The sequence below is a fragment of the Roseomonas nitratireducens genome (assembly GCF_017813355.1).
GTDB classification, from domain to species: Bacteria; Pseudomonadota; Alphaproteobacteria; order Acetobacterales; family Acetobacteraceae; genus Neoroseomonas; species Neoroseomonas nitratireducens.
Window position 1 is genome coordinate 1 of record NZ_JAGIYZ010000012.1, and the last position, 55011, is coordinate 55011.

Consider the following 55011-nt stretch of genomic DNA (forward strand, 5'->3'; position numbering starts at 1 on the left):
TCTCCAAGCTCAAGCAGTTCCGCCGCGTCGCAACACGCTTCGAGAAGACCGCCCGCAACTACCTCGCCGTCGTCACACTCGCCGCCACCATCCTATGGCTCAGGTAACTGTCCACACGACCTAAAGCGGCCGCGGCGATCAGATGATCTTCGCCTCGAAGGGCGGCACCAGGTCCGGCGCTTCGAATTCCAGCACCCAGAGATCGGGGTCGCGCTTCACCTGGCGGTCCACATAGGCGTTGGCGAGCGCTTCCTCGACCGGCGCGCTGCCGGTGCCGCGCACCCAGGCGGGGCGGCCTTCCGCATCCCGCGCCTGGGACAGCACGACGCAGCCCTCCCGCCCGCGCAGCACGGCGAGGATGCCGCCCGAGTCCGGATCGCCCTTGCGCAGCACCGCGGCGGGTCGGCCGGCCATGTCCGACAGCCGCACCGCCATGGACACCCAGATGCCCGCCTTGACCTTCGGTTCCATTGTTATGCCCTCAAGCGCCGGGCGCGGCCTTCGGCCGCTTGGCTTGCGCGCCATGCGCTGTTGCGCCGGCGGCGGCTGGCGGGTTGGGCGCGGTCGCGCTTCGCGCTCCCGGATCGCGGCAGGGCCGCGATCCGCTTTTGTTTGCCCTCAGACGGCGGGCGCCGGCCGTCCGGCCGGCTTGCCTTCGCGCCGTGTGGTGGCGCGCCCGGCGCGGCTGATGGGGTGGGCGCGGTCGCGCCTTGCGCTCCCGGATCGCGGCGGGGCCGCGATCCGCTGGGGTTTGCCCTCGACGGCCGGCTTGCCTTCGCGCCGTGTGGTGGCGTGCCCGGCGCGGCTGTCGGGTTGGGCGCGGTCGCGCCTTGCGTTCCCGGATCGCGGCGGAGGGTTCTGGCCATGACCGGTTCTCGCATGGCGCCCCCCTTGCCGGAAGGCGCGGCGCGCGCCATTGACCGGGCAGCGAGCGGGGGTCCCGGCGATGAACGATCGGAAGATGACGGATGCGCAGCGCGCCTATGAGGCGAAGCGCGCCGCCAAGGCGGGGATGAGCCTCGAGAAGTGGCTCGTCGAGAAGGACAAGCGCGCCGCCGCCGAGGCGAAGGAAGCCGCCGCCGCCGCCCCTCCGCCGCCCACCGCCGCGGCGAAGAAGCCCGGCTTCTTCTCCCGCCTGCTCGAAAAGGCGCAGAAGCCGCTCTGAGCGGCATCGCCGCATCCGCGCTATCGTCGCGCCCATGCGGGGCGCGATCACCGGGATGACCGCGATGCTCGTGCTGGCCCTGGCGCCGGCGCGCGCGACGGAATTCGCCCCCGGCACCACCAGCATGCTCTTCGCGCCGGGGTCGGCCGAGATCACGCCCGAGGCGCGCGACGCGCTGCTCGGCTTCCTGCGCCCGCCGCGCCCGCCCGCCTTCCGCGGCCATTGCCTGACCGGCCACGCCGATCGCGGGCCGGCTGCCGAGGCGCTCGCCCGCGCGCGGGCCGAGGCGGTCGCCGCGATGATGGCGCGGCAGGGCGTCGATCCCGCCGACATCGCGGTCGCGGCGATGGGGGACCGCATGCCCGCGCGCCTGGCCCCGCCCGGCCGGGCGGAACCGATGAACGACCGGCTGGAACTGACCCCCTGCCCCGGCCCGCGGCTTGCCGGCGTGGCGGAAGCCGAGGCGCTGGCGCTCGACGCCGCCGTGGTGCCGCCCTTCGTCGCGGCGATCGCGCCCATGGTGGCGCGCGCGGTCGGCTGCGCGGAACCGGCCGTGCCGCGCGGGGCGCTGGCGACGCCGCCCTTCGCCTGCCCGGCCGAGGTGCCGCCCGACGCGGTGCCCGTGCTCGTCGTGCTGCGCGTGGCGGGGACGCGGCGGGTGATGGTGGCGCTCGACTGGCCGGCGGGCTTCGGCTCGGACCAGGCGCAGCGGCGCGGGCTGGCGGCGGCCGGGGCGGTGCTGGACCTGTTCGGCCTGCCGGTGGCGCTGCCGCTGGCCGTGCTGGCGGCGGAACCCGGCGCGGCGCGGCGCGCGGAAGTTTCGGCGCGCGGCTTCCGCGCGGAGGTCGAGGCCGGGCCGGGGGCCGCGCGGCGGCTGCGGCTGGTGCCGATCGGCGGGGATGGGCCGTGAGGAGGCGGCGCGCGCGCGACGCTTCCGCGCGCCATCCGCGCGACGACTCAGCACGCTATCCGCGCGACGCCCCCGCACGCTATCCGCGCGACGGGCGCCGCTTCATGTCGCGACGTTCAGCCTTTCGCGGGCTCGGGCAGTTGCCGCTCCGCCGCGCAGGAACACACGGTCGTGCCGTCCGCCAGGGCGTTCGGCAGCGTCGCCTCCCCGCAATGGGGGCATTCGACCGGTTCGCGCGTCGCGCTCATCACAGCATCCGCATCAGCGTGCCGTCCTTGCGGATGGCGTGGTGGAAGATCGCCGCGCCGATATGGGCCACCAGCAGCAGGACGAACAGGTAGCCGCCGATGGTGTGGCCCCAGGAGAGCACCGTCGCCAGGCCGGTCGAGGCCTCCATGAACTTCGGCAGTTGGATGAAGCCGAGATAGGCGGTCTTGCCCTGCATCGGGAAGCCCCAGGCATTGGTCGCGAGGAAGCCCAGGATGGGCTGGGCGATCAGCAGCGCGTAGAGCCCGTGATGCGTCGCCGTCGCGGCGGTGCGCATCAGCGGCGGCAGGTCCGACGGATGCGGCGGCGGCGGGTTGCGCCACTTCCACAGGATGCGCGCGAGGGCCGCGAACAGGATGGTCAGCCCAGCGCCTTCATGGATGGCGTAGAAGGCCATCTTGTACGCACCCTCGGCCTCACCGGTGATGAACTTGATGACGAAGCCCGTCGGCAGCGCGATGGCCATGAGGCCGACCGTGATCCAGTGGAACCACTTCGCGGCCGAGCCGTACTGGCCATCCGGGTGCGCGGCGTCCTGGCCCGGCAGCGGGGCGGCGGCGGTGGCGTCCATGGTCGTTCTCCGCGGGCGTGCGCGCGCAGCCTATCCCAGCCGGGGCCCTGCCTGCACGTGAGGATGATCGCCGCCCATGCCGATTGGAGCACCGACCCGCGCAAGCGCTGGGTCAGCCTCGCGCGGCGCGGGGCGGAGGGCTGGCGCGCCGCTGCGCCGGTGCCAGTGGGCGACCCGGCGGCGCTGGTCGCGGCGCTGCTGGCCGAAGGCGCGCCGGTCGCGATCGGGCTCGACCTGCCGCTCGGCGTGCCCCGCGGCTTCGCGCGGGGGCGTGCCGAGGACGGCTTCGTGTCCTTCCTGCGCGGGCTCGCCGCGCGGCCCGGCTTCTTCGAGGTGGCGGCGACGCTCGACCAGGTCTCCCGCGACCGGCCCTTCTATCCCGCGCGCGGCGTGAAGGGGATGACGCGGGCGGCGCATGCGCAGGCACTCGGGCTGGGCGATGCGCGCGGGCTGTCGCGGCTGTGCGACCGCGCGACCGCCGAACGACCCGCCGGCGCGCCGGTGTTCTGGACGCTCGGCGCGAACCAGTCGGGCAAGGCGGCGATCGCGGCCTGGCGGGACTGGCTGGCGCCGGGGCTCGCGCGGGGCGCGCCCTATGCGCTCTGGCCCTTCGAGGGCGGGCTGCACGCGCTGCTCGCCCCCGGCCGCGCGGTGCTGGCGGAAGTCTATCCGGCCGAGGCGCTGCGGCATCTCGGGCTGGTGCTGCGCGGATCGAAGCGCGCGCGGGCGGACCGCGCGGCGATCGCCGGGCCGCTGCGCGCCGCCCTCGCCGCGCGGCGCATCGCGGCGGACGCCGCCCTGTCCGCGATGATCGAGGACGGCTTCGGCGCCGACGCGGCGGGCGAGGACCGCTTCGACAGCGTCATCGGCCTCGCCGGGCTGGTCGGCGTGCTGGACGGCGCGCGGCCGGACTTCGTGCCCGACGACGCGGCGGTGCGGGCCTGGGAAGGCTGGGTGCTGGGGCAGGTCGCGCTGCCGCGGGGGTGACGCGCCGGCCGGAAGCGGGAAGGATGCGCCGGCACGCAAGGGGCATGGCATGCGCATCGCGGTCATCACGGATATCCACGGCAATGTCGCGGCACTCGAAGCCGCGCTCGATGACATCGCGCGGCGGGGGGCGGACGCCACGATCTGCCTGGGCGACATCGCCTCCGGCGCCGGCTGGCCGCGCGCGACGGTGGAATTGCTGCAATCGACCGGGATGCCCTGCGTCCGCGGCAACCACGACCGCTGGATCACCGAGCATGCGGGCGAGAAGCTCGGCATGCAGGACCGCATCGCGCATGAGGATCTTTCCGCCGACCAGCGCGAATGGCTGATGGAACTGCCGGGCACGCTGGAACCCGCGCCGGGGCTGCTCGCCGTGCACGGCACGCCCGACTCCGACGTGCAGAACCTGATCGAGGAAGTCGTCGCCGAACGGCTGCGCCCCGCGCCGATGGCGGTGCTGCGCGAAAGGCTCGGGGCCCGCGGCATGGCGGCGCGCGTCGTCGTCTGCGGGCATTCGCACCGGACGGGGATGGTGCAGGTGCCGGGCGGGCCGCTGGTGGTGAACCCGGGCAGCCTCGGCCTGCCGGGCTTCCGCATCTCCCGCGAGCCGATGCACCGGCAGGAAGCGGGCACGCCGCATGCGCGCTACGCGATGGTCACGCTGGGCGCCGAGGTCGCGGTGGAGATGATCGCGATCGGCTACGACTGGGAACGCGCGGCGCGGCGCGCGGACGAGGTGGGGGCGAACCCCGCCTGGGCGCATGTGATCCGGACGGGGTTGCTGCCGGAAAGCGCCTGAGAAAAAGAACGGGGGGAGAAGGGGACTTCTCCCCCCGCCCCCCCTCAACCTTCTTTGTCTGTCGGGGAATGGCCTGCGTGGTCAGTTCCCTGGTGATGGAAAAGGGAGGGAGGGTCGGGGGCCCAGACCCGCCTTGCAGAACGCGCGTCGACTTCGGGCGACCTCACGATCGCCGGTCGCAGGCCCCTTGAGACCGGGCCAGATCAGGACTGCGCCTCGCCTTGTTCCGCCCCCTCGGTGAGCGAGCGCCAATACGTCCGCGCGGTGTGAATCCCTTTTGCTTCGGCGGCGGCCGGCGTCATACCCACTTCGCTCGGGAGCGACGACCGACGGCGCTGCCCAGGCGATACCCGTCGGTGATGGCATCGCAGCGCGGGCACACCCAGGTCGGCATCCAGGTAGCGTCCCGGAAGTCCAAGGCAAGCGCGGCGCCGCGGCGCCAGGCCGTGCGCAAGAGCCGGTCATGCTCGCCGTTCACCACCATCGCCCCGGATGACCTAACCGGCAGCGCCCTCGGCGACGTCACCATGGCCGCTCGATTGATGCCCCGGACGATCGCGCGGCTTGGCGGTGCCCAGCGGTGAGCGGGGCGAACCTTCGCGCCGTTCGCGGGCGGCCCCGCGATCGATGCCAGCTGCGCCGCATACGTCCCGCTGGCGGTCCGTGCCTTGAGCTACCGCATCGCCGGGGCGTCCGGCCGCGCTCTATCGTTGCTGCGATGCCGTCGTGAAGAGCGGCCTTCGGATCGCGTTCCTCCGTTGGCGACCGCCGCGGGGGGCATGCTTCGCAGCGCCTCAGTCCGGGGGATTGTTGCCGTGGATGGAATGACAGTTCCGCGCTGGAGAAGCCGCACAGCGGACAGGCCGGGGCGTGGAATAAGGGCCTGGACCGGCTGGCTCCTGGCCGCCTTGACCCTGGTCGCGGTGACGCTCGCATCGACGATGGCCGCCGCGCAGTCGGAACGCCGCGTGGCCCTGGTGATCGGCAACGGGGCCTATCGTCATGTCTCCCCGCTGCGGAATGCCGGCAACGATGCGCGACGGATGGCAGAAGTCCTGCAGCAGGCGGGGTTCGAGGTCATCCTGGGCGTCGATCTCGACCGGCAGGGCATGGATGCGCGGATCCGGGACTTCGGCAACCGTCTCGACGGAGGCCGGCTCGGGACCTTCTTCTACGCCGGGCATGGCCTGCAGGTTGGCGGGGAGAACTACCTGCTGCCCGTCGATGCCCGCCTCGAGCGGGAACGCGACCTGGAATTCGAGGCGGTGCCGCTCAACCGCGTGCTTCGGGTGGCGGAGAGCGCCGCACCGACCAACCTCATCTTCCTCGATGCCTGCCGCGACAACCCGCTGGCGCGCAGCCTGGCCCGCAGCATGGGCACGCGGTCGAGCGCGGTGGGGCCAGGCCTCGCGCAAGTGACGCTGAGCGGGGTCGGGACCCTGGTCGCCTTCGCCACCCAGCCCGGCAACGTGGCCCTCGATGGCGAGCAGGGCAACAACAGCCCGTTCACCGCGGCCCTCGCGGAGCACATCGCGACGCCTGGCTTGGACATCGGCGTGGCGATGCGCCGCGTGCGCGAAACGGTGATCGCCGCGACCGAGCGGCGGCAGGTTCCCTGGGACCATTCGTCCCTGGTGGGTGACGTCGTCCTGGTGCCCGCTGCGGTACGGCCGGTGCAGCCGCCGCCTGCCGAGGCGCAGCCCCGGATGCCGCCCAACGTCTCGCCCGAGGCCTTCGAACTGACCTTCTGGCAGAGCGTGCAGGCGAGCGACACGGTGCACGAATACGAGGAGTATCTGCGCCAATACCCGAACGGCCGCTTCGCCGGACTGGCCCGCGCCCGCATCGAGGACCGGCGCCGCAACGAGGCTCCGCCATCGGAGCGGGCTGCCCCACGCGTCCTCGCGCGCGACCTGACCCAGCCCGAGGTCATGGAGTTGCAGGCGCTTCTCGACGCCCTGGGCTTCGAGCCGGGAACCGCCGACGGTGTCGCCGGGCCGCGCACGCGCACAGCGGTCGAGGCCTTCGCCCGCGCCGCGCTGCGGCCGGAGGAGGTGGCGCTCGACACGGTGCTGCTCACGCGGCTGCGCGAGATGACGGCCGAGTTCCAGCAACTCACCGTCCGGCCCGCGGCTTCCCCGCGCGGCGTCGCTGCCACCGCGGCACCGGACCCGGGCGACCGCTATCAGCGCGGCTGGGCGGCCGAGCACGCTGCGCCGCCGGACTACGCAGAGGCACGCTACTGGTACGGCCTCGCGGCCCGCGGGGAGAATGTCCCGGCTCTGCTGCAACTCGGATTGCTGCTGGTGCGCGGACAAGGCGGGCCTGCCGACGCGATCGGCGGCAGCCTGCTGTGGCGGATCGCGGCCGCGCGCGGCAACGGAACGGCCGCGTACAATCTCGGCGCGATGCTCGAGAACGGCATCGGCATCACCGCGCATCCGCGGTGGGCCCGATATTGGTATGATGTTGCCGCGGAGGCTGGGCACGCTCAGGCCCGCGACGCGGTGCGGAGGCTTGCGCGTTGATGAGGAGGAGCGCCCCGACACGATGCAGGCGACCGCGCGCGCGGGGGAGGAAGGCACCGGGGACCTGGTTCGAGAATGCGCGCCTGCTCGCCGCGCTGTTCCTGGCCTTGGTCGTTGCCATGCCTGGCCAGGGCTTCGCCCAGCCGAGGGATCCGTTCCAGGCGGCCGAACCGCCGCCCCCCCGCACGCGCGGAACGTCACCCGCCCCCCAGCAGGCGCCGCAACAGCAGCCGGTGCCTCAGCAGGCGCCGTCGCAACGGCAGGCGGGGAACCCGTCCTTCACCTTCGTCAACGAGACGAACGACACGATCTTCTACCTCTATGCATCGCCGCACCGCGACCCGAACTGGGGGCCCGACCACCTTGGCTCGGGCGTCCTGGGACCGGGCCAGAGCTTCCACGTGGCGTTGCCGCCAGGCGACTGCGTCTACGACCTTCGCATCGTCTTCCGCGACAGCCGAGCCCTGGAACGGCGCGACGGGGTGAACCTCTGCCGTATGCGGACGGTCAACGTGGCGTTCATGCGCCAGCGGTGAGATCGAAGTTCAACCAGTTGATCTGACACCGGAGGCTCGGACGCCTGGGGCGCCTCCGCTGCGACCTGGATACCTCCAGAAACCGCCTCGCAGCGCTGACTGGCGCCGACTTCACCGACGCGCTGCGACGCGCGGAGACCGGCAACCTCATCGAGGCGATCACCGACGGCGTCCGCGCGCCGGCGTGCCGGAGGCAGCGCGCGCGCTCATCGAGAAGGTCGTCATCAGCCCCGGCGAGGGGCCGAATGATGGGCCAGCCATCAAGATCGTCGGCCACCTCATGGCCATGCTCAAGGCCGGTAGCGCTTTTCCTGGCGGGAAGGACCCGATCAGGTGCTGGCTCGTGACCGTCCTGGTGTCAGGTTCCACACGGAAGGGTATGGGGCAGGGTCAGCCTTGCCCGCGATACAAACCCGCCGCTGCGGCGGCCCGCGTCGCCAGCCGGGCGCACAATTCGAACGTCGGCATCGCCACGCCCGCCTCCCGCGCCATCTCGAGCGGCACGGTGAACAGCGCGTCGATCTCCATCGCCCGCCCCAGTTCCAGGTCCTGCAGGATGGACGGCTTGTGCGCGATCATCCCCGACCGCCGGATGCGCTGCTCGGCCGAGGTCGCCAGGTCGTGCCCATAGGCGAGCGCCAGCCCCGCCCCTTCCTCGGCGATCCGCACGCCGGCGGCGAAGACCGCCGGGTCGGAGAAGGTCGTCATCATGTCGGAGCGGGAGAGGATGCACAGCGGCCCGCTCGTCATGTTGCCCATCAGCTTGCCCCAGACGCGATGGCGCATGTCCGCGACCACCGGCGTGGGCATGCCGCCCGCTTCCATCGGCGCGGCGATCATCCGCGCGCGGTCGCTCAGGCTGCCGTCGGGCTCGCCCAGGAACAGCCGCAGGTCGGCATGTTCCGACGACACGGTGCCGGGCTCGACGATCGCGCTTGCCGAATAGATCACGCCGCCCAGCGTGCGCTCGATGCCGATGGCGCGCTCGATCACGCCGCCCGGATCGAGCAGCGGCAGCCGACGCCCTTCCATCGGCCCGCCATGGCGCAGGAAGTACCACCAGGGAATGCCATTGGTGACGAAGGCGACAGGCGTGTTGGACCCAAGCAGCGGCGCGATCGCCTCCGCCGCCGCCGGCAGCGCGGGCACCTTCGTCGTGACCAGCACGGCATCCACCGGGCCGACGGCGCGCGCATCCGCTTCCGCCTGCACGCGGACGGTCTTCACCCCGTCATGCGCGCGCAGCGTGATGCCCTTGGCGCGCACCGCGTCCAGATGCGCGCCGCGCGCGACGATGGCGACATCCGCCCCGCCCAGGGCGAGCCGCGTGGCGAGGTGGCTGCCGATCGCCCCGGCGCCGAAGACGCAGATGCGGGTCACGGCGCGTGCTCCCGCAGCTGGACGCACATGGCCGCACCGGCGGCGATCAGGCGTTCGGTGATCGCCGCGCCATGCACCGCGTTGGCGCCGCGCGGATCGGGGGCGGCGACGCCGCCGGGGGCGACTTCCTCCACCCACATCGGCACGGCGAAGTCGACGCCATGGGCGCGGATGGCGCCGAAGCCGGTCGGCGGCGTGCCGAGGTACGGGCCCGTCGCGGCGCGCACCCGCGCGGCGTCCGGCCGGCAGAGATCCGGGCGCAGATGCATCGTCACCGAGGCGACCGGGTCGCCGCCATGGCCGAAGGTCTCCGGCCCGCCGCCCAGTTCCGCGTGCAGCCGCCCCGCTTCCCGCCACAGATGCAGGGAGGGGATGATGGCGCCGTGCCGGTGGCGGACGGTGCGCGCCGCGGCCTCGGCCGGCGCGATGGTGCCGGCATGGCCGTTGACGATCAGGATGCGGCGGCAGCCGATGCGCAGGAAGGCTTCCGCCGTCTCCTCGATCACCGCGGTCAGCGTCGGGACGGACAGGGTGACGCCGCCCGCGACCCCGGCGAAGAAATCCTCCCCGCCGAAGGGGATCGGCGGCGCGACCAGCGCATCGGCGCCCTGCACCAGCGCGGCGGCGGCGATGCGTAGCGCGATCTCCTCCGCCACCAGGTAGTCGCCCATGGGCAGGGCGGGGCCATGGGTTTCGAGGCTGCCCATGGGGAGGATGGCGACGGCACCCGCGGCCAGCCGCGATGCGACCTCGGGGGCGGTGAGTTCGGCGAGGCGGTGGGTCATGCGGTGGTCCCTTCGTGCAAGGTCGGGGGAGGAGAACCTCCCCCGAGCCCCCTCCCTTCTTTGCCTACTTGGTTCCAAAGAAGGTTGAGGGGGGTTCCGGGGGGAGAAGTTCCCTTCTCCCCCCGCGCGTCGTCAGCGCAGCAATTCCAGCGCGGCGCGGCTCAGCGCCTGCACCCCCAGTTCGATGCAGCGTTCGTCCGGCTGGTAGAAGGCGTTGTGCAGCCGGTCGTCGCGCCCCGGCGCGCCCGACCCGATGCGCAGCTGGAAGGCCGGCGCGCGGGCGGCGAATTCGGAGAAATCCTCCGCGCCCATGGACGGCTCCCCTTCCTCCGGCGTCACGCCCATCTGCGCGGCGACCGCGGCGATGGCGGGGTCCAGCACCCGGTCGTCGTTGACCAGCGGCGGCACCTTGCGGACATAGGTCATCTCGCAGCGCACGCGCATCGTCGTCTGCAGCCCGTCGGCCAGGCGCTTCAGCGCGGCCTCGGCGGTGTCGCGCGCATCGGCATGGAGCGTTCGGACGGTGCCCTTCAGGTGCACGCGCTCGGGGATGATGTTGTAGGTCGTCCCGCCCTGCACCATGCCGACGGTGACGACCGCCGGGTGCAGCGGCCGGATCTCCCGGCTGACGACGGTCTGCGCCTGGGCGATGAAATGCGCCGCCGCGACGATGGGATCGACCGCCGCATAGGGGTGCGCGGCGTGGCCCGACTTGCCCTGCACCACTAGGTCGAAGCGGTCGGACGCCGCGAGGCAGGCCCCGCGCACATAGCCGAAGGTGCCGACCGGCATGTCCGGGTGGTTGTGGAAGCCGAGGGCGAGGTCCACGCCGTCCGCCGCGCCGTCGGCGATCATGGCGGCGGCACCCTCCAGCACCTCCTCGGCCGGCTGGAACACCAGGCGGACGGTGCCGGCCATCTGCGGGGCCATCTTCAGCAGCACCTCGGCGACGCCGAGCAGCGTGGCGGTGTGGATGTCGTGGCCGCAGGCATGCATCTGCCCGTCGACGGTGGAGGCGAAGTCGATCCCTGTCTCTTCATGGATCGGCAGCGCGTCCATGTCGGCGCGGATGGCGAGCGTGGGTCCCGGCCGGCCGCCCTTGATCTCCCCCAGCACGCCGGTGCGGCCGATGCCGGTGCGGTGCGGTATGCCCAGCCGCGCGAGTTCGGCCGCGACGATGCCCGCGGTCCGTGTCTCCTGGAAGGCGAGTTCGGGCACGGCGTGGATGTCGCGGCGCAGCGCGACGAGGCGCGGCGCGGCGGCCTCGGCGGCGGCGCGGATCGCGTCGGCGGGGTCGTTCGGAAGCATGTGGCGTGTCCCGGCGATGGGGCGGATGGGCGGAGCATAGGTGCGCGTGTAACCCTGGCAAGGCACGGCGCTTGCGGCGCCCATGGACGCGTGCCATAGGGCGGGAAGTGCTTTTGGGGAGGCACAATGTCCTGGGCAGTTGGCCGTCGGGCTATCTTGGCCTGTTCCGTTCCCGCGATCGGCGGGACGCGGGCGGCGCTTGCCCAGAACTGGCCGTCCCAGCCGATCCGCCTTGTTGTTCCCTTCGCGCCGGGCGGGACGACCGACCTCGTCGCGCGGCTTGTCGCCGCGGGGCTGCAGGAACGGCTCGGCGTTTCGGTGGTGGTCGAGAACCGCGCCGGCGCGGGCGCGACCGTGGGCAGCGAGATGGTCGCGCGCGCGGCACCCGACGGGACCACGCTGGTGATGTCCAACATCGCGAGCCACGGCATCAGCCCGTCGGTCTATCGCGGGCGCATCCGCTACGACGCGGTCACCGACTTCACGCATATCGCGCTCGTCATCACCAACCCGACGGTGTGGGTGGCGAACCGCAATTCCGGCATCCGCACGCTGGCCGATGCCGTGGCGCGGGCGCGCAGCGCGAGCGGGCTCGATGTCGCGACCTCCGGCGCCGGTTCCTCGAACCACCTGATGGTGGTGCGCATGGGCCAGCTGGTGGGCAAGGAGCTGAACCACATCCCGTTCCGCGGCGCCGGCCCGGCCATGCAGGCGGTGATCGCCGGTCAGGTGGCGATGATGTCCGACAGCCTGCCTTCGGCGAGCTCGCACATCCGCCAGGGCTCCGTCGTGCCGGTGGCGATGGCCTCGGCCGAGCGGCACCCGTCCTTCCCCGACGTGCCGACCTTCCGCGAGCAGGGCTTCGACCTGGCGAGCGATTCCTGGTTCGGCCTGTCGGGCCCGGCCGGGATGCCGGCGCCGATCGTCGAGCGGCTGCACCGGGAGACGATGGCCTTCGTCTCCGCGCCCGACATCCGGGCACGCTTTGCCGAGCTCGGCGGCACGCCGGGTGCGATGACGCCGGCGGCCTACACCGAATTCATCCGCAGCGAAGTGGCGCAATGGGCCCCACTGGTGCAGGCTTCCGGCGCGACGGCGGATTGATGGCGATGAACTTCACGACTCCTTGGGTGGACCGACGGGCATGAAACTGAACACCAAAGACCTGATCTCGGCCGCGATCCTGATCGGCTTCGCGGTCGTCGGGCTGTGGCTGAACACGGACCATACGATGGGCACCGCCCGACGCATGGGGCCCGGCTACATGCCGTTCCTCGGCTTCGCGATCCTGCTCGGGCTCGGGGTGATCGTGCTGATCCTCGGCCTGTTCAACGGGCCCGACCCGATCGAGAAGTGGACGGGGGCGGAAATCGGCTTCCTGCTGGCCGGCGCGGCGGCGGGAACCGCCGCGGGGCTCGTCGCCTCGAAGGTCGGCGGTTGGCCGTCGGCCGGCTGGAACTCCCTCGGCATCGGCATGTTCGTGGGATGCCTTGTCCCGTCCATCATCAAATCGTGGCGACCTCTGTTCCTCATCAGCGCCGCCTTCGCGCTGTTCGGACTGATCCTCGAACCGCTCGGCCTGATGCTCGCGATCGCGCTGTCCGTCATCCTCTCCGCCTTCGCGGACGAGACGCACACGCCCAAGGGCGTCGCCGGGCTTGTCGCGTTCCTGTGCGTGCTGTGCTGGGCCGTGTTCATCTACGAACTCGACATCCGCGTGCCGGTCTGGCCGCAGTTCTGACCAAGGGGACCGGCTGACATGGACCTTATCGCAAACCTCGGGCACGGCTTCGGCGTCGCGCTCACCCTCAACAACCTGCTGTTCTGCCTGATCGGCTGCATCATCGGCACGGCGATCGGCGTGCTGCCGGGCATCGGGCCGGTGGCGACCATCTCGCTGCTGCTGCCGATCACCTTCGGCCAGCCGGCGACGACCGCCATCATCATGCTCGCGGGCATCTACTACGGCGCGCAGTACGGCGGTTCGACCACCGCCATCCTGCTGAACCTGCCAGGCGAGGTCAGTTCGGTCGTCACAACGCTCGAAGGCTACAAGATGGCCCGGCGCGGGCGTGCCGGCGCGGCGCTGTCGATCGCGGCGCTCGGCTCCTTCTTCGCCGGGTCGGTCGCGACCATCCTCGTCGCCGCCTCCGGCCCGCTGCTGACGCAGGTGGCGCTGTCCTTCGGCCCGGCGGACTACTTCTCGCTGATGTTCCTCGGCCTGATCATCTCCGCCGTGCTCGCGCAGGGCTCGGTGGTGAAGTCGATCGGCATGGTGGTGTTCGGCGTCTCGCTCGGCATGGTCGGCACGGACGTGCAGACCGGCCAGCAGCGCTTTACCTTCGGCATCCCGGAACTGTCGGACGGCGTCGGCTTCGTCTCGATCGCCATGGGCATGTTCGGCATCGCCGAGATCATCCTGAACCTCGAGCGGCCGGAAGCGCGTTCGGTCATGTCGGGCAAGGTCGGCTCGCTGATGATGACGCGGGAGGAGTTCCGCCGCTCGATCCCCGCCGTGCTGCGCGGCACGACGGTAGGCTCGCTGCTCGGCATCCTGCCGGGCGGCGGCGCGGCACTCGCCTCCTTCGGCTCCTACATGATGGAGCGGAAGGTCTCGAAGGGCCGGCATGAATTCGGCACCGGCGCGATCGAGGGCGTGGCGGGGCCGGAGGCGGCGAACAACGCGGCCTCCCAGACCTCCTTCATCCCGCTGCTCACGCTCGGCATCCCGGCCAACGCCGTGATGGCGCTGATGGTGGGCGCGCTGATCATCCAGGGCATCCAGCCGGGCCCGCGCATGGTGGAAGCGCAGCCTGACCTGTTCTGGGGCCTGATCGCCTCGATGTGGGTCGGCAACCTGATGCTGCTGGTCATCAACCTGCCGATGATCGGCGTGTGGGTGAAGCTGCTCGCGGTGCCCTACCGCCACATGTACCCGTCCATCATGATCTTCTGCGCGATCGGCGTGTACTCGCTGCAGAACAACGTGTTCGACGTGTACCAGACGGTGGTCTTCGGCATCTTCGGCTACCTCTGCTCGAAGCTGCGGCTGGAGGCGGCGCCGATGCTGATCGGCTTCGTGCTCGGCCCGATGATGGAGGAGCACCTGCGCCGCGCCATGCTGCTGTCGCGCGGCGACCCGATGGTGTTCCTCGAGCGCCCGATCAGCGCGACGATGCTCGGCATCGCCGCGATCGCCCTGATCGCGATGCTCCTGCCCAATGTCCGCAAGGGCAAGGACTCGGCGCTGGCCGAAGGCGGCTGACCGCCACCGGCCCCGGCCGGATGCGATGGAAGGCGGGTCCCGCGGGGCCCGCCTTCCTGCGTTTCAGGCGCTGGGCTTCGGCAGGTTGAACACGCCGCTCGCGCGCAGCACGGGCTTGCCGTCCGCCTCGAACCGCCCTTCGACGAACATCAGCCGCGACGTCCGGCGCAGCAGCACGGGCCGGCATTCCAGCCAGGCGCCGAGCGGCGCGGGGGCCAGGTAGTCCGTCACCAGGCTGATGGTGATGAAGTGCCCCGCCGTGCCCGCCTGTTCCGCCCCGCCGATGCCCAGCGCGATGTCGGCGAAGGTCGCGAGCATCCCGCCATGGGCGACGCGCTGGTTGTTGCAGTGGCGCGTCTCGATCCGGATGCCGAAGCGGGCGCCGCCATCCTCCGGCCGGCGCCAGAGCGGGCCGATCGGCTCCAGGAAGGGCCCGCCCGCCCGCCGCGGCAGGAACCCCTCGGGCACATCCGCGCCGCCTGCATCGTCCAACGCCATGCCCATCCCTTTGCCTTTCGCGCGATGTCTTGATCCTAGGGCGGCGCCGCCGTGGCGCCAGCCGCCTTCCCTTCGCCGCCTTTGGGTTGCATGAACGCGCCGCACCAACCCAAGACGCACGGCCCCATGAGCGAGACCGCACCGCAGATCCTGCCCGTCATCCTGTCCGGCGGCACCGGCACCAGGCTCTGGCCCCTGTCGCGGGAGGGCTATCCGAAGCAGTTCTGGCCGCTCGCCTCCGACCGGCCGATGCTGACCGAGACCGCCGCCCGGGCCGAAGGGCCGGGCTTCCTGCCCCCCATGGTCGTGTGCAACGAGGCGCATCGCTTCCTGGTGGCCGAGCAGCTGCGCGGCCGCGGCGCGCGCATCGTGCTGGAACCGGCCGGGCGGAACAGCGCGCCGGCCATCGCGGCCGCCGCCCTGCTGGCCGAGGAAGCCGGTCCGTCGACCATCCTGTGGATCATGTCGGCCGATTCGGCGATTTCCGACCTGCCCGCGCTGCACCGGGCGCTCGCCGCCGCGGCGCCGGCCGCGACCGCCGGGCGGATCGTGACCTTCGGCATGCGCCCCACCGCGCCCGAGACCGGCTACGGCTACATCGAGGCCGGCGCCGAGCTGCCCGGCCTGCCCGGCGTGCAGGCGACCGCCCGCTTCGTCGAGAAGCCGGACGCGGCGCGCGCGGCGGAATTCGTCGCCGGCGGCCGCCACCTGTGGAATTCGGGCATGTTCGTCGCCACCGCCGCGACGCTGCTGTCGGAACTCGAGCGCCACGAGCCCGCGCTGCTCGCCATCGTCCGCCGCGCCGTGGACGGTGCGAAGCGCGACATGGACTTCGTGCGGCTGGACGCCGAGGCCTTCGCCGCCGCCCCATCCATCAGCATCGACTACGCGGTGATGGAACGCACGCAGCACGCCGCCGTCGTGCCGGCCTCGATCGGCTGGTCGGACATCGGCTCCTGGGCCGCGATGTGGGAGATCAGCGGCAAGGATGCCGCCGGCAACGCCACGACCGGGCCTGTGGAACTGGTCGATGCCCGCAACTGCCTGGTGCGCAGCGAGGGCATCCTGACGGGCGTGGTGGGGCTCGAGGACGCGGTCGTCGTCGTCACCGACGACGCGGTGCTGGCCATGCACCGCGACCGCGCGCAGGACGTGAAGAAGCTGGTCGACGCGCTGAAGGCCAAGGGCCGCAAGGAAGCGACCGAGCACCGCCGCGCCTACCGCCCCTGGGGCCACTACGAAGGCCTGATCCTGGGCGAGCGCTTCCAGGTGAAGAAGATCCAGGTGCGCCCCGGGGCGAAGCTCTCGCTCCAGAAGCATTTCCACCGGGCGGAGCACTGGGTCGTCGTCTCCGGCACCGCCATCGTCCGCCGCGACGCGGAGGAGATCCTGCTGCGGGAGAACGAGAGCGTGTACCTCCCGCTCGGCTGCGTGCACCGGATGGAGAATCCGGGGATGATCCCGCTGGTGCTGATCGAGGTGCAGTCCGGCTCCTATCTGGGCGAGGACGACATCGTGCGCTTCGAGGACACCTACGGGCGCGCGTAGCGCGCCGTAGGTGTCCTCGAAGCTGAGTCTTGGTTTGACCCTCAGACGGCGGGCGGCGGCCGTCCGGCCGCCTTGCCTTCGCGCCGTGGAATGTCGCGCCCGGCGCGGCTGACGGTCTGGGCGCGGTCGCGCTTCGCGCTCGCGGATCGCGGCAGGGCCGCGATCCGTTTTCGTTGTCCCTCAGACGGCGGGCGGCGGCCGTCCGGCCGCCTTGCCTTCGCGCCGTGGAATGTCGCGCCGGGCGCGGCTGACGGCCTGGGCACGGTCGCGCTTCGCGCTCGCGGATCGCGGCAGGGCCGCGATCCGTTTTCGTTGTCCCTCAGACGGCGGGCGGCGGCCGTCCGGCCGCCTTGCCTTCGCGCCGTGGAATGTCGCGCCGGGCGCGGCTGACGGTCTGGGCGCGGTCGCGCTTCGCGCTCGCGGATCGCGGCAGGGCCGCGATCCGTCTTGCTCGGCTCTCAGACGGCGCCCGGCGCCCCGATCCTTGATCCGGCGCAAGGCGCCCGCCCGCAAGGCGCGGACAATGGCGGCCACGGACCCACGGCACGAAAGGCCCGCCATGAACCATCGCCACCGCAAGGTGCTCCACGCGCTCTTCGCCCACCCCGTCAGCGCGAACATCGACCCCAAGGCCGTGCACGCGGTCTTCGAGGAACTGGGTGCCGAGGTCAGCCACAACGGCTCCGGCCGCGTCGCGGTCAACCTCAACGGCAAGGCGCACGCCTTCCACGACGCGCATCACAGCCTGTCCAAGGACGAGGTCGTCGCGATCCGCCACTTCCTGACCGAGGCCGGCGTCGACCCGACCGCCTACCCGGCCTGAGCCACGGCGCGCGGGCGGCTTTGCCGCCCGCCGCTTCCCATGCCTATCCTCCGCCCCAAGGCCGCCCTCGCCGGCGGCCGCACAGGAGGATGACGGACCGATGACCCTACCCCGCCGCGCCCTGTTGGGCGCCGCCGGCGCCGCAGCACTCGCCCCCCCCGCCCGCGCCCAGACGCGCTGGCAGATGGCGACCCCCTATGCCGACGGCAATTTCCACACCCGCAACATCCGCACCTTCGTGCAGGAGGTCGAGCAGGCCTCCGGCGGGCGGCTCGCGGTGCAGATCCATTCGAACGGCGCGCTGCTGCGCATGCCCGAGATCAAGCGCGGCGTGCAGACCGGCCAGGTGCAGCTGGGCGAGATCCTGCTGACCGCCTACGCAAACGAGGACCCGCTGTTCGATGCGGACGCGCTGCCGCAGCTCGTCACCAACTTCCAGCAAGCCAAGCGCCTGTCCGACCTGCAGAAGCCCTTCATCGAGGCGCGCTTCGCCCGGCAGGGGCTGAGCCTGCTCTACATGGTGCCGTGGCCGCCCGCGGGGCTTTACGCGCAGCAGGCGGTCACCAGCCTCGAGCAGCTGCGCGGCCAGCGTTTCCGCACCTTCTCGCCCATGACGAACCGCTTCGCGCAGCTGATCGGCGCGCAGCCCACGCTGGTGCAGGCGGCCGAACTCGCCCAGGCCTTCGCGACCGGCGTCGTGCAGGCGCAGATCACCTCCGCCGCGACCGGGGTCGACACCCAGGCCTGGGATTACGCGCGGGTGTTCACGCCGCTCGGCTTCTCGATGACGAAGAACGCCGTGCTGGTCTCCCGTCGCGCGCTGGAAGGGCTGCCGGCCGACCTGCAGCAGGCGATTCGCGCGGCCGCCGCACGCGCGGAGACGCGCGGCTACGAACTCGCCGAGCAGGCGACCCGGGAGACGGAAGCAACGCTCGCGCAGCGTGGCATGCAAGTGGGCCCGCCTTCCCAGCAGCTGCTCGACGACCTCACCCGCGTCGGCCGCGCCATGGCCGATGAATGGGCGCAGCGCGCCGGAGAGGACGGGCGGCGGCTGCTCGAACAGTATCGCGCGGCAGGCTGACCCGGCGCGAATCCGGGCGGCTGCGCATCGCGCGGGCAGATCCGGCCCGGCCGGCCCAGGATGGATGCATCCGGAGGGCCGGCGGGGAGCGCCCTCGCGCCCGTACCCCTTGCGCCCTGCCTCCACCGGTGCCGAAAATGCGGGCATAAGATCGAACAAAAGGGGCTTCGCATGACCAGCATCACCCGCCGCACGCTGCTCGCGGCCACGGGCGGCCTCGCAGCCGCCGCCATCGCCGGGCGCGACGCCGTCGCGCAGACCCGCTGGCAGGTCGCCACGCCCTACCCGGATGGCAACTTCCACACACGCAACATGCGCGCCTTCGTGGAGGAAGTGCAGACCGCCTCCGGCGGGCGGCTGCAGATCCAGGTCCATTCCAACGCGTCGCTGCTGCGCATGCCCGAAATCAAGCGCGGCGCGCAGACCGGCCAGGTGCAGATCGGCGAGATCCTCCTCTCGGCCTATGGCAACGAGGACCCGTTCTTCGAGGTCGACAGCGTACCGCAGTTGGTCACCAGCACGGATCAGGCACGCAAGCTCGCGGAACTTCAGCGCAGCTACGTAGAGGCGCGCTTCCAGCGCCAGGGCCTCTCGCTGCTCTATTGGGTGCCGTGGCCCCCCTCGGGCCTGTACACCAACACGCCGGTCGAGAGCGTAGACACGCTGCGCGGGCTCAAGATGCGGACCTTCAACGCGCTGACGAACCGCTTCGCGACGCTGAGCGGCGCGACGCCGACGCTCGTGCAGCAGGCGGAAGTGCCGCAGGCCTTCGCGACCGGCGTGGTCAATGCCATGGTCACCTCGGCCGCTACGGGTGTCGACGTGCAGGCATGGGATTTCTGCCGATTCTTCACACCGATCGGCTTCACCCGGACGAAGAACGCTATCTTCGTCCAAGCGCGCGCCTTCCAGGGACTGCCGGCCGACCTCCAAGCCGCGGTCCGCGCGGCGGCCGCCACGGCCGAGGCCCGCGGCTGGGCGGCATCGGACACCGAGACGGTTAACCAGCAGAACATCCTGGCGCAGCGCGGCATGACAGTCGGCACGCCCACACCTGCGCTGATGCAGGGCCTCGCACGCATCGGCGCGACGCAGGCCGATGAATGGGTGGCCAAGGCAGGCGACGAGGGCAAGCGCCTGATCGACGCCTATCGCGCCGCCATAGCCTGACGCAGTCCGGGGGGGCCGCCCGCCCCTCCGGCCCTTCCAAGGAACACCCTTCGCATGTCGTATCGGGGCCCGCCCGCATGAACGCGCTGCGACGCGCGCTCGACGCGCTCTATCTTCTCGGCGGGATCGCGGGCGGCATCGCGCTCGCCGCGATCGGCGCCATCATCGCGACGCAGGTGATCGGCCGACAGTTCGGCGCGACCGTGCTCGGCGCGGACGACCTGACCGCCTTCTCGGTCGCGGCATCGGCTACGCTTCCGCTGGCCTACGCCTTCCGGCACGGGGCGCATATCCGCGTCGACCTCATCATCGGGCGGCTGTCGGGCGCGCCGCGCTTCGTGATGGAGACAGTGGCCGTCGGCGTTTCGGCCGCACTCTGCGCCTTCTTCGCTTACGCCATGCTCGACCTCGCCTTCGACAGCTTCGAGTTCGAGGACGTGGCGCAGGGCTCGGTCGCCTGGAAGCTCTGGGTGCCGCAGGGGATGGTCGGCACGGGCGTCGCCATCTTCGCGATCTGCTTGATCGACGATCTCGTCGTTCATCTCACGGGCGGCGTGCCGTCCTACCGCCGCGCGGCGGAGATGTCCGCGCTCGAACGCGCGGCGGAGGAAGTGTGATGGAATTTGCCCAGACCGAAGCCGGGATGCTGTTGCTCGGCCTTCTGTTCGTCTTCCTCGGCCTCGGCATATGGATCGGGCTCGCGCTCGCGCTGGTGGGGCTGGTCGGCGTCGTCGTGCTGCCCATCCTAATCCCGGCCATGCCATCGATGCCGCCCGAGAAGGTGATGGGCACGGCGATCTGGCAGTCGCTCGCATCCTGGACGCTCGCCGCGCTGCCGCTGTTCATCTGGATGGGGGAAATCCTGTTCCGCACGCGGCTGTCGGAAGACATGTTCCGCGGCCTCGCCCCCTGGGTGCAGCGCCTGCCGGGGCGGCTGATGCATGTGAACGTGATCGGCTGCGGCATCTTCGCCGCCGTCTCGGGCAGTTCGGCGGCGACAGCGGCGACGATCGGCAAGATGTCGCTGCCCGCCCTGACGCAGCGCGGCTACCACGTGCCGATGGCAGTGGGTTCGCTGGCCGGCGCGGGCACGCTCGGCCTGCTGATTCCGCCTTCGATCGTCATGATCGTCTATGGCGTGGCGGCCGAGGTCTCGATCGTGCGGCTTTTCATCGCCGGCGTGATCCCGGGGATCATGCTGATGGTCCTGTTCAGCGGCTACATCGCGGTCTGGTCGCTGATGAACCCGACCCTGACGCCGCCGGCCGACCCGCCCATGCCCTTCATGAAGAAGGTGCGGGAAAGCGGGCAGCTGATCCCCGTCGTGCTGCTGATCGCCTTCGTCATGGGCAGCATCTATCTCGGCTGGGCGACGGCGACGGAAGCGGCGGTGTTCGGCGTGGTGGGCGCGCTCGCGCTGTCGGCCTGGGGCGGGTCGCTGTCCTGGAAATCCTTCGCCGACAGCCTGATGGGCGCGGTGCGGCTGTCGTGCATGATCAACCTGATCCTGGCGGGCGCTGCCTTCCTCACGCAGGCCATGGCCTATTCCGGCATTCCCGCCGCGATGGCCGCCTGGGTCGGTGCGCAGGGTTTCAGCCCCTTCATGATCATCGCCTGCCTGACGGTGATCTACCTGATCCTGGGCTGCTTCATCGACGGCATCAGCATGATCGTGCTGACCGTGTCGGTGGTGCTGCCGATCATCGCGAGCACCGGCTTCGACCTCGTGTGGTTCGGCATCTTCATCGTGCTGGTGGTGGAACTCGCGCAGATCACCCCGCCCGTGGGGTTCAACCTGTTCGTGCTGCAAGGGCTGACGGGCAAGGGCATCTTCGAGGTGGCGAAGAACACCCTGCCCTTCTTCTTTTTGATGCTGGTCGCGGTCGCGATCGTCACGGTCTTCCCCGGCGTCGTGACCTGGCTGCCGCAGACGATGCTGGCACGCTGAAGAGCGCGCGCGGCGCCGGGCGCCTGTTCAGCCCGAGGCGCGCGCCGCCGCCTTCTCCCGCGCCCGGATGCGGAAGTGGCGGATGACGAAGAAGGCCAGCGCGCAGAGCGCGATGCCGCAGATCGTCCAGAACAGCCGCTCCACGCCGAGCCATGCGCCCAGGAACCAGCCCGCCGCGACGAAGGACCCGGCCCAAAGGCCGGCCGCGATGAAGTTCAGCACCGCGAAGCGCGCCCAGTTGTACCCCGCCAGCCCGCAGACCACCGAGGCGACGTTGCGGATGCCATAGAGGAAGCGGAAGGACAGGATGAACAGCGTGCCGTACTGATCGAGCAGCCGTTCCGCCTTCTCGACCTTCGGCCGCTGGCCGGGGAAGCGCCGCAGGATCGCCGGGCCGTAGCGGCGGCCGAGGTAGAACCAAGTCTGGTCGCCGCAATAGGATCCGATCCAGACCGAGGCCATCAGGATCCAGGGGTCGACAAGCCCCACCGTCGCCCCGATCGCGGCGGCGGCAAGTACGAAGGTCTCACCCTCAAAGAAAGCCCAGAGCGCCGCCGCCAGATAGGCGAGGTTGCCCCATTCGGCCCAGATTTCGGCCAATCTCGGAAGTCCCCTGCTGTGGGGGGAGACTGCCCGATCCGCGACCAAAGTGGAATGGGCTGCGCGCTACTTCCCCGGCGTGGGCCAGTCCGGCCGCTCGAAGCGCTGCACTTCCAGCGTGTAGCCGGCCGGATCGCGGAAGAAGAAGGAGGTGACGCGGTAGGTCGCCGAATAGGCCGGCGGGGCCGGGACCTCGACGCCCTTCTCCTTCAGCTTCTCGTACCAGCCTTCCACGTCCTGGTGGACGAAGGTGACGACGGTCCCGCCCTCGACCCGCGGATTGTCCGAGGCGCGCGGCGCCCTGGCGCGGCAGACGCCGATGAAGCCGCGCCCGCCGGGTGCGGCCGCGTAGATGCGGCAGAACCCCTGGTCCTGCGCGAGATGGAGGCCGAGCACCTCCTCATAGAAGCGCCAGGAGGCTTCCGGCTTCTCGGCGTAGAGGAAGGTGATCTGTTGCTGGAAGGGCGTGGACATGGGGCGAAATCTGTCGCGTCCGCGCGCAATTGCCAACGGCCTGGGCACGGATGGCGCGATCACAGCCGCGCGGATGCGCGGCGAAAGGCGCAATTCTGCGTGACCGTGCAACCGCCGCCGCCGCTCGTTCCCGGCTGGCAATGCATTCGCGAACGCGTGATTATCGCATGCTTGGCCATCGAATGGCCGATTGCGGAAAGGGGAGACAAGGCATGAGCGACCTCGCGAACAAGATCGGCGGCAAGATCCCGATCAAGGAGCCCGCCTGGCTGAAGGAATTCAAGACCTTCATCATGCGCGGCAACGTCATCGACCTCGCCGTGGGCGTCGTCATCGGCGCCGCCTTCACCGCCATCGTCAGTTCGGTGGTCGAGGACCTGATCAACCCCATCGTCGGCATCCTGATGGGCGGGATCGACTTCTCGAACCTGTTCATCGTGCTGTTCGGCGAACGCCGCGCCTCGCTCGACATGACGCGCCAGGGCGGCGCCTCGGTGCTCGCGATCGGCGCCTTCCTCAACGCGGTGATCAAGTTCCTGATCGTCGGCTTCGCGGTGTTCTGGCTGGTCAAGATCCTCAACCGCCTGCAGGCCGCCAAGCCCGCCGAGCCCGCCCCGCCCCCCGGTCCCACGCCGACCGAGGCGCTGCTGGCCGAGATCCGCGACGAGCTGCGCCGCCAGCGCGGCGGGGCGCCCTCGGCGAACCCCTGACGCCAGCCGGGCCGCGGTTCAGTCCGCGGCCCCGCCCGCGGCGCGCGCCGGCGGGGCCGCGCCGGCCGGCGCGCCAACCGGCCGTGCCGGCGCCGACAGGCGCGACAGCACGTCCGCCAGCCTCCAGGGATGCACCGGCCCGCTGAACAGGAAGCCCTGCGCTTCCTGGCAGCCGGCCGCGACCACGGTGGCGAGCTGTTCCTCCGTCTCGATGCCCTCGGCGATCGTCGCCATGCCCAGCTCGCCGCACAGCGCGCTGACCGAGCGCACGATCGCCGCATCCCCCTGGCGGATATGGATCTCCCGCACGAAGCCGCGGTCGATCTTCACCCGGTCGAAGGGGAAGGCCTGGAGGTAGGCGAGCGAGGAATAGCCCGTCCCGAAATCGTCCAGCGCGAAGCCGACGCCCAGCGCCCGCAGCCGCTTCATCGTGTCGAGCGCGTCGTCCGCGTTCTCGATCAGCAGGCTCTCCGTGACCTCGAGCTCGAGCCGCCGCGGGTCGAGCCCCGTCGCGGCGAGCACCTCCGCCACCTCCTGCACCAGGCCCGGCATGGCGAACTGGGCGGATGACAGGTTGACCGACACGCGCATGTCGGGATCGGCCCAGGTGACGGCCTCGCTGCAGGCGCGGCGCAGAACGTGCAGGCCGAGCGCGGTGATCAGGCCGGTCTCCTCGGCCACGTCGATGAACTCGCCGGGGCTGGTCAGCCCGTCCTGGCCCGGGCGCTTCCAGCGCACCAGCGCCTCGCAGCCGGTCGGCCGGCGCGTCAGCGCATGCACCTGGGGCTGGAAGAACACCAGCAGGTCGCGACCCTCATCTTCGAACAGGGCGCGGCGCAGCTCGGTCTCGATGGTGCGGCGGCGGCGCGCCTCGTGGTCCATCGCCGGCTCGAAGAAGACATGCCGGCCGCGGCCGCCCGCCTTGCCGTGATAGAGCGCGAGGTCGGCCGCGCGCAGCAATTCGTCCGCGCTGCCGCCATCCTCCTCCCACAGCGCGATGCCGATGGTGGTGCCGATATGGGCGATCTGCCCATCGAGGTCGAAGGGCGAGGTCAGCGCCTCGACGAGCCGCTCGCCGATCATCGCGGCGATCTCCCGCTTGTCGGATTCCATGCCCGGGGCGATGCGCAGCATGACGACGAACTCGTCACCGCCGAGGCGCGCGACCATGTCCTGCGAGCGGCCGTCGACGCCGGAGCGCAGGCCCTGTCGGATCCGCGCGGCGACCTGGCGCAGCAGCGCGTCCCCGGCCGGATGGCCGAGCGTGTCGTTGACCTGCTTGAAGCGGTCGAGGTCGAGATAGAGCAGCGCGAGCGCGCCGATGCCGCCGGACACCTCGGCGTCCGCGCGCAGCTCCGCCAGGGCCCGCTCCAGGCACTCCATCAGGTAGGCGCGGTTGGCCAGGCCCGTCAGCGGGTCGTGGCGCGCCATGTGGCGGATGTGGCGTTCGGATTCGTGCCGCTCGGTGATGTCGTCGAAGGTCGCGAGCCAGCCGCCCTGCGGCAGCGGCCGGTAGGCGACCGAGATGGCGCGGCCGTCGGGCTCGCTCTCGACGAAGGAGTCCGCGGCACCGCTGCCCGCGAGCGCGCGCAGCCGCCGCACCACCGTGGCCGCGAGCCCGTCCCCGTCCTGGACCTGGATGGCGCCGAGCGGCGTGCCGGGCACGATCGGCTCCGGCGCCATGCCGAGCAGCGGCGCGGCGCGCGTATTCGCGATGACGAGCCGGTTCTCGGAATCGAATTTCCACACGCCCTGGGGCATGCCTTCCAGCGCCGCGCGGAACTCGGCGTGACCCAGCGCGAGGTCGCGCGCGCGCGCCAGACGCAGTTCCGCCGCCTCGCGCCGCTCGCGTTCCAGCCGCACCCGGGTGGCGGCCGCGCGCGCCTCCGCGCGATTCGCGCGCAGCGCCGCGAAGACGGCGAGGACGAGGACGCCGACCGCGATCAGCGAGCCGACCCAGAGCCGCGTCGCGAGCGAGCGCCAGCTTTCGAGCACCGCCGAGACGGGCGTGCTGATCTGCATGCGCAGCGGATAGCGCCCGAGCGCGTGGATGCCGACCAGCCGTTCCTCGGAATTCTCGAAGGCGCCGCGCCGGACGATGAGATGCGCGCCGTCGGTCAGCGGCGGGAAGCGCGGCGTGCCGGCGAAGTTCCGGCCGAACTCCTCCTCCAGCCGCGGATGGCGCGCGAGCATCACCCCGTCGCTGCGATACAGCGAGACGCGCTCGCCCCGCTCCAGCCCGAGGGCGCCGTAGATGCGCTCGAAATAGGCGAGCTCGATGACGCCGAGCGCGACGCCGAGGAAGGCGCCGTCCACGCCCTCGACCCGCCGCGCGATGTGGAAGGCCCAGGTGTTGGTGCCGCGGTTGAGCACCGGCGGGCCGATCACCACCGGCGGGCCGCCGGCGCGCAGCGCCTGGAAATAGGCCCGGTCGGCGAGGTTGTTCGGCGGCGGGGGAAAGAAGCGGGAGGAGCCGACGACGACGCCGTCCGCGTTGAGGAGGACCAGCGCATCCACCTGCGGCAGCAGAGCGACGCGCGAGCCGAGCGCCACATGGGTGGCATAGGCCTGCGCCCAGCCGGTGAAGGTCTGCGGCCCGGTCAGCGCCTGTTCCATCGCCGCGCGTTCGAGCACGCCGTTGATCGCGACCTCGATCGCCTCCAGCGCGCGCTCCGTATGGTCGCCCAGCGTCAGCGCGATGTTGCCCAGTTCGCGCTGCGCGTCGTGCAGCGCGTTTTCCCGCGTGTTCGACACGGTCATGGCCGCGAGGCCGAGCAGCGTGGCGGTCAGGACAAGCCCACCGGCCAGGAGGCGGGACGCAGTGCCGAAGCGCTTGAGGAAGGGCAGCCGCGCGGGTGCGGCGGCGCTTTCGGCAGGCATCACGTCCATCGTCTCTCTCGGACCAGTGAACCAGGCCGGGCTTGGGGAGCGCGGTCAGGTGTCACGCAGTCTTGACCCGAGAAGTTTATTTTTTGTGAGGCTTGCCCGCCCCTCCGCGGCAGCCGATCGCCGCGGATCCGCGCGATCGGAGTTCCTGCCGCGCGATCAATGGCTTCCGGGGCAGGACATCCGATCGGCCCTGGGCGGCCGATCGCATATCCCTCTAGCCGAGCCGTATCGCTCCCGCGCCGACCAGGGCCGCGATGCGCGCGGCGATCGCCACCTCCGCCCCGGGATCGAGGCCCAGCAGCGCCGGGATGGCGGCCGCGAGTTCCGCTTCCGTCAGCCCCGGACGGCGCGCGAGCAGCGCCTCGGCCGCCGCCGCCACCTCGGCCGGCGGCACCGCGGCGGCGCGGCGCAGATGCGCGGCCGCCCCGCGCCGGTCGCGCGGGACCACCTTCGTGTCCGCGCGCGCGAGCACGCCGGCCTGCTCCGTGACGCCGAGTCGGTCGCGCGCCAGCGGCAGGGCGGCGCGGACCGCGTTGCGCTCGGCGGGGGAAAGCGCGTCCCGCCGCGCGACCAGGCGCAGCCGCTCCAGCAGGCTGTCCTGGGTGATCGGCGCCTCGGCCGCGACGATGGCGGCGACCAGCGCGGCGAGGTCGGCCGACGGCATGGTCGCGATGGCCGCCCCTTCGGGCAGCGCCGCGTCGCTTTCGCGATAGGGCTCCGCGAGGCCGGCTTCGGGCGGCGGCGCGGCCGGCGCGGCGGCGGGCGCGGGCGGCGCTTCCGCCCCCAGCAGGGCGGCGATGCGCGCGGCTTCCGCATCCGGCCGCGCATACCAGGCGAGCGACCAGGACCGGGTCAGCGTCCAGCCCATCATCTCGAGCGCCGATTGGCGCCCGCGCTCCCGGTCCCGCGCGCAGCGCAGCGCGGCCCAGTCGCCGGCATCGGCCTCGATGCCGAGCTCGTAGCCCTTCTCCCCCTTCGCCGCGACGTCGAGGAACAGGCCGGCGAGGCCGACGCGCGCGACGGCTTCCTTGCCCGCCGCCGTGACGGCCTCCGCGATGGCGGCGCCGATCGGGCTGCCATCGGCCCCGCCGCCCTGGCGGGGCGCGTCTGCGGGCGCGGCGGCGAAGGCGAGGAAGGTCTTCAACGCGGCCACGCCGCGGCCGGAGGCGCGTTCCGTGTCGATGTCGTCCGCGCCGATGCCGGAGAAGACGATGCAGCGTTTCTTCGCGCGCGTGATCAGCACGTTGAGCCGCCGTTCCCCCCCTTCGGCCGAGAGCGGGCCGAAGCGCATGGCGAGCCTGCCATCCTTGTCCCGGCCATAGCCGACCGAGATCAGGATCGCGTCGCGCTCGTCGCCCTGCACGTTCTCGAGGTTCTTCACGAAGAAGGGCTCGTCGGCGTGGTCGGCGAAGAAGGCATCGGCGGACGGGTCGGCGCGGCGCGCGGCCTCGATCGCGTCCATGATCGCGTCGCGCTGCTTGATCGAGAAGGCGGCGACGCCGAGCGTGTCCCCCGGCGTCTCCTTCGCGTGGCGCATCACGGCCTCGGCGATCGCCTGGGCTTCCGCGCGGTTCACGCCCTCCCCCGTCTCCCAGGCGCCGTCCACGCGCACCAACGACAGGCCGAGGGCCGCCGAGCGCGGCCGCGGGGACGGCAGCACCAGCAGCCGGTTCTCGTAGAATTCGGCGTTCGACGTCGCGATCAGGCTCTCGTGCCGGCTGCGATAGTGCCAGCGCAGCATGGCGCGCGGGACGCCGCGCGCGTTGCACAGGCCGAGGATGGATTCCACGTCCCGCGCCGCGACGGCGTCGGGCGCGTCCTCCGGCGCCGTTTCCTCCGCTTCCTCGGTCATGCGCTGGAAGAAGCGGGTGGGCGGCATCTGCCGGTCGTCGCCCACCACCACCACCTGGCGGCAGCGGGCGATCGCCCCCAGCGCGTCCACCGGTTCGACCTGCGAGGCCTCGTCGACCACCAGCAGGTCGAAGGTCAGGCCCGGGCGCAGCCCGTGGGGGGGGCTGAGGAATTGCGCGACGGAGAGCGGGCTCATCATGAAGATGGGCTTGGCCTGCTGCACCGCGCCGGCGGCGCGGAGGAGCAATTCGCGCACCGGCAGGTGGCCGCGCTTCTTCTCCATCTCGCCGCGGATCACGGTCATGCCCGCGGCGCCGTCGCGCACCTGGCGGACGCGCTCGGCATGGGCGCGGGCGGCCTCGGCGCGGGTCAGCGCGATGCGGGCGCGGTCGGCCTCGCGGAACTCGGCGACGGTGCGGTCGTAGGCCGCCGCGTCGAAGGCGGCGAGGTCGGGGAAGCGCGCGGAGGCCGCGCGCAGCAGCCCTTCATGCAGCGCGTAGGCGAAGGCGTCCTCGGCGGCCTCGGGGGCGAGGCGCCCGTCCTGAAGCCGCTGGACCACGGGCTCGATGCCGCGCGCCTCGGTCAGCGCGCGCCGCCAGCCCTGCCAGAGCGGCAGCGCCTCCGGCCGCGAGGCCCATTCGCCGAGCCGGTCCGACAGCGCGGCGAAGGACGGGTCGGCGGTTCCGAAGGCGGCGAGCGGGTCGAGGCCCGTCGCCTGCTTCACCTCCGCCCAGGCGGTCGCGGCGGCGTCCAGGATCGCGGCATCGGCCGCGGGCGCGGGGGAAGCGAGCGCGGCGGCGGCTTCCGCCCCATGCTTCTGCCGCCAGAGGATCAGCGCGGAGAGCGCGGAGGGGTCGGTCTCCTCCCCCCGCCAGAGGCTGCCGAAGGCGGCGGCACCCAGGGCGTTGCCGTTGCGCACGCGCGCCCGCGCCTCCTGCCCCGTGATCGCGGCTTCCAGCGCGGCGACGGGGTCCGCGCCGTCGCGCACGACGCGGGAAGCGACCTCCTGCGCCGCGCGGCGGCCGGAATTGAGGAAGCCGAAGAAGCCGCCGGAGGAAGCGAGCCCCGCGCGCGCTTCCGCCAGCCCCTGCACGTCCAGCGCGCCGGGCTTGAGCCGCGCGTCGCGCGTCGCGATGGCAAGCCGCGCGACCGCTTCGGTCAGCGCCACCAGCGGCGCGGGGTCCCCGCGCCAGGCGGCGTGGCCCATCGCCGCCTTGTCATGCCTGGGCGCTTCCCGCAGCGCGGCGGCGGATTTCAGCCGCGCCGCGATCGCCGCCGGGCCGGTCGCGGGCGCGCCGGCGGCGGCCAGCGCCGCGCCGGCGGCGGCGAAGGCGCGGATCCAGCCGGGCAGCCGCGCCATCAGCCGGTCCGCATCCGCCGGGCCGAGATCGGCCGTCACGCCCCGCCAGGGATTGTGCGCGCCATCCGCTTCCACCGCGCGTGCGGCAAGATCGCGCACCGCGTCGCGCTTGGCCGCGATGGTCGCGCCATCCCAGCCCGCGACGTCCAGCGTGAAGTCCGGCACGCGCGCGCCGCGCCGGCGCAGCGCGACGAGCGTGCCGATCACCTGGTGCAAGGGAATCCCCGACGCGCCGGCAGTCTCCCGCATCGCCGCCGCGTGGCGGTTCAGCCGCCCGCGCAGGCTGGCGAGCCGGTCCACCACCGTCGCGCGGTCCGGCTTGGGCGGCGGCGGCAAGGCGAGTGTCGCGCGCAGTTCATCCAGCACGGCGCGCTTGGATTGCTTTTCCGAATGCAGTTCCAGCACTGCGGCGCCGAGGCCGATATTCTCCAGCCGCCGCTTCACCACCTCCAGCGCCGCCAGCTTCTCGGCGACGAACAGCACTGAGCGGCCGTCGAGGATGGCCTGGGCGAGGATGGTCGCGATGGTCTGCGACTTTCCGGTGCCCGGCGGGCCCTGGATGACCACATGCCCGCCACGGCGGACGGCTTCGGCGGCCAGCGCCTGCGACCCGTCCATGTCGACCACGTGGTCGAGCCGCTCGACCGGGATCTCGGCATCCACATCGGCGTCGTCGGGGAAGGTGGGCGGGGCGGAGAGCGGCTCGCCGCCGACCAGCGCGCGCACCAGCGGATGATCGGCGAGGCCGGGATTCTCCTCCGGCCCCAGGTCGCGCCACATCAGGAATTTTGCAAACGAGAACAGGCCGACGGCCAGCGCATCGGCCTCGACCGTCCAGTTGGGCTGGTCCTTTACGGCCTGCGCCACGGCCTCGGCCCAGGCGGTGGGGTTGTAGGTCTCGGCGTTGAACTCCGGCAGCGTGGTGCGGAAGTTCACCTTGAGCATTTCGCGCAGCGAGAGGTTCTCGGCCGGTTCCTCGGCCCCCGCGCGCAGGCGGAAGCTGCGGGAGACGCCCTCGCGCTCGATCGCCACGGGCAGCAGCACCAGCGGGGCGCGGCGTTCCGTCTCCGGCGTCATCGGGTCCCGCCAGACCAGGGCGCCGAGGGCTAGGTAGAGCGTGGGGACGCCCGTTTCCTCCCGCGCCGTGCGGGCATCGGTCATCAGGTCGCGCAGGCGGCGGGCGAGGTCCGCGGGCGGCAGGCGGACGCGCAGCGCCTCGTCGCGCTGCCATTCCTCCCGCGCCGCGGCGCCGTCGGCCTTGGCGACGCCGTCGGCCTTGGCCGCGGCCTTGCTGGTGCGACGGCGGGCGCGCTTCGGCTTGCCCTCGGCGGGCGCCTCGGTGGTTTCGGGCGGCGCTTCGGGCGCTTCCTCCCCCGCCGCCTCGAAGCCGAAGGGCTTGCCGGCGACGAGCGCGCCCGCGACGAAATCCGCATCCTCGTCGTCCAGGATGACGACGCCGCGCGACCGCCCGGGCTTGGGCAGGGCGAGCAGCCGGTTGCGGGTGGAGAGGTCGAGCAGCGCCCGGCGGGCGTCCTCGAGGGCCTGGCGAAGGTCCGTCATGCGCCCCCTATAGCGCGCGCGGTCGATTCCCGCGCGGATCAGCCCTCGGCCACGCCCATCAGCCGGCGCAGGCGCAGTTCCTCGAGGTCCAGCTCCTCGGTCAGGCGGGCCATCAGCTCCTCATCCACCCCGTCCTCCCTGCGGTGGCGGAGCAGCCGGGCGCGGCCGGCGCGCAGCGCGTGCAGGCGGAGTTCGAGCCGGGCGGCGCGCTCGGCGGCAATCGCGCCCTGGTTGATGCCGTCGAGCAGCCGCACCCGGTCGCGGTATTCCGGCAGCAGGTCCTGGGCGATGACGCCGGCAAGGATGTCCTCCGCGCGGCGTTCCATCTCCCGCAGCGAGGCATGGGCGATCAGCGTCCGCGCGGCGGCCTCGTCGACCCCCATGCCGGGGCGGCGCTTCTCCTCGACCCCCAGGCGCCGGATCACCCATTCCAGCGTCGTGCCCTGCAGCACCAGCGTGGCCAGGATGGCGCAGAAGGCGAGGTAGACGATGATGTCGCGTTCCGGGAAGTTCAGCGGCAGGGCCAGGGCCGCGGCCAGCGAGACCACGCCGCGCATCCCCGCCCAGGAGACGACCGTCGCTTCCCGCCAGCGCGGCGGCCCGTCGCGCAGGCGCGCGCGGTCGATCAGCCACTCCGCGCCGACCGCGGGGAAGATCCAGACGAAGCGCGCCGCGATCAGCGCCGCCGAGACGGCGATGGCGAGCAGCGCGAGATGCCAGGCCGGCTGGTCCTGCATGCGGCCCAGGATCTCGTTCAGCTGCAGGCCGATCAGGATGAACACCAGCGAGTTCAGGACGAACTCGATGAATTCCCACACCGTGCGCGAATCCCGCCGCGTGCGGGCGGAAAAGCGGTGCTGCGCGCGGCCGAGCACGAGCCCCGTCGCGACCACCGCGATGACGCCCGACACATGGATGAACTCGGCGGCGAAGAAGGAGGCGAAGCAGGCGATGAAGGAGGCCGCCGTTTCCAGCAGCGTGTCGTCCAGCCGGCGGATGGCGATGACGGCGCCGCGCCCGATCGCCCAGCCGATGGCGGCCCCGCCGATCGACAGCAGGACGAAGGACAGCCCGGCCTCGGCGATGGAGAAGGCGCCGGCCAGGGTCGCGGCGACCGCGAAGCGGTAGAGCACGAGCGCGGAGGCGTCGTTGATCAGGCTTTCGCCTTCCAGCACCACGACAAGGCGGCGCGGCAGGCGCAGCCGCTGCAGCACGGCCGCGGCGGCGACGGCATCCGGCGGGGCCACGATGGCGCCGAGCGCGATGGCCGCCGCCCAGGGCAGGCCAGGGATCAGGCCCTTCGCCACCACCGCGACCACCAGCGCGGTGAACAGCACCGCGCCGACGGCCAGGAACAGGATCGGCCGCAGGCTGCCCTTGAAGGCGGGCCAGTCGGTCCGGTAGGCGCTCGCCTGCAGCAGCGGCGGCAGGAAGAAGGCGAGCGCGATTTCCGGGTCCAGTTCGACCTGCGGCACGCCGGGGATGAAGGCGAGCGCCATGCCGCCCAGCACGAGCACCACGGCGTAGGGAAGGCGCGCGCGCCGGGCCAGCAGGGCGAAGCCGATGCAGGCCGCGATCAGCGCCAGCAGGGCCTGAACGATTGCCATCCAGGGCCAAGGTGCCTTGCCGCGCGCGCGGTGGGAAGCGCGGCGTGCGGGGCCGGGCGCCTATTCCTTGCGGCGCCAGCGCCAGAGCACGACGAGCAGCACGAAGCAGACCAGCACGACGGTGGAGAGCATGCCCTGCACCACGCCGAAATTCGGCGAATCGCGGGCGACGAACAGCGCGGCGATCGATCCGCCGAGGGCGAGCAGGACACGGACGGCGATGTTGATCACGGCGTGGCCTTCCTGGATTCCAGCGTGTCGATGCGCGCGAGCGCGGTCTTGAGCAGATGCGTCAGTTCCAGCAATTCGCGTTCGCGCATCAGGTCGATCTTCTCGTGCAGCAGGGCGATCTCCGCCTCCGCGCGGATGTTCACCTGATAATCCGCCATGGCGCGCTCCCGGTCGACATCCGAGAGGCGGTTCTGGCTCATCATGATGATGGGCGCGGTGTAGGCCGCCTGGAAGGACAGCAGCAGGTTCAGCAGGATGAAGGGATAGGGGTCCCAGGCGCCGCCGCCGAAGACCGCGTTGCCCGCGATCCAGCTCAGGATCAGCGTCGACTGCACCAGGATGAAGCGCCAGGAGCCGACCGTCGCCGCGACCGCGTCGGCGAGCCATTCGCCCAGCGGCGGCGGCGGCGCGGGGCCCAGCGCGCGACGCCTTCGGCGGGCGAGCGCGATGGCGGCGCGCAGATGGCTGGAATGGCCGTGATGCGACCGGAGCGGGGCGGCCTGGTTCGCGGGCTGGTTCATGGCGGCTCCTGCGACGGGGCCACAGCCTCGCGCCGCCGGCGCCCCCGCTTCAATGGCTGGAGCGCAGCGTTCCGCCATCCACATGAATGACCTGGCCGGTGATGTAGCGGGCGAGCGGCGAACAGAGGAAGGCGACGAGCACCGCAAGGTCGCGCGGCTGCCCGATATAGCCCACGGGCACTTCCTTTTCCGCCCAGGCGCGGCGGGCTTCGTCGCTGGTCAGCACGCGGGCGTCGATCTGTTCGGACCGGATGCGCCCGGGCGGGACGCAGTTCACCGTGATGCCGTCGCGGCCCAGCACGCGCGACAGCGCCTTCGACCAGATGTGGACCGCGCCGTTGGGGGCGTTGGCGGGGTTGATGGAAAAGGGCTCGTCGGTGCCGGTCAGGCTGACGATGCGGCCCCATTGGTTGGCCTGCATGGCGGGGATAAGCGCGTGGGTGATGCGGCGCCCGGCCTCGAAGTTCAGCAGCATCGCTTCCTGCCAGACCTCGTCCGCGCCGAGGTCCGGCTGCGGGCGCGACCCGCCTGCATTGTTCACGAGGATGTCGAGCCGTCCGAAATGGCCGAGCACCGCGTCGCGGATGCGCGGGGCGGCGTCCGGCGCCGTGATGTCCTGCTCGATCACGAAGGGCGTGGCGGAGGCGGGCAGTTCGCGCGCGAAATCCTCCAGCAGGTGCCGCCGGCGCGCGAGGATGGCGAGGCGGCAGCCCTCGGCCGCGAGTTCCTGCGCGATGGCGCGCCCGAGCCCGGCCGAGGCGCCGGTGACGAGGGCGATCTTGCCGGTGAGTTGCAGGTCCATGGCGTGCTCCGCGGTGTGACAAGCGCAGCGTGCCACGGCCGGCGGCGGGGGGCGATGGCGCCCCACAAGGACGGGCGGATCGAGGCAAAGCCTGGATCCGGGAGCGCAAGGCGCGACCGCGCCCAACCCGCCAGCGGCGGCCCGCGCAACAGCCCACGGCGCGCAAGCCAAGCGCGCGAATGCGCGCGTCGGCGCTTGAGGCACAGAAAAAACGGATCGAGGCCAAGCCTCGATCCGGGAGCGCGAATGCACGACCGCGCCCAACCCACCCGTCGCGCCCCGCGCAACAGCCCACGGCGTGCAAGCCAAGCGCGCGAATGCGCGCGCAGGCGCCTGAGGCACAGAAAAAACGGATCGAGGCAAAGCCTCGATCCGCGAGCGCAAAGCGCGACCGCGCCCAGACCGTCAGCCGCCGCCGACGCAACAGCGCACGGCGCGAAAGCCAAGCCGCCGGATGGCGGCGCCGGCGCTTGAGGTCAATAAAACTACGCCGCCGTCACGAACGCACGCAGGTTCTCCGCCTCCTGCTCCGCCTCGGCGATGCGCGCCTTCACCAGGTCCCCGATCGAGACCATGCCGGCGAGGCGCCCGCCTTCCATCACCGGCAGGTGGCGGCAGCGATGGTTGGTCATCAGGGCAAGCGCCTCGGCCACGCTCGTTTCGGGTGTCGCGGTGACGAGATCGGCGGTCATCAATTCGCGCGCGGTGTGGGCGAGCGCGGGCGTACCCTCCCGCGCCAGCGCGCGGACGATGTCGCGCTCGCTGACGATGCCGAGGACGTTGCCGTCCCCGTCGCGCACCAGCGCGGCGCCGATGCGATGCGTGGCCAGGGCGCGCGCGATCGACGTCGCATCCTCCCCCGGTCCGACCGAGAAGACGTCGGCGCCCTTGCCCTGCAGGATGGACTTGATCGTCATCGCCAAACCCCCTGTTCGTGCGCCGCCGGCCGAAGGGCTGGCGGGGCGCGGCTCCGGGGCGCCGGGCGGCGGATCAGGAAGGCGGCCCGGCATCCCTGCCCGCGCAACCATCGCGCGAGCATGACAGGCGGGGTCCGCCGCGCGCAAGCGGTCGCTTCGCGCCTGCGTCAATGCGCCGGCGCGGCACCGCCGGCGAGCTGCGTGCGCACCAGTTCCGCGAAGCGCCCATCCTGCGCGACCAGCGTCGCGAAGGGCCCGCGCTCGGCCACCTGGCCGCCGTCGAAGACCATGATCTCGTCGGCCTCCCGCACCGTGGACAGGCGATGGGCGATGATGAAGGTGGTGCGCCCGGCCATCAGCCGCCCCAGCGCCTTCTGCACGCGCGCTTCCGTCGCCGCGTCCAGCGCGCTCGTCGCCTCGTCCAGGATCAGCACCGGCGGGTTCTTGATCAGCGCGCGGGCGATGGCCAGGCGCTGGCGCTGGCCGCCCGAAAGGTTCGACCCGCGTTCGCCCACGATGGTGTCGTAGCCCTGGGGCTGGCGAAGGATGAAGTCATGCGCCTCGGCCTGGCGGCAGGCATCCTCGATCTCGGCCTGGGTCGCGTCGGGGCGGCCGACCAGCAGGTTCTCGCGGATGGTGCGGCTGAACAGCATGGATTCCTGGAAGACCACGCCGATGTTGCGGCGGAGCGATTCCAGGCTGACCTGCCGCAGGTCGTGCCCATCCAGCGTGATGCGCCCCTCCACCGGGTCCCACAGCCGTTGCAGCAGCGCCATGGCGGTGGATTTCCCAGCGCCGGTCTGGCCGACCAGCGCGATGGTCTGCCCGGGTGCGGCGGCGAAGGACACGTCGCGCAGGATGGCCGGGCCGCCGGGATAGGCGAAGCCCACGCCCTCGAACGCCACCTCGCCCTTGGCGCGGCCGACATCGATGGCGTCCGGCGCCTCGGGCACGCTCGAGCGCGCGTCGAGCACGCCGAACAGTTCCTCGATGCGCGGGGCGACGAAGACCATGTGGGAGACGAAGCCGACCGCGCCTTCCAGCCGCCCGATCATCAGCGTGGCGAAGCCCATGAAGGACACGATCTCGCCCACCGTCGCCTGGCCGCGCACATGCAGCACCGTGCCCAGCACGAAGATCGCGATGACGCACAGGGTCGACGCCGCGCGCGTCAGCACCGCCACCACCGCCCACCAGTTCAGCACCGGGAACTGGTGGTCCAGCACCTGGCGGACGATGTCGCCGAACATCCGCGCTTCGGAGTTCAGCCGGGTGAAGGACTGCACGACGACGACGTTGGACAGCGCATCCTGCGCATTGCCGGCAAGCCGCGAATGGAACTGTTCCACCTGCGACTGCGCCGCCTGGGTGCGGCGGATGACATAGGCGGAGACCACGGCGAAGACGACGACGAGCCCCATCAGCAGCAGGCCCAGCCGCCAGTTCATCACCAGCGTCAGCGGCAGCAGCACGATCAGCGAGACGAAGGTGACGATGTGCTCGCGGAAGAAGCCCAGCCACAGGCCGAACAGGTTGTCCGTGCCCACCAGCATGATCTTCATCAGCCGGCCCGACTGCGTGTCCCCGTGGAAGGACAGCGGCAGGGCGAGCACGTGCTGGAAGTAGTCGTGCATCACCTTGAGCCGGTTGCGATGCGCCATGCGGTCGGCGAAGAGCCCGACCGCGACGTTGGCGGCGATGCCGCTCATGCCGACGATGCCCCAGACGATGAGCAGCGTCGCCGCCTCGGACCACAGCGCGGCGGACTCCATCCGGTCCGAGCGCGCCAGCAGGTCCACCACGCGGCCGAACAGGACGGGTTCGAGGAATTGCAGCCCCGCCATGGCAAGCGCGGCCACGGCAAGCCCGGCCGCCATCGGCCGGTCCGCGCCGAGCAGCCACAGCACGCGCCCGTACAGCCTGAGGAACCCCATCGGCCCGAAACCCCCTGCCCCGCCGCCCCCGATGCGGCGCAGCGTAACGGCACCGCGCCCGGCGCGCGAGGTTGATCCCGCGGCGATGATTGCCCAGTTTGCTGGGATCGCGACAACGGACCCCGGCAAGGGGCCACTGGGGAGGACACACGCCGCCATGATCGACCGTCGTTCCATGCTGGGCGGCATCGCCGCCGCCACACTGGGCAGCCCGGCCCTGGCCCAGGCCTGGCCGGCCCGGCCCATCCGCCTCGTCGTCGGCTTCCCGCCGGGCGGGACCACCGACCTGGCCGCCCGCGTCCTGATCGAGCCGCTGACCCAGCGCCTGGGCCAGAACGTCGTGGTCGAGAACCGCCCCGGCGGCGCGGGCGGGAACATCGGCGCCGACGTGGTCGCGAAGTCGGACCCGGATGGCTACACGCTGCTGATGCAGACCGTCTCCTCCGGGGCGATCAACCACGGGCTCTATGGCGCGCGCATGCCGCACCGGCCCGATGCGATGACCGCGGTCGCGCTGGTGGTGAAGGTGCCCAACGCCATCTTCGTGACCAACAGCCTGCCGCCGCGCACGCTGCGCGAGCTGGTGGACTACGCGAAGGCCCGGCCCGGTCGGCTCAACATCGGCTCCTCGGGCGTGGGCACCTCGCTGCACATGACGGGCGAGCTGCTGAAGCAGGCGGCGGGGATCGACCTGACGCACGTGCCCTTCCGGGGCGCGGGACCGATGCTGCAGGAGGTGATCGCCGGGCGGATCGAGGTGGCGGTGGACAACCTGCCTTCGGTCATCGGCCACCTGCGCGAGGGGCGCCTGCGCCCCCTGGCGATGACGACGAATGTCCGGTCCCCCGCCCTGCCCGAGGTGCCGACCACGGCCGAGGCCGGCTTCCCGGCGGTCGAGGCGACCGCCTGGTTCGGCGTGACCGCGCCGGCGCGCACGCCGCGGGAGATCGTCGAGCGTATCGCCCGCGAGATCAACGCCTGCCTCGCCGACGCGGCGGTGTGGCGGCGGCTCGAGGATCTCGGCGGGCTGAAGCCCGGCCTGACGCCCGACGGCCTGTCCAACCCCACGACCTTCCAGCGCTTCATCGACGAGGAGATCGTGAAGTGGGGCGAGGTCGTCCGGCGCGGCAACATCACGGTGGACTGACGCCCGCTCATTGCGGGTCGCGGCGCATGGTCTAGTCTCGCCGCGATGAACGAGCCGGGGAGCGGTCGCAACCCCGGCGGCATCGGGAAGGAAAACGTCATGGCCCTGCTCCGCCGCCCCCTCCTGGGCGCGATCCCAGCGTTGCTCGCAGCGCCGCGCATCGCCGCGGCGCAGGGCTTCCCCACGCGGCCGATCCGCGTCGTCATCCCCTTCACGCCCGCCGGCACGACGGACCTGGTGGGCCGCCTGACCGCCGAGATGCTCGGCCGGCGGATGGGCGCGCAGGTGGTGGTGGACAACCGGCCCGGCGCCTCGGGCAACGTCGCGGCCGAATTCGTCGCGCGCGGGGAGGCCGACGGCCACACTCTGCTGCTGACGACGATCGGCACGGGCGCGATCAACTTCGCCGTCTTCCGGGAGCGGATGCCCTACAAGCCGGAGGACCTCGCGGCGGTGGCGCTGATGACGCGCGTGCCGAACGTGATGATGGCGGCCAACCGCACGACCATCCGCGGCATCCCCGACCTGGTGCGGGAAGCGCGCGCGGCACCCGGGCGGCTCAACTACGGCACCGCGGGCATCGCGACCTCGCCGCATGTGGTGGTCGAGCAGCTGCGCCTGGCGACCAACATCGACATCACGCACGTACCCTTCCGCGGATCGGCGCCGATGCTGACCGAGATGGTCGCCGAGCGGATCGAGCTCGGCATGGACAACATCCCTTCCGCCCTGCCCTTCATCCGGGACGGGAAGATCCGCGCCATCGGCGTCACCAGCGCGCGGCGCAACGCCTCGATGCCGGATGTGCCGACCATCGCGGAACAGGGCCTGCCGGGCTTCGAGGCGACGGCCTGGTTCGGGCTGCTCGCCCCGGCCGCCACGCCCGCGCCGATCGTGCAGCTGCTGGGGCGGGAACTGAACGCGGTCGCGCTCGACCCCGCCTTCCGGCAGCGGATGGAAGCGCTCGGCGCCGACCCGCCGGGGCTGACGGCCGATGGCGGCACCAGCCCCGAGACCTTCGCCGCCTTCCTGCGCGCGGAAGTGGCGAAATGGGCCGATGTGGTCACGCGCGCCAATGTCCGGGTGGAGTGATCCGATGCGCCTTGAACGTCGCGCGCTCAGCGCGCGCCTCGAACGTCGTTCCCTGATCGCCGGCCTCGCCGCCCTGCCGCTGGCGCGGCCCGCCTTCGCGCAGGGCGCGTGGCCCGTGCGGCCGGTCCGGCTGATCATTCCCTTCCCGCCGGCCGGGACCACCGACATCACCGCGCGGCTCTTCGCCGAGCGCGTCTCGTCGCGCATCGGCCAGCCCGTGGTGGCGGAGAACCGCGCGGGGGCGACGGGCAACATCGGCGCCGAGGCGGTCGCGCGCGCCGAGCCGGATGGGTACACCTTCCTCACCTGCACCATCTCGACCGCGGCCATCAACTACTCGCTCTGGGGCGCGCGGATGCCGGTGAAGCCGGAGGACCTCGCCGCGGTCGGGCTGCTGATCCGCGTGCCGAACGTGATCTTCGTCCCCGCATCCTCGCCGCACCGGACGGTGGCGGACCTCGTCGCCGCGGCGAAGGCGCAGCGCGGGCGGCTGACCTACGGCTCCTCGGGCTCGGGCGGGTCGCCGCACATGACGATGGAGATGTTCAAGCTGCGGACGGAGACCGACATCACCCACGTGCCCTTCCGCGGCGCGGGGCCGATGCTGGTGGAATCGATCGCCGGGCGGCTCGATGCGGGCTGCGACAACATGCCCTCCTGCATCGGGCATATCCGGGACGGGCGGCTGCGGGCGCTGGCGGTCACGTCGGACGTGCGCGCCTCCGCCCTGCGCGACGTGCCGACGCTGGCCGAAGCCGGCGTGCGGGACTTCGAGGCGACGGCCTGGTTCGGCATCCAGGCGCCGTCGCGCACGCCGCGCCCGATCATCGAGCGCATGGGGGCGGAGATCGATGCGATCGTGCGCGACCCGGCCTATATCGCGCGCATCGCCGAACTGGGCGGCAGCCCGCCCAACCTGACGCCGCAGGGCGGCAGCAGCCCGGCGGCCTTCGAGGCCTATATCCGCGCCGAGATCGCGAAATGGTCGGAAGTGGTGCGGGTGTCCGGCGCGACGGTGGACTGACGGGCCGGCCCGGCCTTCACCACAGGCCGGGCAGCCACAGCGACAGTGCGGGCGCGAAGACGAGAATCACGATGCGCACCACGTCGGAGGCGACGAAGCCCATCACGCCGCGATAGGTCTCGCCCATCGGCACGTCCTTCGCCATGGCGTTGATGACGAACAGGTTCAGGCCGAAGGGCGGGGAGATCATCCCCACCTCCACGCTGACCAGCATCAGGATGCCGAACCAGACCAGCACCTGCTGCGGGTTCAGCCCGAAATCCAGCGCCAGCATCAGCGGCACGAAGATGGGCAGCGTCAGCAGTACCATCGCCATGCTTTCCATGAAGCAGCCGAGGATGAAGTAGATCACCAGGATGGCGAGCAGGATCGCGATCGGCGGCACGTCGAGCCCCGCGATCGCCGAGGACAGTTCCGCCGGCACGCGAGACAGGGCGAGCGCCGCCGAGAACAGTTCCGCGCCCAGCAGCATCAGGAAGATCATCGCGCTGGTCTCGGCGGTGGACAGCAGGCTGTCGCGCAGCCCTTCCCAGCGCATCCCGCCGAGCGTCACCGCAAGCACCCCGGTCGCCGCCGCGCCGACCGCCGCCCCCTCGGTCGCGCTGAACCAGCCGGCATACATGCCGGTGACGACGAGGACGAAGACGAGGATGACCGGCCAGACCTCCGCCGTGGGCTTCCACCGCCCGGCCCAGGGGATGCGTTCGGCCGGCGGCGCGGCGCCGGGATGCATGCGGGCATAGAGGTTGACCACCAGCATGTAGCCCACGGTCGCGAGCAGCCCGGGCAGCACGGCGGCGATGAACAGCACGCCGATGCTCTGTTCGGTGTAGATCGCGTAGATCACCAGGATGACGGAAGGCGGGATGAGGATGCCGAGCGTCCCGCCCGCGGCGAGCGTGCCGGTGGCGAGCGCCGGCGAATAGCCGTGCCGGCGCATCTCCGGCCCCGCCACCTGGCTCATTGTCGCGGCGGTGGCGAGCGAGGACCCGCAGATCGCGCCGAAGGCCGCGCAGCCGCCCACCGTCGCGACGGCGAGCCCGCCCCGCCAATGCCCGAACCAGGCGCGCGCCGCGTTGAACAGCGCGCGGTTCAGCCCGCCCTTGGTGGCGAAATCCCCCATCAGCAGGAACAGCGGGATGACCGACAGCGTGTAGGAGGAGAACTTGCTGAACGGCATGCTGCGCAGGGTCGCCAGCAGCGGCGTCCAGCCGGCGATGGCCGCGTAGCCGATGCCGCCGACCAGCAGCATCGCAGCACCCACGGGCATGCGCAGCCCGATCAGCCCCAGCGTCGCGACGAACATCGCGATGCCGATGTCGAAGCCGCTCATGCCGCGCGCCTGGCTTCGCCGAAGCGCTCGGCCGCGACGAACAGCGCCGTCACGGTCCACAGCGCGAGCCCGACCGCCGCCCCCGCATAGCCCCACCAATACGGCAGTTCGAGGAACATGCTGGCCCTTTCGCGGTCCCATTGCCCATAGGCGCCGTCGGCGATCTGCACCGCGAGAACGGTCGCGACCAGCGCCACCGCCGCGCGCATCAGCGCATCGAGCCAGGCCACGCCGCGCGCCGGCATGCGCGCCGTGAAGACATCGACGATGACGTGCCCGCCGCGCATCTCCGCCCAGGGCAGCGCGAGCGCGATCGCCACGCCGAGGCACAGCTCCACCACCTCGCTGTCGCCCAGGATCGGCTTGCCCAGCAGCCCGCCAACGACGGAGGCGCAGGTCACGCCGACCGCGACCAGCAGCAGCAGGCCGCCGAACAGCGCCGATGCGCGGGAGATCGCGGTCAGCGCCTCGCGCAGCGCGCTCATCCCGTGCGCCCGTGGCTCCGGGTGATGGCGAGGATGTCGTCGAACATGGCGCGCCCGTTGCGGCCGCGCCGCGTCATCTCGGCGATCCAGGCCTCGTAGACGGGCTGGACGGCGCGCGACCAGCGCTCCTTCTCCGCCGCGTCCACCTCGATGATCTCGTTGCCCTGGGATGCGCGCGTCGCGTCGATCGCGGGCTGGGTCTGGCTGTCCCAGATCTCGCCGAGGCGGCGGGCGAGCGGAACGCCCGAATCCGCGTCGATCACGGCCTTCAGGTCCGCCGGCAGGCGGTTGTAGGACCGCATCGACATCAGCGTCAGGATGCAGCCCTGGAACAGGCCGCCCGGCGGCTCGGTGTGGAACTTCGCCACCTCGTAGAAGCGGTAGGGCTGGGTGATCGCCCAGTTGATCAGCATGCCGTCCACCTGGCCGCGCGCCAGCGCCTCATAGACGCCGGGCAGCGGGATGCCGACGGGCGTGGCGCCGAGCGCGGTCACCGCCTCCCCGATCCAGCGGCCAGCGACACGCAGGCGCAGGCCGCGGAAATCCTCCAGCGTGCGGATCGGCTTGCGCGTGGTGTGCACCAGCGCGCGGTCGGTCGCGTTGATGGCGATGACCTTGATGCCGCGCAGCTCGTTGTCCGCCAGGTGCTTCTGCGCGTATTCCATCGCCGCCGGCGACTGCGTCAGCGACCGGCCGGTGTTGAGGAAGGGCAGTTCCAGCCCCTCGATGCCCATGAAGCGGCCCGGCGTGAAGCCCGGCACGGTCCAGATGATGTCGACGACGCCGTCCTCGAGCTGCTGCACAAGGTCGCGCGGCTGCCCGCCGAGCTGCATCGCCGGATAGACCTCGACCTTGATGCGGCCCTGGGACGCGGTCGCTATGCGTTCGGCCCAGCGATCGAGATGCATGGTGTGGTCGAGCGCGGTGGGCGAGGAGAAGGAATGCAGGCGGAAGGTGAATTGCGGCGTGCCCTGCGCATGGCCGAGCCCCGGCAGCGTCACGCCCGCGCCGGCCGCCGCCAGCAGATTGCGCCTGTTCAGCATCCTCGCCTCCACTTCCCGCGGTCAGGAGGAGAGCGTGTCGCGAAACGGGCCGGAAGGGAAAGGGACTTTCTGCGCGCCGGACGCGCCCGCGGGACCTCGCGGCAATCGCGCTGCATCGGCGACAGGCAGCCGCGCCCAAGGAGCGGTCACGCCGCCGCGTCGCGCGGCGCTGGCGTTCCATGCTGCCTCCCGCCGCCATAGGATTCCGCGAATCGTGGCAACGACGCGGCACGGAGGGAATGCGGCGGGTGAACAACGAGGCTGACGGGACGGACGGGCACGGCAAGGCGCCGTCGCCCTACAGTTGGGAAGTCCGGCGGCTCGAGCTGCGGAAGCGCGAGCCCACGACATGGCGCGATGTGTGGGACGCGCTGCAATACATCGCGGTCTCCCTCTCACCGGTGCCGCACTGGTTCCTGTTCGACAGCTGGTGGGCCTGGGGGCTGACCCTGCCGATCCTGGGGGTCTTCGTCCTCGGCTTCATGCTCTACAAGGGCGCGCAGGTCGGGCCCGGGCGCGGCGACCGCTGACCCCTTCAGCCGCGCAGAAGCGCGGCAAGCGCGGGGGAGAGGTCGAGGCTCGCCCGCCCCGCGCAGGCGGCGTAGGAGCCCGTGCGCGGCTTGGGCAGGCGGAGCGAGACCAGCATCTCCGCCATCCGCACGCCGCAGGCCATGCCATCCAGCAGCGCGACCGGCGCGCGCGCCTGCAGCAACCGGTCGAAGCCGGCCAGTGCCGCGCCGGCGAGCACGACGGAATCCGCCCCCTGCGCGGCGAGGTCGGCGACCGCCGCCAGCACCTTCACGCCGACGCCTTCCGGGTCCGCCACCGCGTCATGTGGCGTCGCGCTCACGCCCGCGAGCCCGGCGAGGCGGGAGGACAGCCCGTGCCGCGCGACCAGTTCGCGATAGGTCTCGATGCCGCCGAAGGTGACCAGGCCGAAGCGCCCGCCCACCATGCATCCCGCGAGGCAGGCGGCTTCCGTCATCCCGACCACCGGGCAGGGCATCATCTGCCGCGCGGCTTCGAGCGCCGTGTCGTGGCTGACCGCGAGCAGGCAGGCATCCACCTTCCCCGCATGCTCGGCCAGCAGTTCCAGCAGCGCATGCCCCGCGATCACGTTCTCGGCGCGGGAGGAGATGACGGCAGGGCCGAAGCGCGGCGTGGCGGGCACGATCTCGGTGCCCGGCGCCGCGGCGGCGCGCGCGGCGGCGGCGCAGGCCTCGGTGATCGCGGGCGTGGTGTTCGCATTGGCGACGAGAAGGCGCATCAGCCGGGCTCCGCGACGGTACGGCGGGAATGTTCCATGGCGATGCGCAGCCGGCGGAATTCCTGCGGCGCATCGGGCGCATCGGCGGGCGTCTCGGCGAGCGTCCGCCGCTTCCACACGATGTGCGGGTTGAACAGCAGCAGGTCGCCCGGCCGCGGTTCCAGCTTCAGCATCAGCGCCGGTTCGGCGCAGACGGAATCGAGCAGGTCGAAGGCGGGGCGCAGGCCGGCCGACAGCGGCGGCGCGCCGGGCTGCGGCAGCGTCGCCGCTTCCTCCACCGCGTGGCGCGTGTAGCGCGCGGCGAAGGCGCCCTCGGTCATGGTGAAGACGGCGCGCTCCACCGGCTCGCCGTTCTCGAGCAGCGGCGCGGGGGTGTAGAGTTCCCCCAGCGCGGCGCGGTCGCGGCGCATCACCTCGTTGTGCACCGCGCCGGCGGACACCAGGATATGCGCCGGCGCCTCCGGCCCATTGGCCAGGCAGAGCAGCGCGATCACGTCGCAGGCCTCGATGTGGAAGCGCGGCGGGCCGGACCCGGCCGCGCCCTCGGCCGGCGCGGGGCCGGTCAGACGCGCGACCGGCGCGGCGCTGGAATTCAGCGGCTTGCCGATCTGTTCGCCGAGCGCGAGCAGCGCCGCTTCCGCCGCCGCCGCGCCGTGCCGGTCGAAGGGCAGGCCGCGCAGCAGGCAGAAGCCGCGCCCGGTGTCGAGCCGCGCGACGACATCGGCGAGGATCGGCGCGAGGCGCGTGAGCGGCGGCACGGGCGCGGCCGCCTCCGTCGCCGTCAGCACCGCTTCCAGTTCCTCCGCTTCCTCCACGCCCACCGGCACCATCCAGTCGGCGGCGGTCAGGTCGGACGCGGTCCAGACGGCGGGGCCGGTCTGCGGCACGGGGCGCGGGCGGGGGCGGGTCGTGCTGCTCATGTACCAAGGCTAGCACGCGGCGGGCGCGGGCGCGAAAGCGGGGGCCTTGCCCGCCCCGCGCATCGGGTGGAGGCTTCGCACGCGCCTGCGACGGAGATGCGAGAATGACCGAGTTCCCCGCCACCGACCTGCCCTTCGACGCCGAGGAGATCCTCGCGCGGCTGATGCGCTGGGCGGCCTGCGAGAGCCCGACCTTCGACGCGGCGGCGGTGAACCGGATGATGGACCTCGCGTCGCGCGACCTGGCGCTGATGGGCGCGCGGATCGACCGCATCCCGGGGCGGATGGGCCTTGGCGACTGCGTGCGCGCGCGCTTCCCGCATCCGGCGGGCGATGCCGCGCCGGGCATCTGCGTGATGGCGCACCTCGACACGGTGCATCCGGTCGGCACGCTGGCGAAGCTGCCGATCCGGCGGGAAGGCAACAAGTGCTACGGCCCCGGCATCCTCGACATGAAGGGCGGCACGGTCATCAGCGTGGAGGCGATGCGCCACATCCTCGCCGCCGGCATGGCGACGAAGCTGCCGGTGACCTTCCTGCTGACCAGCGACGAGGAGATCGGCAGTCCTTCCACGCGCGACATCATCGAGGCCGAGGCGGCGCGCAACAAATACGTGCTGGTGCCCGAACCGGCGCGGCCCGATGGCGGCGTGGTGACGGGCCGCTACGCCATCGCGCGCTTCAACCTGAAGACCACCGGGCGGCCTTCCCATGCCGGCGCGCGGCTTGCCGAAGGGCGCAGCGCGATCCGGGAGATGGCCAAGCAGATCATCGCCATCGAGGAGATGACGACCGACGACTGCACCTTCTCGGTCGGCGTGATCCATGGCGGGCAATGGGTGAACTGCGTCACCACCACCTGCGAGGCCGAGGCGCTGTCCATGGCCAAGCGGCAGGAGGACCTCGACGCCGGCGTGGCGCGGATGCTGGCGCTGCGGTCCTCGGCCAACGACGTGGCGCTGGAGGTCACGCGCGGCGTGACGCGCCCGGTGTGGGAGGCGGATGCGAAGGGCATGGCGCTGTTCGCGCATGCGCGGCGCATCGCCAACGCGATCGGCTACGACATCAACCCGCAATCGAGCGGCGGTGGGTCGGACGGGAATTTTACCGGCGCGATGGGGGTGACGACGCTCGACGGGCTCGGCGTGCAGGGCGCGATGGCGCATACGCTCGAGGAGCACGTGCTGGTCGACAGCCTGGTGCCGCGGGCGAGGCTGATGGCGGGGCTGCTCGCCTCGCTCGACTGACGCGCGCTCAGAAGGCCATGCGCAGGCCGCCGCCGAAGCCCCATTCGGTGCCGGTGGTGTTCCACTGCCCGGCAAGGCCGCCATAGACGGCGATGCCGGCGGCGACGTCGGCCGCGATGCCCACGCGCCCGCTCAGCGAATCGCGGCCGCGGTTCTGGCCATAGACCGTCCAGGACCCGGCCTGCGGCACCTCGGCGAAGGCGGCGTCGATCCGGTGGTCGTCCTTGCTGCCGGCCAGCCAGTCGTGCTCGTAGCGCAGGCCCGCCATCGGGCGCAGCGTCGCGCCTCCGACGATCCAGTCCGTCGAGGCGGTGACGCCGATGCCGGTGGCGAGGGAGTTCGCATCCGTGCCCCGGACGCGAAGGTTCAGAGAGCCCGCGCCCGTCTCGGTGAAGCCGTCCTGCCGGTGCTGCGCATAGGCGACGAGCAGTTCCGGCACGATGCGCAGGCCCGCGAAGCCGGTCCGGTAGCGGAGCGCCGCGGCGGCGTTCGCGCCATCCGCCCCGAAGCTCGAACGCGCCTGGCGCGATATGCCGCCGACCGCGATGTTGCGCTCGGCGTCCACCTCGAAGCGGCTGTAGCCGACGAGGCCGACCGCCTGCCACGGGCCGAAGCCGTAGGTGCCGTAGAGGCCGGCGAACAGCGCCTCGCCCTCCAGCCGGCGGGAGGCGAATTCGAAGCCCGACAGGCGCTGCGCGCCGTAGCCGACGCTGAAGCCGACGACCGCGTCGGGCAGCACGCGCATCTCGATGCCGCTCTGCACGCCGCTGAGGCTGTAGTCGAAGCCGGCCAGGTCGGTCTGGCCGTTCAGGCTGCCGTTGACGCGGTAGGCATCCGCCCAGCTGCAGAAGCGCCCCTGCACCAGCCCGCCCCGGCCCTCGCAGGCGCCCGCGGCGTCGAGCGTGGCGATGCGGAACATGTCCAGCTGCTCGAGCGCCACGGTGGTGAAGGCGGCGTAGGATTCGCCCGACACCGCATGCAGCGCGGCGGTCGCTTCCGGGGTCGAGAGCCCCAGCATCTCCCGCGTGACGAGGTCGAAATCCGGGACGGCCGGCGCGGAGGATGCCGCGTAGGTGTCGAAGGTCGTGGCCTGGCTGACCAGGTTGCGCACGCCGTTCGTGACGCTGCTCGTCGCGAAGGGCAGTTGCACCGCGGTCAGGTTCGCCTGCGTCGGGGTGTAGGCCGCCGTGAAGTCGTAGAAGGCGAAGGAATCGCGCACCTCGGCGAAGCGGCCGGCGACGGTGCCGCCCTGCACGACGGTATAGGTCCGGCCGGCGACGGGGCGCGCGCCGGTGACGGCCGGCACGACCTGGACGATGCCGCCGAGCGTGGCGGCGCCGGTGACGGCAAGCCGGCTCGCCTGCGCGCCGTCGAGCTGGATGCGCAGCGTCGCGCCGTCGGACTGGGTGTAGCTGCCCGCGGTCAGCGTGCCGAGCGGGTTGCCGGGGGAAACCGTGCCGCCCGGCAGCACCGACAGCGCGCCGAGCCTGCCCGTGCCGGTGACGAGGCCCGTCGCGCCCAGCACCCCGACCTGCGCGTTGGGCGAGGCGCCATCGGCGACGAGCGTGCCGCCGACCAGCACGGAGCCCTGCAGCACGCCGCTGGGCTCCACCACCAGCGAAGCGCCCGAGGCGATGCTCGCCAGGGTGCCCACCAGCAGCGTCCCGCCGGACAGGCGCAGCACGCCGGCATTGACCTCGACGATGTCGAAGCGCGCGGTGGCGGAGGCGGATTGGGCGAGGCGCCAGTCCACGCCGTTCATCGACAGCCGGTCGAAGGGGCCGGAGAAGCCGCCGACGAACTGCCCGGACCCTGACAGGGTGACGACATCCTGGCCGGCCTCGTTGCCGAAGCCCGGCTGGCCCGCGCCGGCGACCGCCCGCAGCACGATGCCCACGACCTGCGAACCGTCGCCGAAATTCAGCGTGCTGTTGAGGCCGGCGAGCCGGATCGCGCCATCCGCGCCGATGATGTGGCCGGTGTTGTGCAGGGTGAAGTCCTGCGCCCGCGCGCTGACCAGCACGCCGATGCTGGAGGATTCGATGCGGCCCGAATTCTCGAGCACGGCGCCCACGGAGGTGGCGGCGTTGGTGAGCCCGATGCGCACGGCCGCGACCGTGCCGCTGCCCTGCTGTGAGATCACGCCGAGATTGCGGATGACGAGGCCGCGGTCGCTCAGCGTCGATATCGCGGTATCGCCGATCGAGGAGATGGTGGCCCCGGCGGCGTTCTCGAACACCACCTGGCTGCCGCCGGCGATCATGCCGGAGATGCCGAGCGGAACCTCGATCAGGCCGAGGTTGCGGAAGAGGACCGGGCCGCGGATGAAGGCGATGCCGTTCGCGTCGGTCGTGCCGGTGCAGGTGATGGTGCCGCTGCCGTCGTCGATGCAGTCCGCGCGCGCATCGGATGCGCCGTTCAGCAGCGAAACGACCGCCAGGGCGGCAGCGACAGGCACGTGACGACGCATCGCTGCTTGCTCCCACAGGCGATCCCGGGGGCGGCGGGCGCGCCGCGCCGGACTTCATAAGCATGTGATGAGAAAGCCGACCAAATCGTTGATGCCGCGCAAAGCGCGCGGGGCGGGAGGCGCGCGGTCGCCCGCCTGCCGCCTTCCATCCAGGCACCGGCCGTCGCCGCCGGTGGCCGCTGGGAATGCGCGCCATTGTCGCTGAAGCCGCCGAAATTTCCCCAAATGGTTGAGATCGCTTGGCGGGCGGTGATAGCCTCCGCGCGGAACAGGCGGAGGCGGGCATGTCGGCGACCTACTACTGCTATTCCTGTTACGTCCAGTTGCCGGCCACGGCGACCTCGGGCGGCGTATGCAATGTCTGCCAGATGAAGATCGCGTCGAAGAACGCGCCTCAGCAGGGGGCGGTTCAGGTCGTCGTCTGGAACAACCTGCCTCAGACGGCGGCTTTCGTGCAGCCCGGCCGGGAGCCCGGCCTGACGCCGGAAGCCAACTACATCGACGAGGTCATGGCCTGCATCAACGATCACATCGGCGATACCGCCGGGACCAATTTCGGCGACCAGTACACGATCTGGAAGGGCGGCGGGACGCCGACGGTCGACTACCAGGGCACGCGGGCCGGCAGCGGCGCGACCTTCTGGATCGACATCCAGGGCCAGGTCGGCGGCGGCGGCAGCAAGCGAAAGACCTACTGGCAGATCCTCGTGGAATGCGCGGGCACGCCGCCGCCGCGGGATAACGTGGTCAACGCCATCGCCGCGAGCCATGCCTCGAACGTCGCGAGCGGCAAGAGGACGCAGGTCGGCCAGCGCATCGTCATCGTGCGGGGCAACACGGTCGGCCGCCCCAACTGAAGCCGCCCGGGCCCAAGTCCCGGTCGCGATCTCACTCCCCCGCCATCGCGGTGTTCAGGCGCGCGAACCGGCGGCCCCCGAGGTGCGGGCATCTCTGCGCCACATCGACGCGTCGACGGGGCCGGCCTAGCCGCGCACCGGCGACGGCCCGGAACCCGCGACGCTACTTCCCCCCATCCACGCTCAGCACCTGCCCGTTGACGTAGTTCGCCATGGGGGATGCGAGGAACAGCACCGCGTTCGCGATGTCCTGCGCCTCCCCCAGCCGCCGCAGCGCGATCGACGCCAGCACGCGCGCCTGGCCTTCCGGGCCATAGGCGTCCCACTGCTTCGCGCTGGCGGGGTTCGAGAGGATCAGCCCGGGTGCGACGCTGTTCACGTTGATGCCGTACTGGCCCAGTTCGTGCCCGAGCTGCCGCGTCAGACCGACCAGCCCGTGCTTGGCGCTCGCATAGGCCTGGATGCCGGTGCGGGAGGGCTGCAGCCCGGCGCCGCTGCTGATGGTGACGATCCGTCCGCAGCCGGCGCGCTTCATCCCCGGCACGGCCGCCTGCGCCATGGCGAAGGTGGCGTGCAGGTTGATGGCGAAGATGTCGTGCCAGTCGCTCTCGGACACTTCCTCGATCGGGCGGCCGACCTGGCCGCGCACGCCGCCGGCGTTGCACACCAGCACGCCCACGGGGCCTTCGGACTTCGCCTCGACCTCCGCGATCCAGTGCTTCGCCGCGCCGGGGGCGGTCAGGTCGAAGGCGCTGGTGTGGATGGCGCCGGGATGGTCGGCGGTTTCCTCCAGCTCCGTCGCCGACAGGTCGCAGGCATAGACCTGCGCGCCGAGCGCGGCGAAGGACCGCGCGATGGCGCGGCCGAAGCCGTGCCCCGCACCGGTGACGGCGACGGTCACGCCGGTGAAGTCGTATTCGCGCATCACGGGATCATCTCCGTCAGGTTGGCGTCCGACATGGGCCGCGTGCCGGCCTCGCATTCGTGGATCATGGCGACGAGGCGCCGCACGGCGGGGCATGGCAGGCCGTGCTTCGCGCCGATCTCGGCGATGGGCGCGATCTGCACGTCGATCTCGGTGCGGCGGCGCCGCACCCACAGGTCGCGCCACACGCCGGAATGCGTCTTGGCGTTGGGGCGGTTGAACGCGACCATGGCGGCGACGGAGGAAGCCGCCTGCGCTTCCGTCGCCCCGGGCGAAAAGGCCGCGGGGTCGAAGCCGTTGAAGCCGAGCGGCTCCACACCCTCCGCCCGCGCGACGGCGATCGCCTCCCCGCCCAGCGCGCGCCACAGCGGCAGCAATTCGGGCCGCGCCAGGCAATCGGCGATGCCCTTTTCCCCCAGCGCCTGGGCGAACAGCATCGCGCCGTAGCCGAGCTTGCCCCACAGATAGCCCCAGATGTTGGGCGTGGTGATGGCGTTCGGCTCGAAGGTCTCGCGCAGCAGGGCGTGCAGCGCGGTCAGCCGCGGCGTCGCAGCACCATCCAGTTCCCCCAGCACCAGCGCGCCGCGGCCGCCATACATGATGCGCCCCGGCCCGTGCCAGTCGGCGGAGAAGTTCACGAAGCAGCCCATCGTCCGCTCGCGCCCGACGATGCGCTCGATGATCGTCTCGCACAGCCCGTTCTGCAGGGAGAGGACGTAGCCGTCCGCGGCGAGGTGCGGCAGCAGCGCGCGGCAGGCCGCTTCGGTGTGATGCGCCTTCACGCAGAGGAAGATTCGGCGATAGGTCCCCTGCACCGTCTCCGGCGTGAAGGCGGGCGCGACGACGCGGTGCGGGTCGACCGGGCCTTCGATGTGCAGGCCGCGCGCCGGGTCGGCGATGGCGGCGACGTGCTCGGCCTCGACATCGACGAAGACGACCGCGTGGCGCGCGCGCACCAGCGCGGCGCCGACCGTGCCGCCGATGGCCCCCGCGCCCCAGATGAGGATCGGCCCCCGATCCACCGCCTGCCGCGCCGCTTCCGCCCCTTCGCCCGCCATGCCCTGCCCTTCATCCCTGGACGCCGCGCCGCGCGCGCCGCACAAACCACGACGCTACGCCGGAGGCTGCCGCCGTCAATGCTCCAGGGACTTTCGGGAAACCTCCGCGGCGGGGCGCTGATGGCCGCCGCCGCCATCATCTTCGCCGCCGAGGCGCTGGCCATCCGGCTGATGACGGAACGCGGCATCCCGGTGGAGGTGCAGGTCTTCTTCCGCTCCCTCGGGCAATTGTTCTGGGTCGCGCCGCTGGTCGCGGCGACGGGCCTCGCCGTGTTCCGCACCGTCCGCCCGGGCCTGCACGTGCTGCGCGGCGCGTCGAGCCTGCTGACCTGGGGCTTCTACTACGCCTCCTTCGGGCCGCTCGACCTGGCCACCGCCACCGTCCTGTCCTTCACCAATGTGATGTTCACCACGCTGCTCGCCGGGCCGGTGCTGGGGGAGCGCGTGGATCGCTGGCGCTGGACCGGAACGATCGCGGGCTTCGTCGGCGTGGCGGTGATGCTGCGGCCGGGGACGACCGTCTCGACGCTCGGCGTGGCGCTGGCCATCGCTTCCGCCGTCACATGGTGCGGCATCACGCTGTCCTCGCGCGTGCTGGCGCAGGTGGACCGCAACACGACGATCATGGCCTGGGTCGGGCTGGTGACGACGGCGGGGTCCCTGCCCTTCGCGGTGATGGCCTGGGTGCCGCTCGGGCTGATGGACCTGCTGATCCTGCTGTCGGTCGCGGCCTTCGCGCCGGGCATCATCTGGCTGATCACCAGCGCCTACCGGCACGGCGAGGCATCGGCCATCGCGCCCTTCCAGTATCTGCGCCTGATCGTCGTCGCCGGCTTCGGCTGGGCGATCTTCAATGAGGTGCCGGATGGCTGGACCTGGCTGGGTGTCGCCGTGATCCTCGCCGGCGCGGTGGTGATCACGGTGGCGGAGGCGCGGCGCCGATGAAGCCCGATTCGGCGATGGCGGCGTCCAGCACCGCCGCGTCGAAGCCGAAGTCGCGATAGCCGTTCCGCAGCCGCTGCACGTATTCCGCCGCCGGCGGGCCGGGTCGCAGCCGGATCTCCTTGTAGGTCACGGCCACGGCGCCGCCGGGCAGGGTGATGCGCGTGCGCGTGTAGGTGAAGGGGCCTTCGTAGCGATCGAGCGCTGCAAGGTCCGCCGCGGTCACGCGCCACAGCCCGACCGGGCAGGTCGCCCGCGGCGCGCGCTCGATCGTCGCGAATTTGCGCAGCACGAGCCGCCAGCCCTCCAGCACCGCCTGCCCCGCCACCTCCGCATCCGGGCAGCGGCGGCGCATCTGGTCGTGCCACAGGTTGCTGCCATAGGCTGCGTAGGGTTCGGGAAGGAAATCGGGCATGCAGGCGCCTCCGCCGGTCGATCGGATCGAGATAACCACGCTGGTCGACAACGTCACGGACAGCCTGTCCTCCACGCCGCCCTTCGTCACGCGCGAATGGACCCGGCTGCAGCGGATGGGGATGAAGCGGACCTCCGGCGGGTCGCTCTGCTGCGCCAATCATGGGCTCTCGCTCGTCCTCACCGTCACCGCGGGCGGCGAGTCGCGCTCCGTGCTCTTCGACGGCGGGCCGGTGGACTACGCGGTGGAGCGCAACGGCGCGCGGCTCGGCGTGGATTTCGGCGCGATCGAGGCGATCGTCCTCTCCCACGGCCATTGGGACCATGCCGGCGGCATCCCCAAGGCGATCGAATTGATCCGCCGCGCGAATGGCGGCCGCGCGGTGCCGCTGCACCTGCATCCCGGCATGTTCCGCGAACGCGGGTCCCGCCAGCCCGATGGCGGCGTGCTGCCGATGGACCGCGTGCCCGCGCCGGATGAGTGGGAAGCGATGGGCGCGGCGCCACAGGTCTCCCGCGAGCCCGCCGTCATCGCCGGCCATGTGCTGGTCAGCGGCGAGATCCCGCGCGTGACCGACTACGAGACCGGCCTGCCCGGCCAGGTGGCGCGCGATGGCGACGCCGCGCCCTGGCAGCCCGACGAATGGCTGTCCGACGAACGCTTCGTCGCGGTGCACCTGCGCGGCCAGGGGCTGATCGTCTTCTCCGCCTGTTCCCATTGCGGCATCGTCAACGTGCTGCACGAGGCGCGGCGGATGATGCCCGACATCCCCATCCTCGCCGCCATGGGCGGCTTCCACCTCTCGGGCACCAACGAACGCATCATCCCGCGGACCGTGGCCGATCTCGGCGGCTTCGGGATGCGCTGGATGTTTCCCTCCCACTGCACGGGCTGGCGTGCGCTGAACGCGCTGGAACGCGCGCATGGGGAAGGCGTGGTGGTGCCGGGCGCGGTCGGCAAGACCTTCGTGCTCGAGGCGTGATCCTCCTTCTCCAGGCGGCGCCGCTGCTGCTGCTGCTCGGGCTGCTGCTGTCCGGGCGGGCGGGGCCGCTGCCATCGGTGCTCGCGGCGCTGGCCGTGTCGCTGCCGGCGGCCTTCGCCTCCCTGCCCGGCGATGCCGGCTTCGCGGCCTTCCTGGCGGCGGAGGTGCCGCGCGCGCTGTTCCTCGCGCTGCAGCCGGCCGGCGTGGTGCTGGGCGGGCTGCTCTTCCACGCGGCGGTGGAACGCAAGGGCGATGCGCTGCGGCAGGCGGCGACGCCGCGCGCCATCTTCACCGCGACGCTGCTGATCGGCGTCTTCATGGAAAGCGTCACGGGCTTCGCGGTCGGCGCCGTCTTCGCGCTGGCCGCGCTGCGCGGCATGGGGATCGGCGGCGCGCCGGCGGCGGCCCTCGCGCTGCTGTCGCTCTGCCTCATTCCCTGGGGCGGGCTCGGGCCTGGCACCTCGCTCGGCGCGGCGCTGCTCGGCGTGCCGGCGCAGGATGTCGCGGCGCTGACGGCGCTGCCCAACGCGGCCTGGGTGATGCTGCTCGGGCCCGTCTGCTGGCGGCTCTCGGCCGCCGCGGGCGTGCCGGTGCCGGTGGCGGAACGGCTCGCGCAGACGGCGATGCTGGCGGCGATGGCGACGATCCTCGTGCTCGGCCACCGGGTGCTGCCCTTCGAGGTGCTGGGCATCCTCGCCTCGGGCCTGCCGCTGCTGTTCGCGCTGTGGCGCGCGGATCCGCCGCGCGACGCGGCGGCGTGGCGGCGCGCATGGGGG

The 55011-nt window shown here is 72.0% G+C and carries 52 protein-coding genes and 1 pseudogene (1 of these 53 only partly in view); 27 read left to right on the forward strand and 26 right to left on the reverse strand.

Going from position 1 to position 55011, the window contains the following annotated elements:
• Positions 1-107: pseudogene (locus J5Y09_RS13150) on the forward strand (IS5/IS1182 family transposase); the annotation flags it as partial.
• A 31-nt stretch (positions 108-138) separates the two neighbouring features.
• On the opposite strand, the gene J5Y09_RS13155 reads toward J5Y09_RS13150, so the two are convergent.
• Positions 139-471 (reverse strand): DUF1491 family protein, encoded by a 333-nt coding sequence (locus J5Y09_RS13155; RefSeq protein WP_209352260.1) that lies wholly within the window; start codon positions 469-471, stop codon positions 139-141.
• Positions 472-946: 475 nt separating this feature from the next.
• Between J5Y09_RS13155 and J5Y09_RS13160 the strand changes: the two genes are divergently transcribed.
• Positions 947-1165 carry a hypothetical protein gene (locus tag J5Y09_RS13160; protein WP_245217104.1) on the forward strand — a complete coding sequence of 73 codons (219 nt, stop codon included), beginning with the start codon at positions 947-949 and terminating at the stop codon, positions 1163-1165.
• 55 nt (positions 1166-1220) lie between these two features.
• Positions 1221-2075, forward strand: a complete 855-nt coding sequence (locus J5Y09_RS13165) for an OmpA family protein (RefSeq protein ID WP_209352261.1) — start codon at positions 1221-1223, stop codon at positions 2073-2075.
• 116 nt (positions 2076-2191) lie between these two features.
• Here the strand turns inward: J5Y09_RS13165 and J5Y09_RS24620 are convergent, their stop codons facing one another.
• Positions 2192-2323, reverse strand: a complete 132-nt coding sequence (locus J5Y09_RS24620; RefSeq protein ID WP_280845582.1) for a hypothetical protein — start codon at positions 2321-2323, stop codon at positions 2192-2194.
• A complete protein-coding gene (locus J5Y09_RS13170) occupies positions 2323-2913 on the reverse strand; it encodes a cytochrome b (protein ID WP_209352262.1) in 591 nt (196 codons plus the stop codon). Before J5Y09_RS13170 ends, J5Y09_RS24620 begins: the two co-directional genes overlap by 1 nt.
• 63 nt (positions 2914-2976) lie before the next feature.
• Here J5Y09_RS13170 and J5Y09_RS13175 point away from each other — a divergent pair, with 63 nt between their 5' ends.
• From J5Y09_RS13175 to J5Y09_RS13195, 5 genes are all read left to right on the forward strand, one after another.
• Positions 2977-3900, forward strand: a complete 924-nt coding sequence (locus tag J5Y09_RS13175; RefSeq protein WP_209352263.1) for a hypothetical protein — start codon at positions 2977-2979, stop codon at positions 3898-3900.
• Positions 3901-3949: 49 nt separating this feature from the next.
• The gene (locus J5Y09_RS13180) at positions 3950-4702 is read left to right on the forward strand and encodes a metallophosphoesterase family protein (protein ID WP_209352264.1); all 753 of its coding nucleotides are present in this window, start codon (positions 3950-3952) and stop codon (positions 4700-4702) included.
• A gap of 359 nt (positions 4703-5061) precedes the next feature.
• Complete coding sequence (locus J5Y09_RS13185) at positions 5062-5286, forward strand: hypothetical protein (protein WP_209352265.1); 225 nt, start codon at positions 5062-5064, stop codon at positions 5284-5286.
• Positions 5287-5610: 324 nt separating this feature from the next.
• On the forward strand, positions 5611-7230 hold the full coding sequence (locus J5Y09_RS13190; protein WP_209352266.1) for a caspase family protein: 1620 nt from the start codon (positions 5611-5613) through the stop codon (positions 7228-7230).
• A 233-nt stretch (positions 7231-7463) separates the two neighbouring features.
• On the forward strand, positions 7464-7766 hold the full coding sequence (locus J5Y09_RS13195; RefSeq protein WP_209352267.1) for a hypothetical protein: 303 nt from the start codon (positions 7464-7466) through the stop codon (positions 7764-7766).
• Between the two features lie 390 nt (positions 7767-8156).
• Here the strand turns inward: J5Y09_RS13195 and J5Y09_RS13200 are convergent, their stop codons facing one another.
• The 3 genes from J5Y09_RS13200 to J5Y09_RS13210 form a co-directional block, all read right to left on the reverse strand.
• Positions 8157-9146, reverse strand: coding sequence for a ketopantoate reductase family protein (locus J5Y09_RS13200; RefSeq protein WP_209352268.1), 990 nt, complete (start codon positions 9144-9146; stop codon positions 8157-8159).
• A complete protein-coding gene (locus J5Y09_RS13205) occupies positions 9143-9931 on the reverse strand; it encodes a creatininase family protein (RefSeq protein WP_209352269.1) in 789 nt (262 codons plus the stop codon). The genes J5Y09_RS13200 and J5Y09_RS13205 overlap by 4 nt, the downstream gene beginning before the upstream one ends.
• 132 nt (positions 9932-10063) lie before the next feature.
• A complete protein-coding gene (locus tag J5Y09_RS13210; protein ID WP_209352270.1) occupies positions 10064-11239 on the reverse strand; it encodes a M20 metallopeptidase family protein in 1176 nt (391 codons plus the stop codon).
• A gap of 156 nt (positions 11240-11395) precedes the next feature.
• On the opposite strand from J5Y09_RS13210, the gene J5Y09_RS13215 reads away from it, so the two are divergent.
• The 3 genes from J5Y09_RS13215 to J5Y09_RS13225 are packed head-to-tail and all read left to right on the forward strand — an operon-like array spanning position 11396 to position 14504.
• Positions 11396-12343, forward strand: a complete 948-nt coding sequence (locus tag J5Y09_RS13215) for a Bug family tripartite tricarboxylate transporter substrate binding protein (protein ID WP_209352271.1) — start codon at positions 11396-11398, stop codon at positions 12341-12343.
• Between the two features lie 40 nt (positions 12344-12383).
• On the forward strand, positions 12384-12980 hold the full coding sequence (locus J5Y09_RS13220; RefSeq protein ID WP_209352272.1) for a tripartite tricarboxylate transporter TctB family protein: 597 nt from the start codon (positions 12384-12386) through the stop codon (positions 12978-12980).
• An 18-nt stretch (positions 12981-12998) separates the two neighbouring features.
• Positions 12999-14504: a tripartite tricarboxylate transporter permease gene (locus J5Y09_RS13225; protein ID WP_209352273.1), complete on the forward strand. Its 1506-nt coding sequence runs from the start codon at positions 12999-13001 to the stop codon at positions 14502-14504.
• A 63-nt stretch (positions 14505-14567) separates the two neighbouring features.
• On the opposite strand, the gene J5Y09_RS13230 is transcribed toward J5Y09_RS13225, so the two are convergent.
• The gene (locus J5Y09_RS13230; protein ID WP_209352274.1) at positions 14568-14996 is read right to left on the reverse strand and encodes a PaaI family thioesterase; all 429 of its coding nucleotides are present in this window, start codon (positions 14994-14996) and stop codon (positions 14568-14570) included.
• Between the two features lie 132 nt (positions 14997-15128).
• Here J5Y09_RS13230 and J5Y09_RS13235 point away from each other — a divergent pair, with 132 nt between their 5' ends.
• The 6 genes from J5Y09_RS13235 (at position 15129) to J5Y09_RS13260 (ending at position 21572) form a co-directional block, all read left to right on the forward strand.
• Positions 15129-16550 (forward strand): mannose-1-phosphate guanylyltransferase/mannose-6-phosphate isomerase, encoded by a 1422-nt coding sequence (locus tag J5Y09_RS13235; protein WP_209352275.1) that lies wholly within the window; start codon positions 15129-15131, stop codon positions 16548-16550.
• A gap of 559 nt (positions 16551-17109) precedes the next feature.
• Positions 17110-17373: a hypothetical protein gene (locus J5Y09_RS13240; RefSeq protein ID WP_209352276.1), complete on the forward strand. Its 264-nt coding sequence runs from the start codon at positions 17110-17112 to the stop codon at positions 17371-17373.
• Between the two features lie 100 nt (positions 17374-17473).
• The gene (locus tag J5Y09_RS13245; protein WP_209352277.1) at positions 17474-18454 is read left to right on the forward strand and encodes a TRAP transporter substrate-binding protein; all 981 of its coding nucleotides are present in this window, start codon (positions 17474-17476) and stop codon (positions 18452-18454) included.
• Positions 18455-18625: 171 nt separating this feature from the next.
• A complete protein-coding gene (locus J5Y09_RS13250) occupies positions 18626-19624 on the forward strand; it encodes a TRAP transporter substrate-binding protein (RefSeq protein WP_209352278.1) in 999 nt (332 codons plus the stop codon).
• Between the two features lie 77 nt (positions 19625-19701).
• Entirely contained in the window at positions 19702-20241 is a 540-nt protein-coding gene (locus tag J5Y09_RS13255; protein ID WP_209352279.1) for a TRAP transporter small permease, read from the forward strand.
• Positions 20241-21572, forward strand: coding sequence for a TRAP transporter large permease (locus J5Y09_RS13260; RefSeq protein ID WP_209352280.1), 1332 nt, complete (start codon positions 20241-20243; stop codon positions 21570-21572). Before J5Y09_RS13255 ends, J5Y09_RS13260 begins: the two co-directional genes overlap by 1 nt.
• 27 nt (positions 21573-21599) lie before the next feature.
• Here J5Y09_RS13260 and J5Y09_RS13265 read toward each other — a convergent pair whose 3' ends face one another.
• Both J5Y09_RS13265 and J5Y09_RS13270 read right to left on the reverse strand, forming a co-directional pair.
• Positions 21600-22172: a DedA family protein gene (locus tag J5Y09_RS13265; RefSeq protein ID WP_209352281.1), complete on the reverse strand. Its 573-nt coding sequence runs from the start codon at positions 22170-22172 to the stop codon at positions 21600-21602.
• A 66-nt stretch (positions 22173-22238) separates the two neighbouring features.
• A complete protein-coding gene (locus J5Y09_RS13270; RefSeq protein ID WP_209352282.1) occupies positions 22239-22646 on the reverse strand; it encodes a VOC family protein in 408 nt (135 codons plus the stop codon).
• A 212-nt stretch (positions 22647-22858) separates the two neighbouring features.
• Between J5Y09_RS13270 and mscL the strand changes: the two genes are divergently transcribed.
• Positions 22859-23356, forward strand: a complete 498-nt coding sequence (gene mscL, locus J5Y09_RS13275) for a large conductance mechanosensitive channel protein MscL (protein ID WP_209352283.1) — start codon at positions 22859-22861, stop codon at positions 23354-23356.
• 18 nt (positions 23357-23374) lie between these two features.
• On the opposite strand, the gene J5Y09_RS13280 is transcribed toward mscL, so the two are convergent.
• The 8 genes from J5Y09_RS13280 to J5Y09_RS13315 form a co-directional block, all read right to left on the reverse strand.
• Complete coding sequence (locus J5Y09_RS13280; protein WP_209352284.1) at positions 23375-26236, reverse strand: bifunctional diguanylate cyclase/phosphodiesterase; 2862 nt, start codon at positions 26234-26236, stop codon at positions 23375-23377.
• Positions 26237-26459: 223 nt separating this feature from the next.
• Positions 26460-31016 carry a DUF4011 domain-containing protein gene (locus J5Y09_RS13285; protein ID WP_209352285.1) on the reverse strand — a complete coding sequence of 1519 codons (4557 nt, stop codon included), beginning with the start codon at positions 31014-31016 and terminating at the stop codon, positions 26460-26462.
• Positions 31017-31054: 38 nt separating this feature from the next.
• Complete coding sequence (locus J5Y09_RS13290; RefSeq protein ID WP_209352286.1) at positions 31055-32623, reverse strand: Na+/H+ antiporter; 1569 nt, start codon at positions 32621-32623, stop codon at positions 31055-31057.
• 60 nt (positions 32624-32683) lie between these two features.
• Positions 32684-32854 (reverse strand): hypothetical protein, encoded by a 171-nt coding sequence (locus J5Y09_RS13295; protein ID WP_209352287.1) that lies wholly within the window; start codon positions 32852-32854, stop codon positions 32684-32686.
• Complete coding sequence (locus J5Y09_RS13300) at positions 32851-33375, reverse strand: DUF1003 domain-containing protein (RefSeq protein WP_209352288.1); 525 nt, start codon at positions 33373-33375, stop codon at positions 32851-32853. The genes J5Y09_RS13295 and J5Y09_RS13300 overlap by 4 nt, the downstream gene beginning before the upstream one ends.
• A gap of 49 nt (positions 33376-33424) precedes the next feature.
• Positions 33425-34177 (reverse strand): SDR family NAD(P)-dependent oxidoreductase, encoded by a 753-nt coding sequence (locus J5Y09_RS13305; protein ID WP_209352289.1) that lies wholly within the window; start codon positions 34175-34177, stop codon positions 33425-33427.
• A gap of 485 nt (positions 34178-34662) precedes the next feature.
• Positions 34663-35094, reverse strand: coding sequence for a CBS domain-containing protein (locus tag J5Y09_RS13310; RefSeq protein WP_209352290.1), 432 nt, complete (start codon positions 35092-35094; stop codon positions 34663-34665).
• Positions 35095-35261: 167 nt separating this feature from the next.
• Entirely contained in the window at positions 35262-37028 is a 1767-nt protein-coding gene (locus tag J5Y09_RS13315; protein ID WP_209352291.1) for a glucan ABC transporter ATP-binding protein/ permease, read from the reverse strand.
• A gap of 157 nt (positions 37029-37185) precedes the next feature.
• Here J5Y09_RS13315 and J5Y09_RS13320 point away from each other — a divergent pair, with 157 nt between their 5' ends.
• The 3 genes from J5Y09_RS13320 (at position 37186) to J5Y09_RS13330 (ending at position 40291) form a co-directional block, all read left to right on the forward strand.
• On the forward strand, positions 37186-38175 hold the full coding sequence (locus J5Y09_RS13320) for a Bug family tripartite tricarboxylate transporter substrate binding protein (protein ID WP_209352292.1): 990 nt from the start codon (positions 37186-37188) through the stop codon (positions 38173-38175).
• 99 nt (positions 38176-38274) lie between these two features.
• Entirely contained in the window at positions 38275-39267 is a 993-nt protein-coding gene (locus tag J5Y09_RS13325) for a Bug family tripartite tricarboxylate transporter substrate binding protein (protein ID WP_209352293.1), read from the forward strand.
• A gap of 4 nt (positions 39268-39271) precedes the next feature.
• Positions 39272-40291: a Bug family tripartite tricarboxylate transporter substrate binding protein gene (locus J5Y09_RS13330; RefSeq protein ID WP_209352294.1), complete on the forward strand. Its 1020-nt coding sequence runs from the start codon at positions 39272-39274 to the stop codon at positions 40289-40291.
• Positions 40292-40307: 16 nt separating this feature from the next.
• Here J5Y09_RS13330 and J5Y09_RS13335 read toward each other — a convergent pair whose 3' ends face one another.
• Genes J5Y09_RS13335 through J5Y09_RS13345 form a run of 3 tightly spaced genes read right to left on the reverse strand, consistent with a single transcriptional unit; the run spans position 40308 to position 43152 of the window.
• Positions 40308-41624, reverse strand: a complete 1317-nt coding sequence (locus J5Y09_RS13335) for a TRAP transporter large permease (protein WP_209352295.1) — start codon at positions 41622-41624, stop codon at positions 40308-40310.
• Positions 41621-42109, reverse strand: coding sequence for a TRAP transporter small permease (locus tag J5Y09_RS13340; protein ID WP_209352296.1), 489 nt, complete (start codon positions 42107-42109; stop codon positions 41621-41623). The genes J5Y09_RS13335 and J5Y09_RS13340 overlap by 4 nt, the downstream gene beginning before the upstream one ends.
• A complete protein-coding gene (locus J5Y09_RS13345) occupies positions 42106-43152 on the reverse strand; it encodes a TRAP transporter substrate-binding protein (protein WP_209352297.1) in 1047 nt (348 codons plus the stop codon). Before J5Y09_RS13345 ends, J5Y09_RS13340 begins: the two co-directional genes overlap by 4 nt.
• 248 nt (positions 43153-43400) lie before the next feature.
• Here J5Y09_RS13345 and J5Y09_RS13350 point away from each other — a divergent pair, with 248 nt between their 5' ends.
• Positions 43401-43682 (forward strand): hypothetical protein, encoded by a 282-nt coding sequence (locus J5Y09_RS13350; protein ID WP_209352298.1) that lies wholly within the window; start codon positions 43401-43403, stop codon positions 43680-43682.
• Positions 43683-43687: 5 nt separating this feature from the next.
• Here the strand turns inward: J5Y09_RS13350 and J5Y09_RS13355 are convergent, their stop codons facing one another.
• A complete protein-coding gene (locus J5Y09_RS13355; RefSeq protein WP_209352299.1) occupies positions 43688-44419 on the reverse strand; it encodes an aspartate/glutamate racemase family protein in 732 nt (243 codons plus the stop codon).
• Positions 44419-45339 (reverse strand): TauD/TfdA family dioxygenase, encoded by a 921-nt coding sequence (locus J5Y09_RS13360; protein ID WP_209352300.1) that lies wholly within the window; start codon positions 45337-45339, stop codon positions 44419-44421. The genes J5Y09_RS13355 and J5Y09_RS13360 overlap by 1 nt, the downstream gene beginning before the upstream one ends.
• Positions 45340-45443: 104 nt before the next feature.
• Between J5Y09_RS13360 and J5Y09_RS13365 the strand changes: the two genes are divergently transcribed.
• The gene (locus J5Y09_RS13365) at positions 45444-46586 is read left to right on the forward strand and encodes a M20/M25/M40 family metallo-hydrolase (RefSeq protein WP_209352301.1); all 1143 of its coding nucleotides are present in this window, start codon (positions 45444-45446) and stop codon (positions 46584-46586) included.
• 7 nt (positions 46587-46593) lie between these two features.
• On the opposite strand, the gene J5Y09_RS24770 is transcribed toward J5Y09_RS13365, so the two are convergent.
• Complete coding sequence (locus tag J5Y09_RS24770) at positions 46594-49044, reverse strand: autotransporter family protein (protein WP_209352302.1); 2451 nt, start codon at positions 49042-49044, stop codon at positions 46594-46596.
• 296 nt (positions 49045-49340) lie between these two features.
• On the opposite strand from J5Y09_RS24770, the gene J5Y09_RS13375 reads away from it, so the two are divergent.
• Entirely contained in the window at positions 49341-49913 is a 573-nt protein-coding gene (locus tag J5Y09_RS13375) for a hypothetical protein (protein WP_209352303.1), read from the forward strand.
• Positions 49914-50076: 163 nt separating this feature from the next.
• On the opposite strand, the gene J5Y09_RS13380 is transcribed toward J5Y09_RS13375, so the two are convergent.
• The gene (locus J5Y09_RS13380) at positions 50077-50838 is read right to left on the reverse strand and encodes an SDR family NAD(P)-dependent oxidoreductase (protein ID WP_209352415.1); all 762 of its coding nucleotides are present in this window, start codon (positions 50836-50838) and stop codon (positions 50077-50079) included.
• Positions 50838-51896: a ketopantoate reductase family protein gene (locus J5Y09_RS13385; RefSeq protein ID WP_209352304.1), complete on the reverse strand. Its 1059-nt coding sequence runs from the start codon at positions 51894-51896 to the stop codon at positions 50838-50840. The genes J5Y09_RS13380 and J5Y09_RS13385 overlap by 1 nt, the downstream gene beginning before the upstream one ends.
• Positions 51897-52016: 120 nt before the next feature.
• On the opposite strand from J5Y09_RS13385, the gene J5Y09_RS13390 reads away from it, so the two are divergent.
• Positions 52017-52841: a DMT family transporter gene (locus J5Y09_RS13390; protein WP_209352305.1), complete on the forward strand. Its 825-nt coding sequence runs from the start codon at positions 52017-52019 to the stop codon at positions 52839-52841.
• On the opposite strand, the gene J5Y09_RS13395 is transcribed toward J5Y09_RS13390, so the two are convergent.
• Positions 52813-53253: a gamma-glutamylcyclotransferase family protein gene (locus tag J5Y09_RS13395; RefSeq protein ID WP_209352306.1), complete on the reverse strand. Its 441-nt coding sequence runs from the start codon at positions 53251-53253 to the stop codon at positions 52813-52815. The two genes, J5Y09_RS13390 and J5Y09_RS13395, sit on opposite strands and share 29 nt — an antisense overlap.
• Here J5Y09_RS13395 and J5Y09_RS13400 point away from each other — a divergent pair.
• Together J5Y09_RS13400 and J5Y09_RS24775 are read left to right on the forward strand one after the other, a co-directional pair.
• Positions 53252-54235 (forward strand): MBL fold metallo-hydrolase, encoded by a 984-nt coding sequence (locus tag J5Y09_RS13400; protein ID WP_209352307.1) that lies wholly within the window; start codon positions 53252-53254, stop codon positions 54233-54235. The two genes, J5Y09_RS13395 and J5Y09_RS13400, sit on opposite strands and share 2 nt — an antisense overlap.
• Positions 54232-55011 carry the 5' portion of an L-lactate permease gene (locus J5Y09_RS24775; protein ID WP_209352308.1) on the forward strand. It continues 621 nt past the right edge of the window, so 780 of the gene's 1401 nt are visible here — the first part of the coding sequence; its start codon is at positions 54232-54234; its stop codon lies off the right edge, out of view. Before J5Y09_RS13400 ends, J5Y09_RS24775 begins: the two co-directional genes overlap by 4 nt.

What these genes read in the sequence shown, in the direction of transcription:
- J5Y09_RS13155 (WP_209352260.1), bottom strand. Translation starts at nt 471, where the DNA reads ATGGAACCGAAGGTCAAGGCGGGCATCTGGGTGTCCATGGCGGTGCGG.
- J5Y09_RS13160 (WP_245217104.1), top strand. Translation starts at nt 947, where the DNA reads ATGAACGATCGGAAGATGACGGATGCGCAGCGCGCCTATGAGGCGAAG.
- J5Y09_RS13165 (WP_209352261.1), top strand. Translation starts at nt 1,221, where the DNA reads ATGACCGCGATGCTCGTGCTGGCCCTGGCGCCGGCGCGCGCGACGGAA.
- J5Y09_RS24620 (WP_280845582.1), bottom strand. Translation starts at nt 2,323, where the DNA reads ATGAGCGCGACGCGCGAACCGGTCGAATGCCCCCATTGCGGGGAGGCG.
- J5Y09_RS13170 (WP_209352262.1), bottom strand. Translation starts at nt 2,913, where the DNA reads ATGGACGCCACCGCCGCCGCCCCGCTGCCGGGCCAGGACGCCGCGCAC.
- J5Y09_RS13175 (WP_209352263.1), top strand. Translation starts at nt 2,977, where the DNA reads ATGATCGCCGCCCATGCCGATTGGAGCACCGACCCGCGCAAGCGCTGG.
- J5Y09_RS13180 (WP_209352264.1), top strand. Translation starts at nt 3,950, where the DNA reads ATGCGCATCGCGGTCATCACGGATATCCACGGCAATGTCGCGGCACTC.
- J5Y09_RS13185 (WP_209352265.1), top strand. Translation starts at nt 5,062, where the DNA reads ATGGCATCGCAGCGCGGGCACACCCAGGTCGGCATCCAGGTAGCGTCC.
- J5Y09_RS13205 (WP_209352269.1), bottom strand. Translation starts at nt 9,931, where the DNA reads ATGACCCACCGCCTCGCCGAACTCACCGCCCCCGAGGTCGCATCGCGG.
- J5Y09_RS13210 (WP_209352270.1), bottom strand. Translation starts at nt 11,239, where the DNA reads ATGCTTCCGAACGACCCCGCCGACGCGATCCGCGCCGCCGCCGAGGCC.
- J5Y09_RS13220 (WP_209352272.1), top strand. Translation starts at nt 12,384, where the DNA reads ATGAAACTGAACACCAAAGACCTGATCTCGGCCGCGATCCTGATCGGC.
- J5Y09_RS13225 (WP_209352273.1), top strand. Translation starts at nt 12,999, where the DNA reads ATGGACCTTATCGCAAACCTCGGGCACGGCTTCGGCGTCGCGCTCACC.
- J5Y09_RS13235 (WP_209352275.1), top strand. Translation starts at nt 15,129, where the DNA reads ATGAGCGAGACCGCACCGCAGATCCTGCCCGTCATCCTGTCCGGCGGC.
- J5Y09_RS13240 (WP_209352276.1), top strand. Translation starts at nt 17,110, where the DNA reads ATGAACCATCGCCACCGCAAGGTGCTCCACGCGCTCTTCGCCCACCCC.
- J5Y09_RS13245 (WP_209352277.1), top strand. Translation starts at nt 17,474, where the DNA reads ATGACCCTACCCCGCCGCGCCCTGTTGGGCGCCGCCGGCGCCGCAGCA.
- J5Y09_RS13250 (WP_209352278.1), top strand. Translation starts at nt 18,626, where the DNA reads ATGACCAGCATCACCCGCCGCACGCTGCTCGCGGCCACGGGCGGCCTC.
- J5Y09_RS13255 (WP_209352279.1), top strand. Translation starts at nt 19,702, where the DNA reads ATGAACGCGCTGCGACGCGCGCTCGACGCGCTCTATCTTCTCGGCGGG.
- J5Y09_RS13260 (WP_209352280.1), top strand. Translation starts at nt 20,241, where the DNA reads ATGGAATTTGCCCAGACCGAAGCCGGGATGCTGTTGCTCGGCCTTCTG.
- J5Y09_RS13270 (WP_209352282.1), bottom strand. Translation starts at nt 22,646, where the DNA reads ATGTCCACGCCCTTCCAGCAACAGATCACCTTCCTCTACGCCGAGAAG.
- mscL (WP_209352283.1), top strand. Translation starts at nt 22,859, where the DNA reads ATGAGCGACCTCGCGAACAAGATCGGCGGCAAGATCCCGATCAAGGAG.
- J5Y09_RS13280 (WP_209352284.1), bottom strand. Translation starts at nt 26,236, where the DNA reads ATGCCTGCCGAAAGCGCCGCCGCACCCGCGCGGCTGCCCTTCCTCAAG.
- J5Y09_RS13285 (WP_209352285.1), bottom strand. Translation starts at nt 31,016, where the DNA reads ATGACGGACCTTCGCCAGGCCCTCGAGGACGCCCGCCGGGCGCTGCTC.
- J5Y09_RS13290 (WP_209352286.1), bottom strand. Translation starts at nt 32,623, where the DNA reads ATGGCAATCGTTCAGGCCCTGCTGGCGCTGATCGCGGCCTGCATCGGC.
- J5Y09_RS13300 (WP_209352288.1), bottom strand. Translation starts at nt 33,375, where the DNA reads ATGAACCAGCCCGCGAACCAGGCCGCCCCGCTCCGGTCGCATCACGGC.
- J5Y09_RS13305 (WP_209352289.1), bottom strand. Translation starts at nt 34,177, where the DNA reads ATGGACCTGCAACTCACCGGCAAGATCGCCCTCGTCACCGGCGCCTCG.
- J5Y09_RS13310 (WP_209352290.1), bottom strand. Translation starts at nt 35,094, where the DNA reads ATGACGATCAAGTCCATCCTGCAGGGCAAGGGCGCCGACGTCTTCTCG.
- J5Y09_RS13315 (WP_209352291.1), bottom strand. Translation starts at nt 37,028, where the DNA reads ATGGGGTTCCTCAGGCTGTACGGGCGCGTGCTGTGGCTGCTCGGCGCG.
- J5Y09_RS13320 (WP_209352292.1), top strand. Translation starts at nt 37,186, where the DNA reads ATGATCGACCGTCGTTCCATGCTGGGCGGCATCGCCGCCGCCACACTG.
- J5Y09_RS13325 (WP_209352293.1), top strand. Translation starts at nt 38,275, where the DNA reads ATGGCCCTGCTCCGCCGCCCCCTCCTGGGCGCGATCCCAGCGTTGCTC.
- J5Y09_RS13330 (WP_209352294.1), top strand. Translation starts at nt 39,272, where the DNA reads ATGCGCCTTGAACGTCGCGCGCTCAGCGCGCGCCTCGAACGTCGTTCC.
- J5Y09_RS13335 (WP_209352295.1), bottom strand. Translation starts at nt 41,624, where the DNA reads ATGAGCGGCTTCGACATCGGCATCGCGATGTTCGTCGCGACGCTGGGG.
- J5Y09_RS13340 (WP_209352296.1), bottom strand. Translation starts at nt 42,109, where the DNA reads ATGAGCGCGCTGCGCGAGGCGCTGACCGCGATCTCCCGCGCATCGGCG.
- J5Y09_RS13345 (WP_209352297.1), bottom strand. Translation starts at nt 43,152, where the DNA reads ATGCTGAACAGGCGCAATCTGCTGGCGGCGGCCGGCGCGGGCGTGACG.
- J5Y09_RS13355 (WP_209352299.1), bottom strand. Translation starts at nt 44,419, where the DNA reads ATGCGCCTTCTCGTCGCCAATGCGAACACCACGCCCGCGATCACCGAG.
- J5Y09_RS13360 (WP_209352300.1), bottom strand. Translation starts at nt 45,339, where the DNA reads ATGAGCAGCACGACCCGCCCCCGCCCGCGCCCCGTGCCGCAGACCGGC.
- J5Y09_RS13365 (WP_209352301.1), top strand. Translation starts at nt 45,444, where the DNA reads ATGACCGAGTTCCCCGCCACCGACCTGCCCTTCGACGCCGAGGAGATC.
- J5Y09_RS13375 (WP_209352303.1), top strand. Translation starts at nt 49,341, where the DNA reads ATGTCGGCGACCTACTACTGCTATTCCTGTTACGTCCAGTTGCCGGCC.
- J5Y09_RS13380 (WP_209352415.1), bottom strand. Translation starts at nt 50,838, where the DNA reads ATGCGCGAATACGACTTCACCGGCGTGACCGTCGCCGTCACCGGTGCG.
- J5Y09_RS13385 (WP_209352304.1), bottom strand. Translation starts at nt 51,896, where the DNA reads ATGGCGGGCGAAGGGGCGGAAGCGGCGCGGCAGGCGGTGGATCGGGGG.
- J5Y09_RS13390 (WP_209352305.1), top strand. Translation starts at nt 52,017, where the DNA reads ATGGCCGCCGCCGCCATCATCTTCGCCGCCGAGGCGCTGGCCATCCGG.
- J5Y09_RS13400 (WP_209352307.1), top strand. Translation starts at nt 53,252, where the DNA reads ATGCAGGCGCCTCCGCCGGTCGATCGGATCGAGATAACCACGCTGGTC.
- J5Y09_RS13395 (WP_209352306.1), bottom strand. Translation starts at nt 53,253, where the DNA reads ATGCCCGATTTCCTTCCCGAACCCTACGCAGCCTATGGCAGCAACCTG.